This window comes from Rhizobium sp. No.120 (assembly GCF_054558365.1).
In genome coordinates this window covers 894,090-949,055 of record NZ_BAAJNQ010000002.1, presented here as the reverse complement: position 1 = coordinate 949,055, position 54,966 = coordinate 894,090, and the positions used below count along the sequence as shown (strand labels likewise).

The 54,966-nt window shown below is 59.4% G+C and carries 60 protein-coding genes (2 of these 60 running past the window's edge); 21 read left to right on the top strand and 39 right to left on the bottom strand.

What is annotated here, in order from left to right; all coding sequences use genetic code 11:
* From ACYJRZ_RS10350 to ACYJRZ_RS10285, 14 genes are all read right to left on the bottom strand, one after another.
* On the bottom strand, positions 1-1,185 hold the 5' portion of the coding sequence (locus tag ACYJRZ_RS10350; RefSeq protein WP_459458581.1) for a bifunctional [glutamine synthetase] adenylyltransferase/[glutamine synthetase]-adenylyl-L-tyrosine phosphorylase. 1,776 nt of this gene lie to the left of the window's left edge; the window shows 1,185 of its 2,961 coding nt (coding positions 1-1,185); its start codon is at positions 1,183-1,185; its stop codon lies off the left edge, out of view.
* A 41-nt stretch (positions 1,186-1,226) separates the two neighbouring features.
* Entirely contained in the window at positions 1,227-2,642 is a 1,416-nt protein-coding gene (locus ACYJRZ_RS10345; protein WP_459458579.1) for a sensor histidine kinase, read from the bottom strand.
* Positions 2,639-3,397, bottom strand: coding sequence for a response regulator transcription factor (locus tag ACYJRZ_RS10340; protein WP_459458577.1), 759 nt, complete (start codon positions 3,395-3,397; stop codon positions 2,639-2,641). Before ACYJRZ_RS10340 ends, ACYJRZ_RS10345 begins: the two co-directional genes overlap by 4 nt.
* A 105-nt stretch (positions 3,398-3,502) precedes the next feature.
* Positions 3,503-5,056, bottom strand: a complete 1,554-nt coding sequence (locus tag ACYJRZ_RS10335; RefSeq protein ID WP_459458575.1) for a Do family serine endopeptidase — start codon at positions 5,054-5,056, stop codon at positions 3,503-3,505.
* A gap of 167 nt (positions 5,057-5,223) precedes the next feature.
* Positions 5,224-5,730 carry a cytochrome c-type biogenesis protein gene (locus tag ACYJRZ_RS10330; RefSeq protein WP_459458573.1) on the bottom strand — a complete coding sequence of 169 codons (507 nt, stop codon included), beginning with the start codon at positions 5,728-5,730 and terminating at the stop codon, positions 5,224-5,226.
* On the bottom strand, positions 5,727-7,715 hold the full coding sequence (locus ACYJRZ_RS10325; RefSeq protein WP_459458571.1) for a heme lyase CcmF/NrfE family subunit: 1,989 nt from the start codon (positions 7,713-7,715) through the stop codon (positions 5,727-5,729). The genes ACYJRZ_RS10330 and ACYJRZ_RS10325 overlap by 4 nt, the downstream gene beginning before the upstream one ends.
* The gene (gene ccmE, locus ACYJRZ_RS10320; RefSeq protein WP_459458569.1) at positions 7,712-8,161 is read right to left on the bottom strand and encodes a cytochrome c maturation protein CcmE; all 450 of its coding nucleotides are present in this window, start codon (positions 8,159-8,161) and stop codon (positions 7,712-7,714) included. Before ccmE ends, ACYJRZ_RS10325 begins: the two co-directional genes overlap by 4 nt.
* Entirely contained in the window at positions 8,161-9,300 is a 1,140-nt protein-coding gene (ccmI, locus tag ACYJRZ_RS10315) for a c-type cytochrome biogenesis protein CcmI (RefSeq protein WP_459458567.1), read from the bottom strand. Before ccmI ends, ccmE begins: the two co-directional genes overlap by 1 nt.
* A 95-nt stretch (positions 9,301-9,395) precedes the next feature.
* Positions 9,396-9,827, bottom strand: coding sequence for a hypothetical protein (locus ACYJRZ_RS10310; RefSeq protein ID WP_459458565.1), 432 nt, complete (start codon positions 9,825-9,827; stop codon positions 9,396-9,398).
* 91 nt (positions 9,828-9,918) lie between these two features.
* Complete coding sequence (locus ACYJRZ_RS10305) at positions 9,919-11,313, bottom strand: ATP-binding protein (protein WP_459458563.1); 1,395 nt, start codon at positions 11,311-11,313, stop codon at positions 9,919-9,921.
* Entirely contained in the window at positions 11,303-11,974 is a 672-nt protein-coding gene (locus ACYJRZ_RS10300) for a response regulator transcription factor (RefSeq protein WP_459458561.1), read from the bottom strand. The genes ACYJRZ_RS10305 and ACYJRZ_RS10300 overlap by 11 nt, the downstream gene beginning before the upstream one ends.
* Positions 11,975-12,097: 123 nt before the next feature.
* Entirely contained in the window at positions 12,098-12,352 is a 255-nt protein-coding gene (locus tag ACYJRZ_RS10295; RefSeq protein ID WP_459458559.1) for a hypothetical protein, read from the bottom strand.
* Positions 12,353-12,913: 561 nt separating this feature from the next.
* Entirely contained in the window at positions 12,914-13,222 is a 309-nt protein-coding gene (locus tag ACYJRZ_RS10290; protein WP_459458557.1) for a Dabb family protein, read from the bottom strand.
* Between the two features lie 147 nt (positions 13,223-13,369).
* A complete protein-coding gene (locus ACYJRZ_RS10285) occupies positions 13,370-13,858 on the bottom strand; it encodes a YcgN family cysteine cluster protein (protein ID WP_459458555.1) in 489 nt (162 codons plus the stop codon).
* A 163-nt stretch (positions 13,859-14,021) separates the two neighbouring features.
* Between ACYJRZ_RS10285 and ACYJRZ_RS10280 the strand changes: the two genes are divergently transcribed.
* The 3 genes from ACYJRZ_RS10280 to ACYJRZ_RS10270 all read left to right on the top strand — a co-directional run bounded on the left by ACYJRZ_RS10280 (position 14,022) and on the right by ACYJRZ_RS10270 (position 17,584).
* Positions 14,022-16,241, top strand: a complete 2,220-nt coding sequence (locus ACYJRZ_RS10280; protein ID WP_459458553.1) for a transglycosylase domain-containing protein — start codon at positions 14,022-14,024, stop codon at positions 16,239-16,241.
* Positions 16,242-16,455: 214 nt separating this feature from the next.
* Positions 16,456-17,043, top strand: coding sequence for a DUF1214 domain-containing protein (locus ACYJRZ_RS10275; RefSeq protein ID WP_459458551.1), 588 nt, complete (start codon positions 16,456-16,458; stop codon positions 17,041-17,043).
* Complete coding sequence (locus tag ACYJRZ_RS10270; RefSeq protein ID WP_459458549.1) at positions 17,036-17,584, top strand: DUF1254 domain-containing protein; 549 nt, start codon at positions 17,036-17,038, stop codon at positions 17,582-17,584. The genes ACYJRZ_RS10275 and ACYJRZ_RS10270 overlap by 8 nt, the downstream gene beginning before the upstream one ends.
* 126 nt (positions 17,585-17,710) lie before the next feature.
* Here ACYJRZ_RS10270 and ACYJRZ_RS10265 read toward each other — a convergent pair whose 3' ends face one another.
* Entirely contained in the window at positions 17,711-17,878 is a 168-nt protein-coding gene (locus ACYJRZ_RS10265) for a hypothetical protein (RefSeq protein ID WP_167078219.1), read from the bottom strand.
* Between the two features lie 523 nt (positions 17,879-18,401).
* Between ACYJRZ_RS10265 and ACYJRZ_RS10260 the strand changes: the two genes are divergently transcribed.
* Positions 18,402-18,608, top strand: a complete 207-nt coding sequence (locus tag ACYJRZ_RS10260) for a hypothetical protein (protein ID WP_015339216.1) — start codon at positions 18,402-18,404, stop codon at positions 18,606-18,608.
* A gap of 434 nt (positions 18,609-19,042) precedes the next feature.
* On the top strand, positions 19,043-20,050 hold the full coding sequence (locus tag ACYJRZ_RS10255) for a DUF2336 domain-containing protein (protein WP_459458546.1): 1,008 nt from the start codon (positions 19,043-19,045) through the stop codon (positions 20,048-20,050).
* Between the two features lie 7 nt (positions 20,051-20,057).
* Here ACYJRZ_RS10255 and ACYJRZ_RS10250 read toward each other — a convergent pair whose 3' ends face one another.
* The 3 genes from ACYJRZ_RS10250 to ACYJRZ_RS10240 all read right to left on the bottom strand — a co-directional run bounded on the left by ACYJRZ_RS10250 (position 20,058) and on the right by ACYJRZ_RS10240 (position 23,062).
* Positions 20,058-20,417, bottom strand: coding sequence for a DUF1491 family protein (locus tag ACYJRZ_RS10250; RefSeq protein ID WP_459458748.1), 360 nt, complete (start codon positions 20,415-20,417; stop codon positions 20,058-20,060).
* A gap of 94 nt (positions 20,418-20,511) precedes the next feature.
* Positions 20,512-21,537, bottom strand: coding sequence for a peptidoglycan-binding domain-containing protein (locus tag ACYJRZ_RS10245; RefSeq protein ID WP_459458544.1), 1,026 nt, complete (start codon positions 21,535-21,537; stop codon positions 20,512-20,514).
* The gene (locus tag ACYJRZ_RS10240) at positions 21,509-23,062 is read right to left on the bottom strand and encodes a sensor histidine kinase (protein ID WP_459458542.1); all 1,554 of its coding nucleotides are present in this window, start codon (positions 23,060-23,062) and stop codon (positions 21,509-21,511) included. Before ACYJRZ_RS10240 ends, ACYJRZ_RS10245 begins: the two co-directional genes overlap by 29 nt.
* 452 nt (positions 23,063-23,514) lie before the next feature.
* Here ACYJRZ_RS10240 and ACYJRZ_RS10235 point away from each other — a divergent pair, with 452 nt between their 5' ends.
* Both ACYJRZ_RS10235 and ACYJRZ_RS10230 read left to right on the top strand, forming a co-directional pair.
* Entirely contained in the window at positions 23,515-23,979 is a 465-nt protein-coding gene (locus ACYJRZ_RS10235) for a DUF5330 domain-containing protein (RefSeq protein WP_459458540.1), read from the top strand.
* Positions 23,980-24,109: 130 nt separating this feature from the next.
* Positions 24,110-24,532, top strand: a complete 423-nt coding sequence (locus tag ACYJRZ_RS10230; RefSeq protein WP_459458538.1) for a SufE family protein — start codon at positions 24,110-24,112, stop codon at positions 24,530-24,532.
* A gap of 71 nt (positions 24,533-24,603) precedes the next feature.
* Here ACYJRZ_RS10230 and ACYJRZ_RS10225 read toward each other — a convergent pair whose 3' ends face one another.
* From ACYJRZ_RS10225 to ACYJRZ_RS10190, 8 genes are all read right to left on the bottom strand, one after another.
* Positions 24,604-25,035 (bottom strand): Ros/MucR family transcriptional regulator, encoded by a 432-nt coding sequence (locus tag ACYJRZ_RS10225; RefSeq protein ID WP_106997318.1) that lies wholly within the window; start codon positions 25,033-25,035, stop codon positions 24,604-24,606.
* Between the two features lie 529 nt (positions 25,036-25,564).
* The gene (gene mnhG / locus ACYJRZ_RS10220; protein ID WP_459458746.1) at positions 25,565-25,924 is read right to left on the bottom strand and encodes a monovalent cation/H(+) antiporter subunit G; all 360 of its coding nucleotides are present in this window, start codon (positions 25,922-25,924) and stop codon (positions 25,565-25,567) included.
* A gap of 5 nt (positions 25,925-25,929) precedes the next feature.
* The gene (locus ACYJRZ_RS10215) at positions 25,930-26,304 is read right to left on the bottom strand and encodes a cation:proton antiporter (protein ID WP_459458535.1); all 375 of its coding nucleotides are present in this window, start codon (positions 26,302-26,304) and stop codon (positions 25,930-25,932) included.
* Complete coding sequence (locus tag ACYJRZ_RS10210; protein WP_459458533.1) at positions 26,301-26,774, bottom strand: Na+/H+ antiporter subunit E; 474 nt, start codon at positions 26,772-26,774, stop codon at positions 26,301-26,303. The genes ACYJRZ_RS10215 and ACYJRZ_RS10210 overlap by 4 nt, the downstream gene beginning before the upstream one ends.
* Positions 26,771-28,336, bottom strand: a complete 1,566-nt coding sequence (locus tag ACYJRZ_RS10205) for a Na+/H+ antiporter subunit D (protein ID WP_459458531.1) — start codon at positions 28,334-28,336, stop codon at positions 26,771-26,773. The genes ACYJRZ_RS10210 and ACYJRZ_RS10205 overlap by 4 nt, the downstream gene beginning before the upstream one ends.
* A 4-nt stretch (positions 28,337-28,340) precedes the next feature.
* The gene (locus tag ACYJRZ_RS10200) at positions 28,341-28,718 is read right to left on the bottom strand and encodes a Na+/H+ antiporter subunit C (protein ID WP_459458529.1); all 378 of its coding nucleotides are present in this window, start codon (positions 28,716-28,718) and stop codon (positions 28,341-28,343) included.
* Complete coding sequence (locus ACYJRZ_RS10195) at positions 28,718-29,137, bottom strand: Na+/H+ antiporter subunit B (protein ID WP_459458527.1); 420 nt, start codon at positions 29,135-29,137, stop codon at positions 28,718-28,720. The genes ACYJRZ_RS10200 and ACYJRZ_RS10195 overlap by 1 nt, the downstream gene beginning before the upstream one ends.
* A complete protein-coding gene (locus ACYJRZ_RS10190; RefSeq protein WP_459458525.1) occupies positions 29,134-31,530 on the bottom strand; it encodes a putative monovalent cation/H+ antiporter subunit A in 2,397 nt (798 codons plus the stop codon). Before ACYJRZ_RS10190 ends, ACYJRZ_RS10195 begins: the two co-directional genes overlap by 4 nt.
* Before the next feature lie 360 nt (positions 31,531-31,890).
* Between ACYJRZ_RS10190 and ACYJRZ_RS10185 the strand changes: the two genes are divergently transcribed.
* Positions 31,891-32,406: a hypothetical protein gene (locus ACYJRZ_RS10185; protein ID WP_459458523.1), complete on the top strand. Its 516-nt coding sequence runs from the start codon at positions 31,891-31,893 to the stop codon at positions 32,404-32,406.
* Here ACYJRZ_RS10185 and trhA read toward each other — a convergent pair.
* Positions 32,381-33,049, bottom strand: coding sequence for a PAQR family membrane homeostasis protein TrhA (trhA, locus tag ACYJRZ_RS10180; RefSeq protein WP_459458521.1), 669 nt, complete (start codon positions 33,047-33,049; stop codon positions 32,381-32,383). The genes ACYJRZ_RS10185 and trhA overlap by 26 nt on opposite strands.
* Before the next feature lie 325 nt (positions 33,050-33,374).
* Between trhA and ACYJRZ_RS10175 the strand changes: the two genes are divergently transcribed.
* Both ACYJRZ_RS10175 and ACYJRZ_RS10170 read left to right on the top strand, forming a co-directional pair.
* Positions 33,375-34,241 (top strand): VOC family protein, encoded by an 867-nt coding sequence (locus ACYJRZ_RS10175; protein WP_459458519.1) that lies wholly within the window; start codon positions 33,375-33,377, stop codon positions 34,239-34,241.
* 101 nt (positions 34,242-34,342) lie between these two features.
* Entirely contained in the window at positions 34,343-35,503 is a 1,161-nt protein-coding gene (locus tag ACYJRZ_RS10170; protein ID WP_459458517.1) for an AI-2E family transporter, read from the top strand.
* 73 nt (positions 35,504-35,576) lie between these two features.
* On the opposite strand, the gene ACYJRZ_RS10165 is transcribed toward ACYJRZ_RS10170, so the two are convergent.
* Positions 35,577-36,368, bottom strand: coding sequence for a polysaccharide deacetylase family protein (locus ACYJRZ_RS10165; RefSeq protein WP_459458515.1), 792 nt, complete (start codon positions 36,366-36,368; stop codon positions 35,577-35,579).
* A gap of 260 nt (positions 36,369-36,628) precedes the next feature.
* Here ACYJRZ_RS10165 and ACYJRZ_RS10160 point away from each other — a divergent pair, with 260 nt between their 5' ends.
* Both ACYJRZ_RS10160 and ACYJRZ_RS10155 read left to right on the top strand, forming a co-directional pair.
* Positions 36,629-37,540 (top strand): DnaJ C-terminal domain-containing protein, encoded by a 912-nt coding sequence (locus ACYJRZ_RS10160; RefSeq protein WP_459458513.1) that lies wholly within the window; start codon positions 36,629-36,631, stop codon positions 37,538-37,540.
* Between the two features lie 3 nt (positions 37,541-37,543).
* Positions 37,544-37,876, top strand: a complete 333-nt coding sequence (locus ACYJRZ_RS10155) for a chaperone modulator CbpM (protein WP_459458511.1) — start codon at positions 37,544-37,546, stop codon at positions 37,874-37,876.
* A gap of 80 nt (positions 37,877-37,956) precedes the next feature.
* On the opposite strand, the gene ACYJRZ_RS10150 is transcribed toward ACYJRZ_RS10155, so the two are convergent.
* A complete protein-coding gene (locus ACYJRZ_RS10150) occupies positions 37,957-38,346 on the bottom strand; it encodes a DUF930 domain-containing protein (RefSeq protein ID WP_069616056.1) in 390 nt (129 codons plus the stop codon).
* A 288-nt stretch (positions 38,347-38,634) separates the two neighbouring features.
* On the opposite strand from ACYJRZ_RS10150, the gene ACYJRZ_RS10145 reads away from it, so the two are divergent.
* The 4 genes from ACYJRZ_RS10145 (at position 38,635) to ACYJRZ_RS10130 (ending at position 43,462) form a co-directional block, all read left to right on the top strand.
* Positions 38,635-40,728 carry a S9 family peptidase gene (locus ACYJRZ_RS10145; RefSeq protein WP_459458509.1) on the top strand — a complete coding sequence of 698 codons (2,094 nt, stop codon included), beginning with the start codon at positions 38,635-38,637 and terminating at the stop codon, positions 40,726-40,728.
* A gap of 20 nt (positions 40,729-40,748) precedes the next feature.
* Positions 40,749-41,276, top strand: a complete 528-nt coding sequence (locus ACYJRZ_RS10140) for a DUF1697 domain-containing protein (protein WP_459458507.1) — start codon at positions 40,749-40,751, stop codon at positions 41,274-41,276.
* A 70-nt stretch (positions 41,277-41,346) separates the two neighbouring features.
* Positions 41,347-42,852 carry a protein adenylyltransferase SelO gene (locus ACYJRZ_RS10135; protein WP_459458505.1) on the top strand — a complete coding sequence of 502 codons (1,506 nt, stop codon included), beginning with the start codon at positions 41,347-41,349 and terminating at the stop codon, positions 42,850-42,852.
* 73 nt (positions 42,853-42,925) lie between these two features.
* The gene (locus ACYJRZ_RS10130) at positions 42,926-43,462 is read left to right on the top strand and encodes a hypothetical protein (protein ID WP_459458503.1); all 537 of its coding nucleotides are present in this window, start codon (positions 42,926-42,928) and stop codon (positions 43,460-43,462) included.
* Positions 43,463-43,544: 82 nt separating this feature from the next.
* Here ACYJRZ_RS10130 and bla read toward each other — a convergent pair whose 3' ends face one another.
* From bla to dmeR, 3 genes are all read right to left on the bottom strand, one after another.
* Complete coding sequence (gene bla / locus ACYJRZ_RS10125; RefSeq protein WP_459458501.1) at positions 43,545-44,543, bottom strand: class A beta-lactamase; 999 nt, start codon at positions 44,541-44,543, stop codon at positions 43,545-43,547.
* Positions 44,544-44,628: 85 nt separating this feature from the next.
* Positions 44,629-45,630, bottom strand: coding sequence for a CDF family Co(II)/Ni(II) efflux transporter DmeF (gene dmeF / locus ACYJRZ_RS10120; protein WP_459458499.1), 1,002 nt, complete (start codon positions 45,628-45,630; stop codon positions 44,629-44,631).
* 139 nt (positions 45,631-45,769) lie between these two features.
* Positions 45,770-46,042, bottom strand: a complete 273-nt coding sequence (dmeR, locus tag ACYJRZ_RS10115; RefSeq protein ID WP_459458497.1) for a Ni(II)/Co(II)-sensing transcriptional repressor DmeR — start codon at positions 46,040-46,042, stop codon at positions 45,770-45,772.
* A gap of 191 nt (positions 46,043-46,233) precedes the next feature.
* Between dmeR and ACYJRZ_RS10110 the strand changes: the two genes are divergently transcribed.
* Together ACYJRZ_RS10110 and ACYJRZ_RS10105 are read left to right on the top strand one after the other, a co-directional pair.
* Positions 46,234-46,647 carry a MerR family transcriptional regulator gene (locus tag ACYJRZ_RS10110; protein WP_459458495.1) on the top strand — a complete coding sequence of 138 codons (414 nt, stop codon included), beginning with the start codon at positions 46,234-46,236 and terminating at the stop codon, positions 46,645-46,647.
* Positions 46,648-46,845: 198 nt separating this feature from the next.
* Positions 46,846-47,334, top strand: a complete 489-nt coding sequence (locus ACYJRZ_RS10105; RefSeq protein WP_069616046.1) for a GNAT family N-acetyltransferase — start codon at positions 46,846-46,848, stop codon at positions 47,332-47,334.
* 71 nt (positions 47,335-47,405) lie between these two features.
* Here ACYJRZ_RS10105 and ACYJRZ_RS10100 read toward each other — a convergent pair whose 3' ends face one another.
* Entirely contained in the window at positions 47,406-48,032 is a 627-nt protein-coding gene (locus tag ACYJRZ_RS10100; protein WP_459458492.1) for a C39 family peptidase, read from the bottom strand.
* Between the two features lie 99 nt (positions 48,033-48,131).
* Here ACYJRZ_RS10100 and ACYJRZ_RS10095 point away from each other — a divergent pair, with 99 nt between their 5' ends.
* Positions 48,132-48,911: a class I SAM-dependent methyltransferase gene (locus tag ACYJRZ_RS10095; protein WP_459458490.1), complete on the top strand. Its 780-nt coding sequence runs from the start codon at positions 48,132-48,134 to the stop codon at positions 48,909-48,911.
* A gap of 13 nt (positions 48,912-48,924) precedes the next feature.
* Here ACYJRZ_RS10095 and ACYJRZ_RS10090 read toward each other — a convergent pair whose 3' ends face one another.
* The 3 genes from ACYJRZ_RS10090 to ACYJRZ_RS10080 all read right to left on the bottom strand — a co-directional run bounded on the left by ACYJRZ_RS10090 (position 48,925) and on the right by ACYJRZ_RS10080 (position 51,177).
* Positions 48,925-49,836: a c-type cytochrome gene (locus ACYJRZ_RS10090; protein ID WP_459458488.1), complete on the bottom strand. Its 912-nt coding sequence runs from the start codon at positions 49,834-49,836 to the stop codon at positions 48,925-48,927.
* A 94-nt stretch (positions 49,837-49,930) separates the two neighbouring features.
* The gene (locus ACYJRZ_RS10085; RefSeq protein ID WP_459458486.1) at positions 49,931-50,374 is read right to left on the bottom strand and encodes a c-type cytochrome; all 444 of its coding nucleotides are present in this window, start codon (positions 50,372-50,374) and stop codon (positions 49,931-49,933) included.
* 164 nt (positions 50,375-50,538) lie between these two features.
* On the bottom strand, positions 50,539-51,177 hold the full coding sequence (locus tag ACYJRZ_RS10080; protein ID WP_459458484.1) for a LysE family translocator: 639 nt from the start codon (positions 51,175-51,177) through the stop codon (positions 50,539-50,541).
* Between the two features lie 129 nt (positions 51,178-51,306).
* Here ACYJRZ_RS10080 and ACYJRZ_RS10075 point away from each other — a divergent pair, with 129 nt between their 5' ends.
* On the top strand, positions 51,307-52,008 hold the full coding sequence (locus ACYJRZ_RS10075) for a helix-turn-helix transcriptional regulator (protein WP_459458482.1): 702 nt from the start codon (positions 51,307-51,309) through the stop codon (positions 52,006-52,008).
* Between the two features lie 34 nt (positions 52,009-52,042).
* Here ACYJRZ_RS10075 and ACYJRZ_RS10070 read toward each other — a convergent pair whose 3' ends face one another.
* Positions 52,043-52,825 (bottom strand): SDR family NAD(P)-dependent oxidoreductase, encoded by a 783-nt coding sequence (locus ACYJRZ_RS10070; protein WP_459458480.1) that lies wholly within the window; start codon positions 52,823-52,825, stop codon positions 52,043-52,045.
* Positions 52,826-52,986: 161 nt separating this feature from the next.
* Between ACYJRZ_RS10070 and ACYJRZ_RS10065 the strand changes: the two genes are divergently transcribed.
* Positions 52,987-53,883, top strand: coding sequence for an AraC family transcriptional regulator (locus ACYJRZ_RS10065; protein ID WP_459458478.1), 897 nt, complete (start codon positions 52,987-52,989; stop codon positions 53,881-53,883).
* A gap of 3 nt (positions 53,884-53,886) precedes the next feature.
* Here the strand turns inward: ACYJRZ_RS10065 and ACYJRZ_RS10060 are convergent, their stop codons facing one another.
* Together ACYJRZ_RS10060 and ACYJRZ_RS10055 are read right to left on the bottom strand one after the other, a co-directional pair.
* Positions 53,887-54,729: a metallophosphoesterase gene (locus ACYJRZ_RS10060; protein WP_459458476.1), complete on the bottom strand. Its 843-nt coding sequence runs from the start codon at positions 54,727-54,729 to the stop codon at positions 53,887-53,889.
* Positions 54,730-54,853: 124 nt separating this feature from the next.
* Positions 54,854-54,966, bottom strand: the 3' portion of a protein-coding gene (locus ACYJRZ_RS10055; RefSeq protein ID WP_015339177.1) for a superoxide dismutase. It continues 490 nt past the right edge of the window; 113 of the gene's 603 nt are visible here — the last part of the coding sequence; its start codon lies beyond the right edge, outside the window; its stop codon occupies positions 54,854-54,856.

Below are 54,966 nucleotides of genomic sequence, written 5' to 3'. Positions count from 1 at the left end.
ATCGATCCACTTCGCCTCGGTCAATTCGGCAAGCGTCTGCTCCGTTGATCGGCTGCGGAGAGCCGGCATGCGACCGCCGGCGATCAGCTGCTGCGTCTGCACGAAGAACTCGATTTCACGAATGCCACCGCGGCCGAGCTTGACGTTATGGCCTTTGACGGCGATCGCGCCGTGTCCCTTATGCGCGTGGATCTGCCGCTTGATGGAGTGGATGTCAGCAATCGCGGCGTAATCCAAATATTTGCGGAAGACGAAAGGCACGAGATCGCGGAGGAAGGCCTGACCGGCGGCAATATCGCCACCGACGGGCCGTGCCTTGATGAAGGCAGCGCGCTCCCAATTCTGCCCCCTACCCTCGTAGTAGATCATGGCCGCCTCAACCGGGATCGCAAGCGGCGTCGAGCCGGGATCAGGGCGCAGGCGGAGGTCGGTACGGAACACATAGCCATCCGCCGTGCGCTCCTGCAGGATGCGTACCAGCCGGCGCATCAGCCGCGGGAAGATATCGATGGCATCGTCAGGATCGGGCACGATGCCCGCCGTATCATCGAAGAAGACGACCAAGTCGATATCGGAGGAATAATTCAGCTCCTCGGCGCCGAGCTTGCCCATGCCGAGCACGATAAGGCCCGATTTTTGGCTTGGCGCGGCGGGATCAGGCACCCTGATCTTGCTGGCCTCATGCGACGACAGCAACAGATGGTCGATGGCCGCTGAAATGGAGGCCTCAGCAAGCCGGCTCAGCCAACGGGTGGTCTGCTTGCCATCATAAATGCGAGCGAGATCGGCGAGTGCGACGAGAAAGGCGGCGCGGCGCTTGGCGATGCGCAGGCGGCTCATCACCTCGGATTCGGAAGGCGAAGCGCCCCCACCCTCCGCCGGCAGCCAGGCACGGCGAGCCTCTTCTGCCAACGCCTCGATCTGCGGCGACAGAGGCTTCTTGATGGCAGCGACGAGAAGCGACGGTTCGAGATTAGCAGTTTCGCGCAAATAAGGAGAGAGGGTCAGGGCAGCGACGACGAAATCCCGCAATGCGCTTTCGCCTGCAAGCAGATCGGCAATGACAGGCTCAGCTCCGGCAATCTGCTTGAGATCCGCCAGGACAGACTTCGTTTCCGACTGGCTCAGCGGCCGTAGCCGTCCGGCCGGCACGTCCCGCAGCAAATCGCTTTGCGTCGTCGTCATGCAGCTCTCCCCAAACAGCAAGCGGATGGAGCAGGATTAACCTATTGTTTCTGCATGGGGAAGATCATGGTGACTGTTAATCCCTTAGCCTCTGGATTTTCGGGATCGGTATCGGAAAGCTCCAGTCGGCCGCCATGCAGCTCCATCACAGCTTCCACCAGGGCGAGGCCAAGGCCGGTTCCCGGCTTGGAGCGGCTTTCATCCAGCCGAAAGAAACGCTTGACCACATCGGCACGCTGATGGGCGGGAATGCCTGGCCCATGATCGGCGACCGCAAGCGTCACCGCGTCGTTGGTGCGCGCCAGCTTGAAGGTGATCGTCTGCTCGCCATTGCAGCCCGTCGCATATTTGAGGGCATTGTCGATGAGATTGAACAGCGCCTGACCGATCAGTTCGCGGTTGCCCTGCACCTCGACTTCCGGCTCTATCTCGGCGGTGAGCGCCAGCCCGGCCTCTTCCGCCACCGGCTCGTAGAGTTCCGCCGTATCGGCAACGATGGAGGAAAGATCGACAGCAGTCATCTCGGCGGCCACGGAACCCGCCTCGACACGAGAAATCATCAGGAGGGCATTGAAGGTGCGGATCAGCTGATCGGATTCGCTGATGATGCCTTCAAGCGCCGCACGGCGGCCTTCGCTATCGGCGTTGTCGAGCGCATCGGCCGCCTTGTTGCGCAGGCGCGTCAACGGGGTCTTGAGGTCATGAGCAATATTGTCGGAGACCTGCCGCAGCCCTTCGTTCAGCTTCTCGATGCGCTCGAGCATGGCATTCAGCGATGCCGACATTCGGTCGAACTCATCGCCTGAACCGCCGACGGGCAGGCGCTGCGAGAGATCGCCCGCCATGATCTTGCGGCCCGCATCCGTCATCCGATCGATGCGCTTCAGCGCGTTTCGACCGATACCGAACCAGATGACCAGCGCGCCGAGGCCCATGATCGCCAGTGCCAGCATCAGTGCCTGACGCACCAGCACGCGGAAGCGCTCGGGCTCGCCGAGGTCGCGGCCGATGAGGATGCGCAAGCCATTGTCGAGGATGAAGATATTGGCAATTGCCAGATGACGGCGCTCCGGATCGTTGGAGGCGTCGGTGTAGCGCTCGTAGGAGAAGGGCAGCTCCGTCCAGCCAGACTGGCCGAGCACGCCGGGCTGCACGGAAGCGACATTGCCAGCCAGGATATCGCCGGAAGGACCGGCAATGACATAGAGATTGGCGCCGGGCTGGCGGGCACGGCGCTCCATGGTGCGCAGAAGCAAGTTCAGGCCGCCGATGTCATAGGCGCGTTTGACCTGACTGACCTCCTGCTGGACTGCATCGCGGATCTGCCCCGTCAGGAGCCGTTCGGACATGGCCGTGACGTAGAAGACCAGCGTCGCGGCGCAAAGCGAGAAAAGGAGGATGTAGAGGGCGGAAAGGCGGACTGCGGTGGACTTGAAGAGGACGCGGAAGCGACTCATCCCTCGTCCTTGATCATGTATCCGGCGCCACGAATGGTCTTTAGCAGCGGCTGACTGAAATCCTTCTCGATCTTGGAGCGCAGGCGCGAGACGTGGACGTCGATGACATTCGTCTGCGGATCGAAATGATAATCCCAGACATTCTCAAGCAGCATGGTGCGGGTGACGACCTGACCTGCATTTTTCATCAGATATTCCAGGAGACGGAATTCGCGCGGCTGCAGCAGGATTTCCTTGCCGCCGCGGCGCACCTCATGCGAGAGGCGGTCCAGCTCCAGATCACCGACACGATAGAGGACGTCCTGCTCCGGCGTTCCCTTGCGGCGGCCGAGTACCTCTACGCGGGCAAGAAGCTCGCTGAAGGCATAGGGCTTGGGCAAGTAGTCATCGCCGCCGGCACGCAGGCCAGTGACGCGGTCATCGACCTGGCCGAGCGCGGAAAGGATCAGAACCGGCGTGTGCACGCCCTTGCGGCGCAATTCGCTGATAACCGACAGCCCGTCACGGCGCGGCAGCATGCGATCGATGATGGCGACATCGTAGGTGTTTTCGGTGGCCATGAAGAGACCGCTCTCGCCGTCGCTCGCGTGATCGGCAATGATGCCGGCCTCGCGAAACGCCTTTGTAAGGTAAGCCGCCGCTTCAAGATCGTCTTCGATGATCAGAATCTTCATGTGAGCGACATTACCTGCCGACGCTGCCTCGGCACAACCAGAATCAGGAGAACTCACGGCATGTTGGCCAGCGGTTGTCATCTTTCACCTGCCTTGGAACCAGTCATTTTTGACATGTTCTAAAAGGAAAGCCGCACAAGCCGTGGCCTGCGCGGCTTTCCCAATGCATTTCATCCGTCTGAAGAATCAACCGGCGTTGATCGGCAAAGCAACGAAGCGGCTGCCGTCACCAGACTGAATCTGGAACAGGGCGCGCGTGCGGCCGTCCTTCTTCGCCTGCTCGATGATCTTCGCAATATCGCCGGCGTTGGAGACCTGCTGGTTGTTGACCGACGTGATCTTTTCGCCTTCCTTCACGCCCTTATCGGCGGCATCGGAGTCGGGATCGACGGCGGTGATCGCTACGCCCTTGCCGTCGTCGGACGGGCCGACGGTGAGACCAAGATCAGCCAGGGCCTTCTCGGAGGACGGTTGCTGCGGCTGGCTCGGCTGCGAGTCGTCATTGGAGGCCTGGTTCTGATCGGCCGGAAGCGTGCCGAGCTCGACCGTGACCGACTGCGATTTTCCAGCGCGCCAGATCGAAACCTCGACCTTGGAGCCCGGCTGCATTGCGCCGATGCGGCGGGCGAGATCGCGCGGATCCTTGACCGGATCGCCATTGACGGCGGTGACGACGTCGCCGTTCTTGATGCCGGCCTTCTGGCCCGGCGAACCATCCTGCGGGGAGACTACAAGAGCGCCGCTTGCTTCGGACAGGCCGAGAGATTCGGCGATATCCTTGGTGACGGGCTGGATCTGAACGCCGAGCCAACCGCGTGAAACCGTACCGGTCTTGATCAGGTCGGTGACGACGTCCTTGGCGGTCGTCGCCGGGATTGCGAAGGCGATGCCGACGCTGCCGCCCGACTGCGAGAAGATGGCGGTGTTGATGCCGACCACCTGGCCGTTGAGGTTGAAGGTCGGGCCACCCGAGTTGCCCTTATTCACCGGCGCATCGATCTGGATGTAATCGTCATACGGCCCGGAATGGATATCGCGGCCTCGAGCCGAGACGATACCGGCCGTGACGGTGCCGCCAAGGCCGAACGGATTGCCGACGGCAACGACCCAATCACCGACGCGGACCTTGGAGTCATCGGCCCAGCCGACATAGGTGAACTTCTTGCCCTTCGGATCGACCTTCAGGACAGCGAGATCGGTGCGGCTATCCTTGCCTACCAGCTTGGCGTCGAGTTCGGTGCCGTCGTTGAGGACGACGACGAAAGCGGCACCATCGGAAACGACATGGTTGTTGGTGACAATGTAGCCATCTTCCGAAACGAAGAAGCCGGACCCTTGAGCGACGGGGCGTAGGCGGCCCTTGTCTTCTGAATTTTTCTGCTGGTTCTGGCCGCGCTGCTGGCCGCGGCCCTGCTGCTGCTCGAACTGGCGGAAGAACTTCTTCAGCGGGTGATCGTCCGGAAGATCATCGAAGCCGCGGCCGAGACCGAAAGAATCATCCTCTTCCGCAACCGAATTGACGCGGGATTCGACGCGAACCGACACGACGGCCGGCGAAACGGCATCCACCACGTTGGCAAAGCTCGGAACCTGCGGCGCCTGAACGTTGACGGCATCAGCATAGGCACCCGTGACGACGGCCGGAACACCCGTTGCCAGGGCAGCGACAGCGAGGCCTGCGACGACGGAAGCCTTCATAGCGGTGCTGCGGGACAAAGTGTCCTTGATATTCCTGAACATATGCGAATTACCTTCTCTTTTCTCGTCATATTTGAGCCGGCGGAACCGGCTGTGTTACGCCATAATGAAGATATAGGGCACGGCACCTTACAACGAACTGTCCGCCCCATGAAAAATTCGTAATGTAAGTTATCGGTGCAACATTATGGCGAAAGACGGCAATCGGATCACTTTCCGAGGATATCTTTCAACTGCGCCTCTTCATCCGCGTTCAAAGCGCTGCCGGTGGGCTTGCCGGCGCGGCGGCGCGCATAGACGGCAAGGGCCAATCCGCCTACTACGAAGAGCGCAATCGGCGCTCCCCAGAGGATGTATGTCTTTTCGCTCAAGCGCGGCTTGAGCAGCACGAACTCGCCATAGCGGGAGACGATATAATCGAGCACCTGCTGATCGCTGTCGCCATCGGTCAGGCGCTTGCGCACTAGCAAGCGCAAATCCCGCGCAAGATCGGCATTGGAATCATCGATGGATTGATTCTGGCAGACCATGCAGCGCAGCTCGGCCGAGATCGTGCGCGCCCGTGCTTCCAAGGCCGGATCGGACAGGACTTCATCGGGATTGACGGCGAAGGCGCCCATGGGCACCAGAAGCGTAACAAGGCAGAGAAGTAGCCGCATGGCGCCACGAAGACTGCGAATGCCGGCAACGTGCGATGTTAGCCGATTGCTGTTCATTCGGCCGGCTCCATCGCCGGACGAGCCGGTTTTGCCTTACGGCTCGGCGCGCCGACGCGCAGGCGACGATCGCTGAGCGACACGAAACCGCCGATAGCCATGATGAGCGCGCCCAGCCAGATGCAGAGAATGAACGGCTTCCACCAGATGCGTACGACCATGCCGCCATCCTTGCTGACGTCGCCGACCGACACATAGAGCTGGTTGAGGCCGAGCGTGAGAATGCCGGATTCGGTTGTCGCCGTGCGGCTTGCTGTAAATACGCGCTTGGCGGAGGACATTTCCGCAAAGGCAACCCCACCACGACTGACGGTGAAGTGGGCGCGATCCTCGGTGAAATTGGGACCTATGCCCGGCCGCACGCCGTCAAAGCGCAGGCTGTAGCCGCCAAGCTCAGCCATCTCGCCCGCCTTCATGCTGGTGATATGTTCCGCCTCGAAGGTCGTCACTGTGACAATGCCGAGCACGCTGATGCCGAGGCCCGCATGGGCAAGTGCGGTGCCGAAGGCCGAGCGCGGCAGCCCGCTGAGGCGGCGCCAGGCGACATCCGCTGCCACCTTGCCGACGCCGGCGCGATACCAGAGATCAGCCAAAGCGCCGAAGAGCAGAAAGAAGCCGGCGGCGAGGCCAAGAATAGCCAGCACCGGTCCGCCATGCTTGATGTAGAACAGAACAAGGCCGGCCAGAAAGGCGAGGCCAGCAACCACATAGAGCCTCTGCAGCGCGCCGAGCAGGTCGCCGCGCTTCCAGGCGAGCAGCGGCCCGAACGGCACGGCGATAAGGATCGGCGTCATCAACAATCCGAAGGTCATGTTGAAGAAGGGCGGCCCAACGGAAATCTTGTCGCCCGTCAGGGTTTCGAGCGCCAGCGGATAGAGCGTGCCGGTCAAAACCGTACCACAGGCGACCGTGAGGATCAGGTTGTTCAGCACCAGCGCGCCCTCGCGCGAGATCGGCGCAAACAATCCGCCGGCAGCAAGCCTCGGCGCGCGCAGCGCGAAAAGCGACAGGGCCCCGCCGATGAAGATCAGAAGAATGCAGAGGATGAAAATGCCGCGCGTCGGATCGCTGGCGAAGGAATGGACAGAGGTCAGCACGCCGGAACGCACGAGGAAGGTGCCGAGCAGTGACAGCGAAAACGTCAGGATTGCCAGCAGTACCGTCCAGATCTTCAGGGCGTCGCGCTTTTCCATGACCAGTGCCGAATGCAGCAGGGCCGTGCCGGCGAGCCAGGGCATGAAGGAGGCATTTTCCACTGGATCCCAGAACCACCAGCCGCCCCAACCAAGCTCGTAATAGGCCCAATAAGAACCCATGGCGATGCCGAGCGTCAGGAAGCTCCAGGCAGCGAGCGTCCAGGGGCGGACCCAACGCGCCCAAGCGGCATCGATGCGACCTTCCAGAAGCGCGGCGACAGCAAAGGAGAAGCAGACGGAGAAGCCGACATAGCCGAGATAGAGCAAGGGGGGATGGATCGCCAAACCGATATCCTGGAGGACGGGATTGAGATCCTTGCCCTCCGCCGGCGCTGGGTTGAGCCGAATAAAGGGATTGGAGGTGAGCAGAATGAAAACCAGAAAGGCCGAGGAGATCCACGACTGCACGGCCAGTACATTGGCGCGCAGCACATCTGGCAGATTGCGCCCGAAGAGCGCAACGAACGCGCTGAACAGCGCCAGGATCAGCAGCCAGAGCATCATCGATCCCTCGTGATTGCCCCAGACACCGGAGATCTTGAAGATCAGCGGCATCAGCGAATGGGAGTTGGCCCAGACATTGAGAACAGAGAAATCGGAAGCGACATAGGCATATGTCAGCACGCCGAAGGAGAAGGCGACCAGCAGGAACGTGACGATCGCGCCGACCGGAGCGATATCCATCATCGACACGTCGCCACGCCTCGCGCCGATTACGGGAAGGATGGAGACAATGAGCGCCGTCGCGAGCGCCAGCACAAGAGCATAGTGTCCGAGCTCGATGATCATCGGGTGGCCTCCTCGCCTTTCCAGACGCCATCAGCCTTCAGCTTGTCGGCGACCTGTTTCGGCATATAGCGCTCATCATGCTTGGCGAGCACACTGTCGGCAACGAATACGTCACTGCCCGCCTCGAACTTGCCTTCGGTGACGACTCCCTGCCCTTCGCGGAACAGGTCCGGCAAAATGCCGTCATACTTGACCTTGATCGTGTCGGTGCCGTCGGTGACCGAGAATTGAACCTGCGTTCCCTGACCGCGCACGATCGAGCCTTCACCGACGAGGCCGCCCAGGCGGATCAGCGTCCCCGCATTGACCGGCGTCTTGGCGAGATCCGCCGGCATATAGAAATAGGCGACCGACTGGCTGAAGGCGAACAGCACGAGCAACACGGCGGCGGCGATGAAACCCATGCCGCCTGCGATCACAGCAAGACGTTTCTGCTTGCGGGTCATTACTGCTTTACCTCCGTCGGCAGTCCCAATTCCTTTGCCAGCGCCAGAAGCTGCTGGCCCTCCCCTCCATTGGGCGGAAAGGCTGCCAGGCCGCGCTTCAGCGCATCCGCTGCACGCTCCCGATCCTTCAGCACCGCATAGGAGCGGATCAACCGCATCCAGCCTTCGAAATTATTCGGATCGTCCTTGAGCTTGGCATCGAGACTATCAACCATACCACGGATCATCTGCTGGCGGTCGCCGCTGCTCAGCGCATTGGCCGCCGCCACGTCCTCCGCCGTCGGGTTGCCCGGTGCCTTGTCGCTCGTCGATGCCATCGGCTGGCCGCCATTCTTGACGATGTGTTGATCGACAACAGCAAGCCAAGGCGCGTCAGGCGGCGATTGTCTCGCGAGAGCCTCGAAAGCGGTCTTCGCATCGGCTGCCTTGCCCTCTTGCTCCAGTGCCAGCGCCAGATAGAAAAGCGTGCGCGGATTGGCGGCATCGAGCGCCAGCGACTGTTGCAGCACCTCGCGTGCCTCCGCCGTGACTATGCCATTGGCCTTGACGACCAGCACCTCGCCCAGATCGCCAAGCCGCGCCGCATTTGGCCCCAACAGATGGATGACATTGCGATAGGCGAGCTCTGCATCCCCGATTCGATTGGTCTTGAAATAGATGGGCGCCAGGACTTCCCAACCCTTGGCATCATCGGGATTCTTGGCCAGATGCTGCTCGATCTTGACGATCGAAATGGCGAGATCGTTTCCTGGCTTTTCAAGTCTTGCTTCCAGCGGCTGCGCCGGCAGGCCGGGATCGCCATTGATAAGATAGAGACAGAGACCAACGGCCGGAAGAAGGACGATGATGAAAGCTTGAGCAAGTCGATAACTGCTACGCGCGGGCGATTTTGCTACCGTCTTCTCGTCCTTGGCAGCAGCTATGAGACGCCGTCCGATTTCGGCGCGGGCATAGTCTGCTTCCTGTGCAGAGATGAGACCGCCGGCAAGATCGCGCTCCAGTTCACCAAGCTGATCGCGATAGACCTCGGCCTCTCCGGAACGACGATCTTCTACCTCCTTCGCACCACGCAGAAGAGGATAGAGCAGCACAGCGCCGACAACCGCCGTAAGAACGGCCACGAGAATCCAGAACAGCATAGACGCCCAATACTTTAATGGGGCGCTTATTCCAATCAGGAAAGACCATCTGACGAAGATTTGAGGCGTTTGGCCGCGCCTTTCAGTGCAGACGCCTATTCAAGCGGCGTCCATGTGCCGTCGTCATTGCGGCAGGCCGCGCCCCTTGCTGTCGTCGGCTTGCCGTCGATAGTGACGGTATGCGTATATTGCCGGCAGTTCTGCGAGCCCACCTGGTAAGGCGCAGCGGGGACAACCTCGCCGCTTGCATTCCTGCCCTTCCATGCCACAGGTTGGCCGAGAGGTGAGGTTTCGAGGGCACGATATTCCGCTTCCAGCGCACGCTGTTTGTCGTTGTCACTGAGCTTGACGCCAGTACGCCCGACGATACCACCATCAAGAGCATTGATGAAGGTTGCGGAGGCCGGGGGCTTCGCCGACGAAAACAGGCTCTTACTGCCCCCCAGGCCGCTCGTCGTCGAGCAACCAGAAAGCGCAAGTGCGGCAAAAAGAGAGGGAATGACCAGAAAAAAGGTACGAAGCTTCATACAACCGAACCAGTATCAAAAAGCAAAACCATAGGTACTGCGCTGCGGTATCATCATGACCCACAACGCCTTTTTGGCATCATGCCGTCCCTCACGCAACATCCTTCGTCAGGCCCGGCAAAATTAGGCTCGCCCGAAGCCCGCCCCAGCTGCCTCGGGAGAGTTCGAAACGGCCTTGATATTCATTGGTGATCTCGCTGACGATCGAAAGCCCAAGCCCCGTGCCGGGCTTGCTCTCGTCCAGTCTGCGCCCGCGTTTCATGGCTTCGCGGATCTGATCCGGCTCCAGCCCGGGGCCATCGTCCTCAACCACCAGTTCCACCCAGTGGCGCCGCGCCGGATCGATGCCCTTGACCTCGGCCGGCGCCTCGTTTGCAACCAGACGCACCTTGTGTTCGGCAAAGCGGGCGGCATTTTCGAGGAGATTGCCGACCGTCTCTTCGAGATCCTGCTGCTCCATGGCGAGCGCCAGATTGGGCGAGACGGAGAGTTCGAACTCCTTGTCGGCGTTCAGCCGCCGCATTACGCGAACAAGCCGTTCCAGCGCCGGCTCGGCCTCGGTGCGTGCCAGCACGGATTCGCGCTGGGCGGCGATGCGGGCGCGATTGAGGTAGGATTGCACTTGCCCCTGCATCGCCTCGGCCTGGTTCTTCACCAGATCGCCATGCGAGCGCTCCAGGACACGGGATTCATTGAGGAGAACCGCAATCGGTGTTTTCAACGAGTGCGCAAGATTGCCGACCTGCATGCGAGCGCGCTCGACGATACGCCTGTTGCTGTCGATCAGCGCATTGATCTCATTGGCAAGCGGCAGGATCTCACGCGGAAAATCGCCCTGCAGACGCTCGCTTTCACCAGCGCGGATGCGCCCCAGTGCCGCGCGGGCCTTATCGAGAGGCTTCAGACCGTAGAGAATGGCGAGCGCATTGACGATCAAGCTTCCGACGCCGAAGCCGACCAGCGCGAAATAGAGACTATGGGAGAAATTGCGGACATCATCCTCGACCACGGCCACATTCCCTGTCACGCGAAATCGAGCCGCATGGTCCGTATCGAACTGGACTTCCGTTTCAGCCACCTGCACGCGGTTTCCGAAGGCGTCGGTGACGCTATAGTAGCGCTCGTAATTCTTGTCGAAAGGCGCTTCCAGCACGGATAGAACCGGCAGGTTCGAGGCGCCGAGCGACGACGAAACCAAAGGGGTTGACGTATAGGTGCCGAGCGGCTCGACAATCCAATACCAGCCGGTCTTCGGCTGCGAAAAACGAAGATCTCCAAGCTGCGGGCTGCCTGACAGCGCACCTTGATCGCCGATCGTCACCGAGTTGATGACATTATAGAGCTGGGCGCGCAACAGGTCCTGAAAGCCGCGCTCGGCGCTCTTGCGGTAGATATCGGAGATGACGAGGCCGATCACCACCAACGCCACTGCAGACCAGAGTGTAGTCAGCAGCAGGACGCGAGCGGTGAGCGACTTAATTCGCATTGGTCGGAGCTTGGATTCTGTAACCAAGGCCGCGAACCGTTTCTATCAGGTCAACACCCATCTTCTTGCGCAAACGACCGACAAATACCTCGATCGTATTGGAATCGCGATCGAAATCCTGGTCGTACATATGCTCGACCAGCTCGGTGCGTGAGACAACCTCGCCCTTGTGGTGCATGAGATAAGCAAGCAGCCGATACTCATGAGACGTAAGCTTGAGCGGCTTGCCGTCCACGGTCGCCTTCGAGCTCTTGGTGTCCAAGCGCACCGGACCGCAGACGATTTCCGAGGAGGCGTGGCCGGCGGCGCGGCGGATGAGCGCGCGGATGCGGGCGAGCACTTCCTCGACATGGAATGGCTTGGCGACATAATCGTCCGCGCCGGCATCGATGCCTGCCACCTTGTCGCTCCAGCGATCGCGGGCGGTCAAGAGGAGCACCGGTACGGTGCGTCCAGCGCCGCGCCATTTCTCAAGCACCGTGATGCCATCCATTTCAGGCAAGCCGATATCGAGGATGATCGCATCGTAAGGTTCGGTATCGCCGAGGAAATGCCCCTCCTCGCCGTCTAAGGCGGTATCGACCACATAGCCTGCCTCCTTTAAGGCTTCAGCGAGCTGGCGGTTCAGGTTGATATCGTCTTCGACTATGAGAATGCGCATCTCTAAATCCAATTTCCCCGGTTCGAAAAACAGTACCGCAAATCGTGCTGCAGTGGAATCACGGAAACAATAAGATTTCGTGTAAGATTCAAGGCTTTAGGTTGGCACCAAAATGTGCCGGGATCACATCGGCACCTTCATCGTCACCTTGCGCGGACGCTGGCCGTTACCCTGCACAAGGACAGTGATGATGCAGCTATCGCCGGATGGTTGTACCGAGAGAAGCTGTCCGCCGGTCTTGGCGACCACCTCGTCAGCGGCCTCGCTGCAATCGCTATTGGCGCGCGCGACCATGGTCGACGTCGGCGCTGGCGCCGGCAAAACAGACGAGCCGGCCAGGACGAGGGCCGCTGCTGCTATGCTTGAAAATGAGGCCATGCTTCAGACTTCCCGCAGGGATATGAACTTGGCCGATTATTTACCCAAACACGTCTGAATGGCAAATGAATGGGCTGTAATTTTGAGCTTATAAGGCTTAGAGGTCACTAAGCCGATGCGCCAACCGATTGAAATCGTTGAACAAGTGCTCGCAGCCTCATCACAACGGCAACCGGCTGCCGCCTCAGAACGCCATGTCGATACAATCTATCGGCGATATCCGCCACTCATTACATCATCCGGGTTAGCAGGCATCATGATAGAGACTGCAGCTTAACCATTTTTAATCATTCCAGCTTATCATCTCCTCATGGATGCGACATGAGCCGTCGCCTTCCCGAGGCCAATACAACCGGCCGGCAAGCGTCTTGTCGAGACAAGGCGTTGTGATTTCCTTGAGCCCTTTGAATCACTTGCCGCGATCCCCTCTCAAGTTGAGTCCGGAGCTTTAAAAGTTGATTCAAGAACCTCAAGCTGAGAATCCGGTAGACGACAATCCGGTTTCGCTTGCGTGCTCAATCCGTTGAAAGGGTTGATGGGGGGCCTCAATGGCATCCGCCCTCAGAAAGATTCGCGGACGGCTGTCGCCGTCTCGTAGTCTGCCGCAATACGCATTTCGCGCAATGGACGAACGCGCTCGATGGAGCGCCGGTAATTCGGATGAGCCTTGTAAGCTGCCAATGCCGCCTCGTCGTCGAATTCGCCGTAAACCACGAGATCGACTTCGGTTCCGAGCTGATCAGTCTTGACGTTCGTGCCGATCTCCAAAAGCCGGGCGTGCGGAATGGAGGTGAGGATCGAGAGGCCGGATCGGACCTCTTCAAGCTTAGCGCGATCGGGAACAGTGAAGAAGACGATATGACGGATCACGCGGCGGCTCCTTATATATGCGAGGCACGGGCGCGATACCATGTGGGCAGGCTCAATTCAATAAACTCACGGCTCTTCCATCGCGATGCCGGAAACGAGGAGGTCGGAAGACTCTTCCGCCAGGCCTGACGGAATCAGCGCCGAAATCTATGGCTTTGCCGGAGGATTAGGCATCATATCGTCCTCGACGGTCAGCGGCCAATCGACGACATAATCCTCGAAATCGTCAAGATCGACATCATTCTCGCTAACGGTGCGCCCTTGAGCGGAAACACCGGCGAGATGCACCGTTTCCGAATCGCCCGAGATCAGTGGATGCCACCAGTAGAGATCGCGGCCCTCGTTGACGAGGCGGTAAGCGCAGGTGGGCGGCAGCCACTCCAGCGCCGGAACCTTCTCAGGCGTCAGTTGCACGCAATCGGGCACGAAATCCCAGCGGTTCGGGTAGCTGGTGCAACGACAGCTTTCGCCATCCATGAGCTTGCAGCGGATCGAGGTAAAATAGACGTCGCCGCTATCCCAGTCCTCGAGCTTGTTGAGACAACAGAGGCCACAGCCATCGCACAGGCTTTCCCATTCCGACGGGCTCATCTCTGCCAGGGTCTTACTTTTCCAGAAAGGCACTTCGTCTGTCATCGTCTTCGTCCTCGCCACCCGTGAGGAATTCGGGCTGCGGCATGCATGTCTCTTGTTCTTTTCTCTAAATCAACCAATTATTCAATTAGCCGTTCTATGAGATAATGGGCTTTGCGTGTGCCACAAGGAGACACGCTGCAGTAATGTGGTCGGGAAGTAGAGCGTGGAAGACCCATCCAATCCAGAAAACGGGCCGAAGATGGAGCCCGAGACGCCAAGGGATAACGGGGCTGAAAAGCCGCGGCGTCGCAAGCGCTATTTCTTTTTGCGCCTCGATTCCTGGATCGATTCCACTTTGTGGAATGCTGGTTTCGGTCTCGCCCAGGCATGGGAGGAGATCACCATCTTCTCCCGCCGCTTCCGCGTTCGCGGCTGGAAACGTATCTTCTTCGAGCTGCTCGGTGAAGGCCTGACGCTGGGAACAGCCGGTTCCGTGGTCATGCTGATGCTCGCCATGCCCGCCTTCGAGGCGACGCAGGGTGACTGGCGCAACCGCGGCAATTTCGCCGTCACCTTCCTCGACCGCTACGGCAACGTCATCGGCCATCGCGGTATCATTCACGAGAATTCCGTACCGGTCGACCAGCTGCCGGATTATTTCATCAAGGCGGTGCTGGCGACCGAGGATCGGCGTTTCTTCGATCATTTCGGCATCGACGTTATCGGTCTATTCCGCGCAGTCACCGTCAATGCGCAGGCCGGCGGCGTCGTCCAGGGCGGCTCGACGTTGACGCAGCAGCTTGCCAAGAACATCTTCCTCAGCAACGAGCGCTCCATCGAACGCAAGGTCAAGGAAGCCTTCCTGGCGATCTGGCTTGAGGCCAATCTCTCCAAGAAGGAGATCCTGAGCCTCTATCTCGACCGCACCTATATGGGCGGCGGCACCTTCGGCGCGGCGGCGGCGGCGCAATTCTATTTCGGCAAGAGCATTACCGACGTCAATCTGGCGGAAGCCGCAATGCTCGCCGGCCTCTTCAAGGCGCCGGCAAAATATGCGCCGCATGTCAATCTGCCAGCGGCGCGTGCCCGCGCCAACGACGTCCTGTCCAATCTCGTGCAGAGCGGGCTGATGACGGAGGGACAGGTTGTCGCCGCGCGGCGCAACCCGGCTTCCGTGGTTGACCGCGCCCAGATCGAATCCCCAGATTACTTCCTCGACTGGGCCTTCGATGAGGTACAGCGGCTCGCGACCCGCTTCCCCGAGCGCTCGCTGATCGTGCGCACAACCATCGATATGGGACTGCAGAAGGCGGCGGAGGATTCGGTTCAATCGAGCCTGATGGAGTTCGGCGAGCGCTATAAGGCCAAACAGGGCGCTTCCGTTGTCATCGAAAACGGCGGCGCTGTGCGCGCCATGGTCGGCGGCAGCGACTACGGCGAAAGCCAGTTCAACCGCGCGACCAAGGCACTGCGCCAGCCCGGTTCGTCCTTCAAGATCTATACCTACTCGGTGGCGATGGAGAACGGCATGACGCCGACATCCACCATCGTCGATGCGCCGATCAGCTGGGGCAACTGGAGCCCGCATAACTACGAGAACCGCTACGAAGGCAAGGTGACGCTCACTCAGGCGCTGACGCAATCGATCAACACAATCCCCGTACGACTTGCCAAGGAGAAATTCGGCATTCAGCCGATCCGTAACATGGCCAAGGCCATGGGCGTGGAAACACCGATCCGCAACGACAAGACCATTCCGATCGGCACTTCGGAAGTGACCGTCCTCGACCAGGCGACGGCCTATGCGGTCTTCCCCGCCAACGGCATGCAGTCGCGCCGTCACGGCATCGATCAGATCACCGGCTATGACGGCAGGGTGCTCTACGATTTCAGCCACGACGAACAGCCAGCCAAGCGGGTTCTGAGCGAAAAAGCCACGTCCTACATGAACCAGATGCTGACGCAGGTTCCGGTGATCGGCACCGGCCGCAAGGCCGCCCTCGACAACGGCATCGTGGTCGGCGGCAAGACCGGCACGACGCAGGCCTATCGCGACGCATGGTTCATCGGCTTTACCGGCAACTACACCTGCGCCGTCTGGTTTGGGAATGACGACTATACCTCCACGAACAACATGACGGGCGGCACCCTGCCGGCCATGACGTTCAAGAAGATCATGGATTACGCCAATCAGGGAGTTGTGCTGAAGCCGATCCCCGGCATCGCCAACCCGTTCCCGGTGCAGAAACCACAAACGGTTGCCGCCAAGAAGCCTGCCGACCCCGCCAATAATAGCCTGCCGCCGCTGGTACGTCCGCGCTCGCTTTCGGTGGACTCCACGAATATCCTGCGCGATATCGGCGAAAGGCTGAAGGCCGCAACACCGCTCAGCGCGCAGAAAGTGGCAACGGCGGAACGTATTAACGTGACGCCGTCCGAGTAACTAATTCTGGGGAAAATAGATCGCGACACGATGTAGATAACGACAGCAAGCCTGCCTGCCAATCAAGGGATGAAAGCCGATATTTGGGCCACCCGCTGCCTTTCCCGATCTTCGTCATTGTTCTCACGACAGCCGTAAATAGTGGCTTGCCCTTCCCCCTACCGCCAGAATCAGGAATAAATCGGCACTGATTTGTCACGAGGACGATCTTAGGGTGTTCCGAGTTCCCCTTCTTGTTGCGCTTTCGCTTGTCATCGCCTTTGGCGGCGGAATCGTGTTTACGCTTCTGGCGCTCGATGCCACATCGGGCTTCGGCGCGATCAAGCTGGGCGCTTGGCAGGCTTTCCCCGAAATGCAAACGGCCGATGCCGACCCTTATGCGAAATCCCATAGAGCGCGTGCAGGACGGCTGCTCTATGGCACTGCCGAAGGGCTGGTATTCACCGCCTCCGATGACGATACCGGCGCGAGATTGACGGCCAGCTGCACCTACCGCATCAGCGGCCAGACGCCGCCGGCGAGACTATGGACCCTTTTCATCGCCGGCAATGACGGTCGGCCGATCGAAGATGCCGCCGCCCGCCCCTCCACGATCAATTCCTGGGTCGTGCTGCGCAAGCCGGATTCGACCTTCAATATCACCGTTTCATCCAACGCCCAGGCAGGCAACTGGCTCGCCTTGCCGCCGTCTGGCAATTTTCGCCTGGTATGGACGCTCCTGGATTCGCCGGCCGCCAGCAATTCCGGCCTGATCGATCTCGGCATGCCGAAACTCGAGAAGATCGGATGCGGCAATGTTTAGATTCGTCTTCGCGATCTTGACCGGCCTATTCGGCGCCGTCCTGCTGCATATCATCATCATCCTGTCACTGCCGCATTTCTCCGACCGGGACGCCTATACGCGCGTGTCTGACGAGGGCGACGAGAACCATTTCTATATGCTCGACAATAAGGACGATGATGCGGGGCTTTCCAATACCGATCCCTATATCCGCACGGCCGTCTGCGCTTTCGACATCGAGGACACCCCCGTTCACCTGACCGCGAAGGGCAAGGTGCCGTTCTGGTCGCTCGCCATCTATGACGCGGCATCCAACGAAGTGTTCAGCATGAGCGACCGCACATCGGTTGGCGGAGCTCTCGATCTGCTGCTTGCGTCTCCCGTTCAGCTGACAGGCATACGCAAATCACTACCGCCCGCCCTCGCCCAATCGATCCTAGTGGAAGTGCCGCGGGCTCAAGGCTATGCGGTGCTACGCACCATGGCGCCGCAGCCGAGCTTCGATGACGGGGCGCGAGAATTTCTCTCACAAGCCGGCTGCGATGAATTCGACAATGGCTGAGATATACTGAACGGAGAGCCGCCAATTAGGCGGCTGGAGCTGGATCGATCGGGATAACTGCCTATATGAGTACGGCCAGCCGGCAATAGAGCACGAGTTCGCTGCGCACCTGCTCGCTTGAAGCGATTATTTCCCTTTCGCCCGCTTGGGTCCCGTGCCGGGACGATGCGTTGGCGTATCGAGATGCTCGTAACGTACGCCGGTGAACAACAGTATCTTTGCCTCCACCGGCTCTTTTTGGGCGCGCGGTGGCAGGCGCAATCGCCAATCCGAAAGAGATATGATCTTTGCCATTCTCGTCTCCATTAACGTCTCGAGACGGATGAACCTGCGACCTGATTTCACCCTGCCCGCCACTGAAGCGGGCTAACGCTCCCCTCCATTCCAGCCTTTGTCTTTAGGCTTCAATGGAGGCATCCGCGCCTTCTCACGGCATTTCCCTTACACCGTGGCATGGGCGCCCATTCTGGCTTCCATGCTGTCTTCACACGCGTCAACACTCTGCCAATGGCTACTTACGATGGGAATTCATACATATCGCAGTTAACAGAATGCTAATTCTTGTCGCTTGTCATTTCCGGCATCGTTCGTCATGCCCTATTAACGCTGCGGCGACGGTTTTGGTTTCATCATCAGCGGAAAAATTCCGCCGCTTGCCTTTGCTCGACCATCTAATAAAATCAGATAGTTAACCCAGAACACGACCTACTGGGCAAGGAGGCAAAGCCGCATCGCGTTGCAGAAAAGCGTCACACAAATATTATTTGCGCTCACAAAAAATTAACGTAATGTAAGAATTGAAATGCGAGGGCAATCAATGTTTGCGACGGGCAGCTCCGTCTTTTCACCGGAGGATGTCACGGTCCTGCGCAATGCGCTGGATGGGTGGTGCCTGGAAAAGCGGATCGATATTAAAAGTACGGAAGCGCAGTTCGCGGCCACGGCGGCAATCGGCCTTTTTCAATCCGGCTACAACACCTCGGAAAAGCTACTCGCAGCCTTGCGCGAGCATAAGGGCATCTGAACAATTCCATTTCGTTCGAGAAAGCGGATTTTCGTCTTGCGATACTCCGTTTCCTAACCCTCTGAGAAGAAAGCACCCATAGGTTGAATTTCTCTTTCGGCGGGCGTTTCCGTAGAGGTTTTCCACAGGCGTGCTTGAGCCTAGACCACCGTCCTTGTGGGCAAAGCGCTGCCTCGACCGTCGCGCAAGCTTAACGCGCAATTTTTATTCGGATTTTAATAAAGTTTTCACGAACCATTAACCCTGCCGGCCTTAGTCTTTTGCGAAAGCCATATAAGGACGACCGTGTCCATACCCGTTTCGACAGTCATCACCGAGGTTGCTCCCTTTATCGAGAGAGTCGTCTCGTTCGACTGGAGTGAAGTGAAGCGGGAGCCAAGGTCGACCTTCGGGCTCCCTGCTTTTTTGTTTAGCGTATCGGTATGGGTGTTGGCGTGCGTGATCGGTTTCGAGACCTGGAAGAGCCTGCGACTGTCCGCAAGAAGGACGTGGTTCTAATGGCGACGATCACCAGCTTCGAAGGTATGGGCCATCCGTCTAAATCGGAGCTTCGCCAGTTTGCCGAGCTTTTCACTCCTGTTTTCCAAGCATCTTCGGATGAAGCGAAGCGACAGGCCGTTGCAGCCCTTTCCCAATGCGAGACGGTGCCGCAAGCCGTAGCCCTGTTCATCGGCTGTCAGCCGATCGCCATTGCCGCTCCCTTCCTGACGAGCTCGCAGGCGATCGATGACGATACACTCATCACCATTGCCCGCACGCAAGGGGCGGCTCATGCGCGGGCAATTGTCCGCCGCTCGTCACTCTCTCCCAAGGTCATCGACGCGCTCGTCGGCCTGCATCAGGCCGAACCAGAACGCGGCATGACAGTGGCGGAACAGCCGGCGACCGTCGCTTCATCTCAAGCCGAGGCGACGGAAACCGAACGGCAATCGCGCGAAGAAATCTTGCGCCAGCAGATCAAACAGGCTGCGCGTCATCTGACTCGCGACGACAGCGACCGGCTCGGTCTGCGCAGCCTCAGCGAGACGCAGGAGGCGCTGCTTGTCCGCTTTGCCCGGGAGCGCGATGCGGTGCAATTCGCAACGACGCTCGCCAATGCCCTCTCCTCCAGCTACTGGCTTGCTGAACGCATCCTGCTCGACACCTCGGGGCAACAGCTGGCCGTCACGCTCGTCAGCCTCGGCATGAGCATCGCCGATGCCGTCTACTCGCTGGAGCGCTTCTATCCGCATCTGGCCGAACGGCATGGCAGCGTCAGCCGGGCTTGGCTTGTGCTCGATGATATCGACTCGGAAGAAAGCCAAGCGCGCGTGGAGGCATGGCGTCGCGCCGACAGCTACACTTACCTGCCGCAGGAAAAGCCGACGCAGCGTCCTGTAGCACCACTGTTCGGGCCGAACTCGGTATCCACCCGCACATTGCGCGTGGCAAACCGTCGATAGAGACGGCTCAATCCAGCGGATTGGCGCGGAAACCGGCTAAAGGGACGATATCGCCGATATCGTCCGTTTCGAGCTCGACGACCCATAAATCGGGATCGAACTTCAGCTCGCGGTCAAGAGTTTCGCGGATTTCCCGCGGTTCCTTGCGGTCGACGCGGACTTCGAAAAGCCGCGTCCCGCTCTCCTCCTCATCGAAGAGGCTCTGCGGAGCCGGCGCATACAGGGTCTCTAATCCGTCGCGGAAACGCTGGCGGATGAAGATCGCGCCGGCCTGCTCCTCGCCCTTGCGCTCCACAGCAGCAAAATCGCCCCTGGCGAACAGGCGGCGGATAAGTGCGGAAACAAAAATGTCGCTGCGCAATCTCATGGAGGACCTATAGCGGCGCGGGATCGCCAAGGCAATTGATGCCATCCCATAGCCGATTGTACCAATTCGACGGATAAGAGTTCATACGACACGCTCAAAGCGCGCCGATATCCTGCAGCTTCTTGAGTACCGCCATGTTCGGCTCCCCGGTCTCCGGCAGGCGATAGTGCTTCTGGAAGCGACGGATGGCTGCCTTCGTCTGCTCTCCGGCAACGCCGTCGATGCTGACATTGCTATAGGCGATATTGCTCAGACCCTTCTGGATCTGCATGACCATATTCACCTTGCTGACGGCATCGCTCGGCGTCGCCTTGGCCGCGACTGCACCGGTCCGGATGTTCTTCTCAGCATTCTGGATGGCGGCGGCAACCGGGTCGATCGCATCCGCCGTAGCGGAAATATTGACGGGGCGCGCTGCGGGAACAACGGCTGCCGTGCTCGTCCCACCGCCTGCTGCCTGCGCGTTCGCGGCATTGCTGGCCTTAAGGGCTGCCAGAAGCTCTGGTGTCGGCGTTCCGGTCTGCACGAGGCCGGACGCCTCCTGGAAGAAGAGGATAGCTGATGTGGTCCGCGATCCCGGCTTTCCATCGACGGCGCCGTCATAGAGGCCGTGGCGAATAAGTTCAGCCTGTATATCGGCAATAAGCTTCGACGGCGCGTTGGACGATTGCGCTGCGACCTGGCTGGTTGACGACGGCGGGGCAAGATCGGAAGCCGAATCCTGCCGCTCGATCCGGAAGGTCGTTACATTGCCCGCATCGGCCTGTTGCGCGTGCAAGAAGGATTTGCGGCCGGGGATCTGATAGGGAGACGCCGGATCACGGGTGCGCAATATCGGCGATGGATGCGCGCCCGTCTGATACCAGAGCGCATTGGCGGTGACGAAACCGAAAACCCCGAAGAAGAGTGCGACACCGCCGGCAACTGCAGGATGGCGGCCGACCGCGCTGCCGATCAGAGCAGCGAGAGCGCCGGCACCGCGAAGGCCAAGGCCGCCCAGCGCGGTGCTGCCGCGCAGGCTCAGGCTGCCAAGGGCAACCGCTCCACGGGAAGCGAGGCCGGGCTGCTTGCGCTTGCCCCTTCCTCTTCCCTTAGGCGATTTTCGCTTTTGCGGGGCCATCCATCAGTTCCTTGTTTCGTCCTTCATCCATCTCCACAGTATGTTTCAGGCGCGGCGGAAAATCGACAGGGCGATTGACATCCACAGGCTGCTGCATCGTCACGACACCCGAGCCGTCGAACGGAATGAGGATGGTGATGACCGTACCCTCTCCTGGCGCGCTGGCAATCGAGAAGTTTCCGCCGTGCAGGCCGACGAGCCCCTTGACCAGCGACAGGCCGAGACCGGTGCCGGCGTAACGGCGAGTGTAATCATTCTGGATCTGCACGAAGGGCTGACCAAGCGATGCCAGCCGCTCGCTGGCAATACCGATGCCCGTGTCGCCGATTGACAGTTTCAGCATGCCGTCGGCCATGGCCGCATCGATGGTGATCGCTCCGCCAGCATCGGTGAACTTGATGGCGTTGCCGACGAGGTTGATGAGAATCTGCTGGATCGCACGCTGGTCGGCAACAATCTCGCCAAGGCCGCGCTGGATGCGGCTCGTCAGCGTCAGCCCCTTTTCCTTCGCCTGCAGCCCCAGCATTGCTTCACATGTCGCAATGGTGTCCTCGATCGCGAAGGATTCGAGCAGCAATTCGTAACGGCCGGCCTCAATCTTGCTCATGTCGAGCATGGTGTTGACGACCGACAGAAGATGGGCGCCCGACTGGCGGATCAAGTCGACATATTCGCGCTGACGGTCATTTTCCAGTTTGCCGAAATATTCGCCGCTCAGAATGTCGGAGAAGCCCAGGATGGCGTTAAGCGGCGTACGCAGCTCATGGCTGACGGCAGCGAGGAAGCGTGACTTGGCATCGTTGGCCGATTCCGCTTCGGCCGCCTTGCGCGCCGCATCTTCGCGAAGCTGCTGGTCCTGCGAGATATCGCGCAGCTGCCCGACGATCGCCGCCAGACGCCCTTCGGCATCGCGACGCGCGGTCAGTTCCATCCGCACATGAACGAACTGCTGGTCGCCACCCACGACCGCCGAGCGCTCCAGTCGTAAATCGGCGCTATAGGCATCCCGGCCTTGGCGCAGCACATCGATTGCCTGCAGGAAGACAATTCTGTCGGAGACATGGATCTGCTCGACGAAACCACGCCCAGTAGGGTCGCGCATCCAGCTCAAGAATTCTGCACGGTCACGACCGCCGACCGTGGTTACATTGCCCTGGGAATCAAGCAGCAGGACGAGACCGAAGGCCGACTCCAGCATCAGGTCGCGGTGCTCGACGACAACGGCCTCCGCCGGGCGGGATTCAGGCCGCTGGCGCGACAGCGCGATGCTGCCGACGGCCGAGAAGAGGAAGGCGGCGCAGACCGTGGCCACACCGACAGGCAGCGCCACGGCCGGGCTGGTGATGAAGGAAAGGCCGGTCGGCACGGCAAACAGCGCAACGGAAGAGGCAAGCGCAAGCCGGCGCAGGATCGCCAACTCCTGCCCACGGACTTCGCCATTCCCGCTTGTACGGGAGAGCCAGCTTCGGCCTACCCGGTCCACGAGGGCTTCAGCCCCGACAGAAATGTCACTCAATACGCGCACGCTACAACCCGTCAAAACGGTCACTTATCGGAGTGCACAATAGGCCCCGCCGACTTAAGGAAAGAATAAAAATGGAACGCGCCGGCTAGCCGAAACGGCCTCAAAATCCCGTTTTGGCGCAGAACGAGCGGCCTTTGCTTTTTGTGGTTAACAGCGGGTAAGCAACGGATTTTATTTATATTTCCGTCGTGCGTTAACTTTTGCGACGGTGCCGGCATCCGTAAAGCCCTGCATATCAACGGCATCGGGCGAGACATGCTTAACATCAATTGCTACAATTTGAACCAAACTGCTCTTCAAGGCCGGAAAGCTAAAATTTGAATCAAAATTGCAGAAAATGCTGCCGAGTTTTGAAAAGCGCTGTTGTCCTCTGCCGGATAGGTTCGAACCAGATTGGACGGGCAAGTCCGAATCGGCGGTCGAGCCGAGCGACAGAGAGGATGGGCTAGGCTATGTGGTTTCTGATTAGAGCAGGGTTCTGGTTTTCGCTGGTTCTCATGTTCCTGCCGATCTTTGCAAAGCCTGAGGGTGCTCCCCGGCCGGCAGGTGAAGCGACGCTGCAGGTTTCCGATGCGATTTCAGCCGCCTCTGGCGTCGTTCAATATGTCGGCGCCATGTGCAGCGAGAAGCCGGATGTCTGCGCGAAGGGCGGCGAAACGCTGACGGCGCTCGGCTATCAGGTCGGCGATGGCGCTCGCGTCGCCTACGATATGCTCGGCCGCCACTTCAAGGACCAGCAGTCTGCCGCCGAAGCCAATGTCGCGGCGCCCCACGCCAACGCCGATCAGGTCGCTGCCATGACCCAGCCGATGCCGGCCAAGCGCATTCCCGGCACCGAAACGGCCGATGTCGTTGTGACCGGCACAGTCAAGCTGCCCTCGTCGATTCCGCTGCCAATGCCGCGCCCGCATATCTGACATTTCTTCTATTGGCCCAAACTTCTGCGCCGCAGACCTCTTATGGTCAGCGGCGTTCTTTTTCGTCACGGGTTCAAATCACGTATGGTTTCGCCTATATCCAAGGCAACGGACAATCTGGACTGCTGCAATGACACCGCTTGACAAGATCATCGAAGACTTTTCCTTCCTGGACGAATGGGAGGATCGCTATCGCTTTGTGATCGAGCTCGGCAAGGCTTTGCCTGATCTGCCGGAGGAAAAGCGGACGCTTGAAAACAAGGTCCAGGGCTGTGCGAGCCAGGTCTGGCTCGTCACGCATGCATCTGGCGATCCGGACAATCCGATATTGACCTTTGAAGGCGATTCAGACGCGCATATCGTACGAGGGCTGGTGGCGATCGTACTCGCAACTTATTCCGGAAAGCCAGCTTCGGAAATCGCGGCTCTAGACGCACTCGATGTCTTCGGCAAGATCGGCCTAGTGGAGCATCTCTCTTCGCAGCGCGCCAATGGATTGCGCTCGATGATCAAGCGTATTCGCGAAGAGGCCCGGGTCAGGGCCGCAGCATAGATGGGATTTCAGCAATCGTTGTGGATAACCCGGCCCGAAAGCCGGGTTATCTTCAGCCTGTCATGAAGCCCTTAGCGGGCGCCGCGCTTACGGCGCTGGCCGAGGCCCATTTCCTTTGCAAGGCGTGAACGGGCTTCCGCATAAGCCGGTGCTACCATCGGGTAATCTGCGGCGAGGTCCCATTTTTCACGATACTCTTCCGGCGAGAGGCCGTGATGAGTCATGAGATGGCGCTTCAGAGACTTGAAGCTGCCACCGCATTCGAGGCAGGTAATCTGGTCATCCTGTACGGATTTACGAACGGATACGGCCGGCTTCTGCTTTTCGACCACGGTTACGGCAGGTGCCGGAGCCGAGGTGTTGCTCAAGGCGGAATGTACGTCGGAAATCAAATTCGGAAGGTCGCTGACCGGTACGACATGGTTGCTGACATAGGCCGCAACAATATCGGCAGTCAGTTCAACCAGTAACTCCTGCCCGTTGCCGAGGGCCGCATCTGTCATTGTGTTCTCCTGTTCATCGGCTTGCCTGCTGCGTCCACGCCTCCGAGAGCACGCGGCGCAACGTTGCTATATGATTTGCGCCTGGCTAAGGAAATCTGTTGATTTCTCTATGTACCAGCGCCGAGCAATCCGCGCGAACGCACTGCTCGTATTCGTAGTAGTCAACAGCAAGAAAACAGTGGATAAAGCCAAATTCCCACGAACATGAAATCCACCCCTAGACCTCATGCGAGAGAAAACCGCCCCTTGCCGCCTGACGTCAGAATTAGTGACCCGCGATAGCGATCTTTAATCGCTTACCGGAAGAAAGTTTTGCCCAGCGTTTCATCAAAGAAAGATAAAAGCATCGAGAGCTTAAACCCGGTCGAGACTAACTTAACATCAGAACTCTACTTGAATCTGAATTAGCACTCTTTACCCAAATGTCCAGTTTTTAATCCCTACATTTCTTTGCAAAAAATTCATCTATTAAAAAGCAGGTAACTAATAACGCGAAAAGTTATTCCTAACAGAACAATTTCCGCGTTTGTTAGCCCCTTTTTCTATACCCTCGTACTGCGATTTGCTCTCTTGCGAGCAGTTCATCCCGTACCGAAGGCGGCGTTAGCCGATGGCCTGCCTTGTGTGCCGCACGCGCGAGAAGATGCGCCGCAATGGGCGCCGTCAGGATGAAAAAAACAAATCCGGCCAATGCCCGCGCCAGAACCGACATGTCCTGCGAGTGGATACCGACGGCAAGTAGCAACAGGCCAGAGCCGACGGTGCCCGCCTTCGACGCGGCATGCATGCGACTATAGAGATCGGGCAGTCGCACGATACCAATTGCCGCAATAAGCGAGAACAACGCGCCCGAAAGTAGAAGTACCGTTACTATGACGGCCCAAAGCATATCCACTATCGGCCTCCCTTCTTTCGCCTGTGCTTCCGCATCTTTCTGCCCTCGGCTGCAACGCCCGCACTCTGCCCAGCGCCGATCCGTTCGGTCGCATTCGATTGTGCCTGTGTCAGGATAAAACGTGCGAAGGCGACAGTGGCGAGAAAGCCGACAAGACCAAGCGAAATGGCGATGTCGATATACAGCGTAAACCCGGTCTTGATGGCGATGACAGCGATGAAGCCGATGACGATTGCAACCAGCATGTCGAGTGCTAGAACCCTGTCCGGCAATGTCGGGCCGGCGACGACACGATAGACGGTCAACAGGAAGGCAATGCTCAGAATGCCGAGCGCCACCATGGCAGCGGCCGAAACAACGGATGCGGCGATCATCGGAAAGCCTCCATGATCCGGCGCTCGAAACCATCAGCAATACCGCGCCGGATGGCCTCTGGATCGGAACAATCGAGCGCGTGCACGTAGAGCATTTTGCGGTCGTCGGAAACATCGACGGACAGGGTACCGGGCGTCAACGTGATCAGATTGGCAAGCAGAGTAATTTCGAAATCACGGTCGACCGTCAGCTGAAATGCAAAGATGCCGGGTTTCACATCCATTTTTGGGCTCATGACTGCCACCGCGACCGACCAGGCCGATGTGGCAAGCTCACCCAGAAACAGGAGCAATAGCAAAGCTATTTTGCGCACACGGCCCAGATAGAGCCCGCCTCCATAGGACGCCCGGACGATCGACAGGGCGATTGCCGCCAGGACGAAGCCAAACAGCAAATTGAGGAAAGAAGCGCTGCCCGTGATGGCGACCCAGACAATGGCAAGCAGCAGGTTGAAGACAAGCAGGATCATTGAGCGCCTCCCGCCGCCGGAAAGACGGATTGCAGATAGGCGGTCGGCTGCTGGAGGCCAAGAGCAGCCGCATGTGTCAGATGCAAGAGCCGTTCGGGAAACAAGCCGAAGCCCACGACAAGCAGAGAAAGAGCAAGGAGCGGCAGGGCGGCATGCCATTTCATCCGCTCCGCTGCGGCCTCATCCGCCTCCGCCGCCGGACGCCAATAGGCCAAGAGAAATATCCGTCCGAAAACGATCGTCGTCAGGAAACCGGCTAAAAGGATTGTTGCCGCAAGCCACCAGGCACCTGCCGCAAACGCTGCCTTGACCAGCACGACTTTCGGCCAGAACCCCGAAAAGGGCGGCAGGCCGCTGATGGCGAAGAACAGGACCAGCGAGAGGCCGGAAAACCAGCCGCTTTGCCGGTAGAGCCCCGCAAGAACCGTCAGTGAAAAGCCGCCACCGAGATGTGCCGCCTGCCCCGCAACCAGATAAAGCGCCGTCATCAGCACCATCGAATGCAAGGCGTAGAAGATTGCTCCGCTGAGACCCTCGATACTGCCGAGCGCCACGCCCGCCAGCATCGTGCCGATGCCGGATATGACGATATAGCCGAGCGTTCGGCGGATATCATTTGCGCCCAGCGCGCCCATCACTCCGACAAGCATGGTCACGATGGCGATGATCGTGACAAGCGGGCCGAGGCCCGCCCGCTCGACAGGCAACAGCATGACCAGAACCCGGATCAGCGCATAGATGCCGACCTTGGTCAGAAGGCCGGCAAACAAAGCCGAAACGGTGATGCGCGGCGTGTGGTAGGAAGCCGGGAGCCAGAAATTGACCGGAAAGGCGGCAGCCTTCATGCCAAATGCCAGCAAGAACAGGCCGCCGATCGTCATCAGCGGCGTGTTGCTGTCACCAGCCCTCGCCTTCATAGCGATATCGGCCATGTTGAGCGTGCCGAAAACGGCGTAGAGATAGCCGACTGAGACGAGAAAGAGCGTGGTCGCGATGAGGTTCAATACGGCATATTTCAGCGCACCGTCGATCTGCTCGCGCTCCGAACCGAGAATCAACAGGCCGAAGGACGAGATCAGAAGCACCTCGAACCAGACATAGAGGTTGAAGACGTCGCCTGTCAGAAACGCGCCGCTGACGCCGGCGAGTAGCAGCATCAAGAATGGAAAGAAGCCATATCGCCGGCTGCTCCCGGTAATTTCGCCAAGCGAATAGAAACTTGCCGCGAGCGCAACGGCCGCTGCCGTCAAGGCCATGAGTGCGCCCAGAATATCGACGGTGAAGGCAATGCCAAAGGGCGGCAGCCATCGTCCCATGATCATGGTCATAGGACCGTCGCCAACGACCCGGTAGAGCAAGGCGGCATCAATCAGCACCAGCAGGACAAGACCGGGAATGGCGATCGCGGCATGCCATTGGGTGCGGTTGCGCAGCATCAGAAGGATCGCACCGAGCCCAATGCACAGGGCGACGGGCGAAATGACCAGCCAATGCGCGACGGGGATCGGCGTCGTAACCAGTGCATGGGAAAGATCGATTGCGGTATCCGTGGATCCAGCCATGACGTCAGTACCCTAAGGGCGGCAGCGGCCGCTCCTCCGGTTCGGCGAGCCGCATCTCGTCCGTGTCGTCGGTCTTCAAATCCTGATAGGCTCGGTAGGTCAGGACAAGCAGGAATGCAAGGAACGAGAAGGAAATGACAATCGCCGTCAGGATCAAGGCCTGCGGCAGCGGATTGGCGGCTGCAAGATCCAGCGTTGTCGCGCCTTTCTGAATGATGGGCGGTACTTCGCGCGTGATCCGACCGGCCGTAAACAGCAGAAGGTTGACGGCATTTCCGAGGATGGCGATGCCGAGCATGATGCGGATCGAATACCGCGAGAGCATGAGATAGATGGCGGCGGTGAAGAAGATGCCGACGACGACGGCGAAGACAGCCTCCATCAATCCGCCTCCCGCTCTTCGAGCGCGAGCGCGATCGAGGTGATGGCGCCGACGACAACCAGATAGACGCCGGTATCGAAGAGCATGACTGTGGAGAGCGGCACTTCGATACCGAAGAGATGTGGATAGACCCAGAGGCCAGTCATGAACGGCACGCCGGCAACGATGGACACGATGCCGGCGATGGTCGAGCCTAGCAGGCCGAAACCGGCGATCGCCAACGGATGAAAAAAGATCGCACGGCGCACCGCCGTCACACCGCAAGCAATGCCGTAGATCGCGAGCGCCGAAGCCGCTATCAGACCGCCGATGAAACCGCCGCCGGGCTCATTGTGACCGCGCAGCAGCACGAAGACGGAGAAGAGCAGCATCAGAGCCGTCAGAAATGGCGCGGCGGTGCGGAAGATCAGCGTATTCATAGGCGCCCGGCCTCCGTCCTCTGATCAGGACCGGGCTTATCCTCAAGATCGGGGTCGTTGGTTGCAAGCCTGCGCTCTCCACTGGCCCGGATGCGGATCAGTGCCAGGATCGCAAGACCGGTCACGGCGACCACAGCGATTTCGCCGAGCGTATCCGTACCACGGAAGTCGACGATGATGACGTTGACCACATTATCACCATGCGCAATCAGCTTCGAATATTGATTGAAGAAGGCGGTGAGCGTGAGATCGAATGGCGCTTGGGTCGCTTTCAGCAGCAGGAGCGAAAAACCGCCGCCGCAGGCAATGGCGAGGGCGGCATGGCCGATCCTTGCAAGCGGCGGACGCCTGTCGGAAGGCGAAAGACGCAAGCGCGTCATGACAAGCGCCAGGATCACCACCGAAAGCGTCTCCACCATGAACTGGGTGAAGGAAAGATCCGGCGCACCGAACAGCAGGAAGATGACGGCAACGGCAAAGCCCTGAATGCCGAGCGAAACGATTGCCGTCAGCCGGTCGCCCGCAAACACGACAGCCGCAACGCCGATCACCGCGATCACGAAGATCGTCGCCTCATGCCATTGCAGGTTCGGCCAGGTGGGCATGGCTGGTAGTTCGCCATGGACCACAAGAGGAATCAGCAGCATTGTCGCCAGACAAAGGAAGGTGACCGTGACGTAGATTTCCAGCCGGCCAGGCTGCAGGAAACGAGAGACGGCATGCGACAGTCGCACCAGTCCGGAGATGAAAGCATCGAAGCCATGATCCGGCCCTGGCCCGAGGGCACGCAGGACGACTGACATCAGGAATCGGGCGCTATCGAGCTGCCAATAGACGAGGATGCCAATCAGCACCGTGACCAGCGAGAGCGCCAAAGGCAGACCAAGATGCGGGGCTAGTGACACCGAGATACCCAGCGCCTTTCCGCCCACGGCGCTTGCCATCGGCGAAGAGACATATTCGTGCCAAGGGCCAGAAAACAGCGCCGAAAGGAAGCCGAAAAGAGCAAGCATCACGGGTCCGAGCCAGAGCAATGGGGGCGCCTCATGCGGCGGGTTGGGCGTTTCAGTCCGCGGTCCGATGAAGGGCCTCAGCGCCACGGCGAAAGCAATCGCGAACATCAGCGCATTGCCGGCCACGGCGATGATGTTGAGGATGATCGCAGCCGGCGATGCCTGTGCCAGCGCGGCATAGATTTCTTCCTTGGCAAGAAAGCCGAAAGCCGGCGGCAGACCACCCATCGACACAGCTGCGACAAGCGCGGTCGCAAAGGTCAGCGGCATGGCCGAGCGCAGGCCGCCCAGCCGGGTGATATCGCGCGTTCCCGTTTCATGATCGACGATGCCGGCGACCATGAACAGGGCGCCCTTGAACAGAGAATGCGCCACGAGATAGAGGACGGCGGCCTCGATGGCATAATCCGTGCCGAAACCGGTGAGCATCACCAGCAGACCAAGCGAAGAAACCGTCGTATAGGCAAGCTTCAGCTTCAAGTCGGTCTGGCGAATGGCGAGCAGGGTTCCGACCAGCAGGGTCGCCGCGCCGAAGACCGGCAGGATCGTCTGCCAGGCGGTGGTTTTCCCCATGACCGGATTGAGCCGCATCAAAAGATAAACACCCGCCTTCACCATGGTTGCCGAGTGCAGATAGGCCGACACTGGCGTCGGCGCTTCCATGGCATTCGGCAGCCAGAAGTGAAACGGGAACTGCGCCGATTTGGTGAAGGCGCCACCGAGCACAAGAACAAGGGCGGCAAGGTAGAACGGGCTCGCGCGCAGGACATCGCCAACCTTCAGGAGATCGGACATCGCACCGATGCCGGTGACCTGCCAAATCAGCAGCAGACCCGCCAGCAGGAGCAGCCCGCCGCCGCCGGTGACGACCAGCGCCTGCAGTGCCGCCCGTCGGGACGCCTCCCGATGATGAGCAAAGCCGATCAGCAGGAAAGAGGTGATCGAGGTCAACTCCCAGAAGACAAAGAGTGTCAGGAAGCTGTCCGCGACGACGAGGCCGAGCATCGAGCCCATGAAAAGAAAGATGAAAGAGAAGAAGCGGCCGAGGTCGGCATGCCCCTTCAGATAACCGCCGGCATAAAGCACGATCAGCGTACCGATGCCGGTGATGAGCAGAGCAAAGGTCAGCGACAGGCCGTCAATCAGCCAGGAAAACCGAAGATCAAGGCTCGGCACCCAATCGAAACCGCCAAGCTGCACGTGACCGGCGGCGACGGTGGGAAGGAAGCTCGAAAAATGCACAAAGGCGAGAGCGGGGAGCAGCGCCAGGAGCCATGCCGCGTTATGGCCCAAACGGCGAACGACAACCGGCGCGATCAGCGCACCGAGAAAGGGCAGGCATAGAGCCAGGAATGTCAGGCCCGCGGTGGCGGCGGCCATGCTCCCCCCTTTTCGAACGATCATGCGGAATCCGGCAAAGCCGGAACTGATTTGAAGGGATAGGCGAAAGGACCCACGGCCTCAAGCCCTGGCAAGGGAAAAGCGGACTTAAACCACTGAAATCGATTTTTGCTAACAACGACGGTAGAGGTTGCGGGGCATGACAGAATGGTCCGGAAACCCACAATGCCAGTTTGAACGTAGCATCATTGCCAAATTCCTGCCATTCCTGCATGGGTCGCAATGAAGTTGTAATGAATTTACGCTAATTTATCGGTATTTTCTGAACCGCTATGGAAATTGCGCTCAAAAAAGCGCTAATCTTGATCGGTTTGCAGATCCTGCCTCCCGGAAACCGCAATGCTTGCCCGTGTCATTACCCTGCTGCTCCTTTCGACCATCCCGGTCTCTGCCGCGGACTGGTGGTCCTATGACAATGCAGGTCTCGGTTATTCGATCGAGCTGCCCTCGGAATTCCACCTTGTCGCCTCTCCCGAGGATGCCGATCGACTTTCGCTGTCGCCGGCAGATCGCTCCGCGTCGCTACAGGTCTTCGGCACGGTGGTGGCGAATGGCGATTTCACATCGGAAGCAAACGGGCGCGTGGCGCTCGCCAGAGACCAGGGCTGGAAAATTTCCTATTCGAAATCGAACTCGCGAGGCATCAGCTTTTCCGGCACCAAGCAGGGGCGCATCGTCTATGTGCGTGGGGTCGCGCTTTGCAACGGAGCCGCCGCCTTCTTCCAGATGGATTATTCGAAGGCCGATATGCAGCGCTATGACGCCGTCGTCATGCGCCTGGTGCGCAGCCTGCGTTCGACCCGAAAATGCACTCCGACAGCCGAGATCGTCAAAAATTTTCCGGCGACAGGCTGAAGCAGGTCAGCACCGCCGAATAGTGCACCGCGGCGGCGGTAACGACGAAGCCATGCCAGATGGCGTTCTGGAAACGCAGCTTTTCCCATACATGAAAGACCACGCCGAACGAATAGATCACGCCTCCGATGACAATAAGCATCATCGAGGCAAACGGAATATGCATGGAGACAGGCTTGGCGACGAGGATGCCGCTCCAGCCCATCGCAAGGTAGAGCAGGATCGCCAGCCGGTCGAAGCGCCCCGGAAATAGGACTTTCAGGATGATGCCGAAGGCCGCAAAGACCCACACGGCGATTAGCACGCCCAAAAGCAGCGGATCTTCAGATCCCCGCTCCAGAAAAGGCGTATAGGTAGCGGCGATCAGGACATAGATGAAGGAGTGATCGAAGCGGCGGAGAAACCATTTCGTCTTGGATACGGGCCATAAATTGTAGGTGAACGACATTCCAAGCGTCAGCACCAGACCGACGCCGTAGATCCAGGCGGCAGCCATGCCGCCATAGGAACTCCAGACCGTCGCATAGAAGATTAATACGGTGGCGCCGATCAGGGCCAAGACCACGCCGACACCATTGACGATGCCATCCGCGATAATCTCATATCTGTCATAGGCCCAACGGATGCCTCTATATTCGGTCATTTCATCCGGTTCCGTTTCCGTAACGCATCGATCCTGGCACCGGAGCGAAGAGGACGCAACTGCGCCAAACGTGCGCATCGATCAATCTTGGTGAACGGCGTACTTTCGGCCTGCTCATCCCTCGTCAATGGAAAGCGAACGCTCAATCCGCAATTTGTAGCCTTATGTGAACAATCGAAATCCGCCATAAGTGTGTGCAAGTACAGCGAGCCAGGAGATATCAGAGGCACATCAATCGGCGAGAACCCTCCAGCCCGCTAGCGGCGGCTCCTGCCGTCGACGCCGGATTGCCTCTTCAAGATCATCGATGATTGGAACTGATCGCATGACCGAAACTACCCCCTCCTACGCCTTGACCCGTCCCGCCTATGTCGGCGCGTCCCATCTTGTCGTTACAGACCTGCCGCTCGTGTCGCGCTTCTATCAGGATATGCTTGGCCTGAAGGTCATCGAGAAAACGGCGAGTGGTGAAGTTCTGGGCGTCGCCGGTCATCCCCTCCTGACGCTGACGACGGATCGGGCCGCGGCACGCGCGCCAAGAACGGCCGCCGGTCTGTTCCATACGGCCTTCCTGCTGCCGAGCCGTGTCGAGCTGGCGCGCTGGCTTCGCCATGCTGCCCAAAACAATGTCGTGCTGGAAGGCGCTTCGGACCATATCGTCAGTGAAGCCATTTACCTCTCCGACCCCGAAGGCAACGGCATCGAGATCTATGCCGACCGGCCGCATGAGCAATGGAGGTTTCACGACGACGGCACGGTGGAGATGGCCACGCTCCGGCTCGATCTGCAAAAGCTCTACGAAAGTGCCCCGCAGGATCGGTGGGAAGGCATGGCTGAAGGATCGGCCATCGGCCATATCCACCTACAGGTCGGCGACGTGGCCGAAGCGAACGCCTTCTATCGAGACGTGCTCGGCATGAAGGTCATGGCGGCGCGCTATCCGGGTGCGACCTTCCTTGCTACCGGCGGCTACCACCATCATCTCGGCGCCAATACATGGAATAGCCGCGGCGCCGGCGTGCGCAGTGAGCATATGACCGGCCTTTCCGACTATACGCTGCGCTTCAACGACAAAGCTGCGCTCGACCAGGCAGTCGCGGCTTTGGAGAAGCACGAGATCAAGACCGAGAAACGTGATGGCGGCATATCGCTGCGCGACCCCTGGGGCATCGGTCTCAACCTGCACGTCTGATTTGCTTCTATTCGCTATCGCTTCATGCCCATTACGGAACCGGAACAAGCTTTTCGGCGTTTGAGCAGAAAGGCGATCGTGCCTTCAGGAACCCGCAGGGCATGGAAGTCGATAAAATCGTCACACAGCGATCGGAAGCAACAATTGTACGCGATGGCAGGTCCGACGCGGAACGCGACGATGACCGCGGCGAAGACAGTATTTTCGACATGTCCCATGGATCGAGGCGCGGCAGGCTTGTTGTCGCCGCCTCGTGGGCGACAATAGGCATCTTCCTCATCCTCGCCTTGGCTGGCGTCTACATGATGTCGCTGATCCTTATTCCGGTGACGCTAGCGGTCGTCGTCGGCATGATTCTTGGACTTGCGGCAGAGAAGCTCAGCAAGCTCGGCGTACCTCGTGTTCTGAATGCTATCCTCCTTTCATCGGGCGTCGCGCTGGTTATCTTCCTTATTGTCAATGCCCTTGCCGGACCTGTAGCCACGCTCGCACAGGAGCTGCCCGATTTCGTCCAACAGACCTCCGACCGGCTGATGCCCTATCTCGGCCGTTTCAAATGGCTACATATCTCGTCCGAAACATTTCAGGGCAGCCCTGTCTCGATCAGCACCCTGCTCGAAAATAGCGGCAATGTGCTGCATCTCGTATCCACGAGCCTCACGCCCGCAATCGTACAGATCCTGATTTTCTTTGCTGCCTTACTGCTATTCCTCGCCGGCAGGGTGAGCTTGCGCAAGACGATCATTATGACCTTTTCCACGAGAGCATCCCGCCTCGCAGCAATCCGTATCATCAATGCCGTGGAGCGGGTGCTGGGCTTTTATTTCGCGACCGCGTCGTTGATCTATGTCGGAATAGGCGTTGCGATGACTATGATCGCCTATGTCGGCGGGATGAGCCTGCCGATTCTCTGGGGCGTTTTCGCCTTTCTATCCAGCTTCATCCCGTTCCTTGGCGTAACCGCGATGACGCTCTCGCTAGCAATCGCGGGCATCGTCACGCATTCAGAAATCATTTTCGGCCTGGCGCCGGCCATAGCTTTTTTCGGGGTACATATGGCCGTGGAAAACCTAGTATTTCCGGCAGTCATGGGACGTCAGTTGGAGCTCAATCCCTTTGTCGTCTTCCTTGCCATCATCTTCTGGACATGGATGTGGGGCGCCGTCGGTGCCATGCTCGCTCTGCCGCTGTCGCTGATCGTCATGACGGTCATCGACGAGCTTTTCATCGAGGAAAAAGCCCAGCCTCAATTGCCGGGTTAGAGCATTGTCTTTTATCACCCGCACGGAAGAACGCGGCGCACTATTCCTGGAAATATTCTGGCCGATCTGGCGATCAGTTCGTAGTGTCGTCATCGCCCTTTTCGGCGATATCCTGTAGGCGAACGAAGTTAACGCCCTTCGCCTTCAACGCGAGAATGCTGGCCGCAACCCCCTCACCCGCCGCATGCGTCGGCTGGTTGATATGGGAGATGATGACGTCCCCATCCCTCGCGGAGGCATATTGCTTTTCCACCATCTTGGCCGGCAGAAGCGACCCGCTGTCGCCATTCACGGAATAACCGGCAATCCGATAGCCCATTCCGCGGATCTGCATAATAGCGGCAGGCGTGTATTTCGCGGTCGCGCCGCGGAACCAGCGCGGCTGTGGAATGCCGGCTGCGATCATGGCGTCCGCACCGCCCTTCACCTCCTGGGCGACCGCCTGTGGCGAGCCAGCAGCGGCGATACCGTAAACTTTGGTCGGAACATCGACGGCGGGGATATGGTTTTGACCGTGATTTTCCAGCTCGAAGAGATCCGGATGCGCAAGGAAGACCTTCAAAGCGTCCGGATTGGTCCGAAGCCAGCGCGCGGTGACGAAGATCGTCGCCGGAATGCGCTGATTGACGAGGGTGCTCAAGATGCGCGGATCAGTCTTGCCCATGCAGGCATCGAAGGTAAGCGCAATGCGGAGCGCTCCCTTTCCCGCACGATCGACATGCAGATGTGGCTCGACGAGCTTGATCTTCGAAACCGGGGCCTTCGGCGGCAATTGCGGCCAACCGGCAGGCGGCTGCTCGACCTGGGCGGCAAACGCAGCACTTGCGGCAAGCAGAATGATGGAAGTCAGCAAAAGGCGTTTCATCGGGCAGCCACCGGATCGGTCAAACAAATGAAATCTGCCGGCAGGAGGATGGTGCCATCCCACCGCAACGCCCGCCATCATTCGGCAACACGCCGGAAATATGGCGGACTGGCTGCATTATGCCATTTCACATCGGAAATGCATCAGGCGTGAAAGCTGCAAAGCACGGGCTTCAACGTCCTCGCGTCTATGCTACGATTGATATGCGATTGGCGTGACACTATCTGCGTATTTTTCCGTGCTCCCAAAGAGAGACATGTATGAGTCGCGATCCCTATGAAGTCTTAGGCGTAAAGCGGGACGCCCCGCAAAAGGACATTCAAAGCGCCTATCGCAAGCTTGCCAAGAAGCTGCACCCCGACCTTAACCCCGGCGACAAGCAAGCCGAGGACAAGTTCAAAGAGGTCTCAGCCGCCTACGGCATTCTCGGCGACGAGGAGAAGCGTGGGCGGTTCGACCGCGGCGAGATCGACAGCAGCGGTGCCGAGCAGGCGCCGCGCAACTACTACCGTGATTATGCAGCGCAGGAGGGGCAGCGCGGCCGCTATCAGAATGCGGGCGGCTTTGCCGATTTTGGCGATGCCGACGATATATTTTCCAGCTTCTTCTCGCGGCGCAGCCGAGGCCAATCGCAAATGCAGGGTCAAGACCATCACTATACGATGGAGGTCGATTTTCTCGATGCCATCAACGGCGCCAAGAAGCAGATCAACCTGCCGGACGGGCCTGCCCTGGACGTTCAAATTCCGCCGGGAACGCGCGATGGGCAAACGCTTCGGCTGAAGGGCAAGGGCGATCCTGGTTTCAACGGCGGCAAGCCCGGAGATGCGCTAATTGCAGTACACGTGCGCCCGCACCGTTTCTATACCCGCGATGGCGACGATATCCGGATGGAATTGCCGATTTCGCTGAGCGAGGCCGTGCTGGGCGGCAAGATCCGGGTTCCGACACCCTCGGGTGCAGTGACAGTGACGCTCCCGCCGAACTCCAATACCGGCAAGGTACTGCGTCTGAAGGGCAAGGGCGCACCCGTGCGCGGCAAAGATAATGGCGATGCCTATGTCTCGCTGAAGATCGTACTCCCAGATGCGCCGGATCCCGAGCTGACGCGCTTCGTTTCCGAATGGGAGGCAGGCAAGGCGCAGGATCCCAGAAAGACCATGGGAGGGTAAGCGATGAACGAGAACGAGTTTCGACTTCACCTCCGGATCGAAACCACGGTGCTGGAAGTCTGGATATCCCAGGGCTGGGTCGTGCCCGAAGTCACCGATCAGGGCCGCAACTTCCACGAAGCCGACATTGCGCGCGGCCGTCTCATCCTCGATCTCAGCAAATCGATGGGCGTCAACGAGCCCGGCGTCGATGTCGTTATGGATCTGGTGGATCAACTTCACAGCCTCAGAGCGACCCTGCGCGACCTGACGGACGCTGTGTGCCGGCAACCGCCCGATGTGCAGGACCACATCCTGTCGGAGCTGACACGTTTGGAATCGCTGAGACGGCGATAAGGTAGGAAACTACCTCAGGATAGAGTGTGGCCGCCATGAAGTGATGTCCGGGGGCGGCCCCTGCCGCTTTATCCGGGCGCTCAATCGTAAAGATAATGCTCCTGCCAGGCGTCGCGCGGCACCTTGTCGCCGATCTGATAGCTCAGATCGCGGACATGGATGTGCTGAGGCCCCGTCACGCACGTATACGAGAGGTGGTACCAGTCGCCCTTGCTGCGAAAGACCGCGCCGGGCGCGTTCATGGCATCCGGCTTCATATCCGGATCGCCGAAAGTATAGGCGATCACCTTGTCCGGCTTGAAACCCGTCTTGTCCGTGCCGATTCGCTTCATGGCTTCTGCATCGCACGCCTGCTCCATTCGTTCCGACGGATCGAGCTTCTCCAACTGCTTCTTGATAGCCGCATCGACGGCAAAAGCGGAGGTGGCGACGCTAACCAATGGAATCAGGATGGCGAAGAGTTTCAGCATGAAGACCGGTCCCTTGCATTGTTTTGGATTTGAGTGCGTCCGCTCCATTAGAGAAGGCTTTAACCGCCTTCATGTCGACGCACTGTATGCCCACTTCGATAAAGAATGTGGTCTCATCAAGGCAGCGCCGCGACGCGGTCTCCCGCAAGCTGCCTGTTCGAGTAAAACTAATATCGGCTGCTCGCATGAAGCTGGAGGGAGCGGACTTGCCGCTTGAACCTCACCTCGCTGCCCTCTATTTCTCTCTTCACTTCACCTCCGACTTTCACTCCAGAGAAAGCGCTCCTCGTGTCAGTTTTCAAGAATCTTCCCACCCCGCCCGCCGCTCCGAAAAAACCGTTTACGGATACACGTCATGGCATTACCCGCACCGACGATTATGCGTGGCTGCGGGCCGACAACTGGCAGGCGATGTTTAAGGACCCGTCGATCCTGGCGCCGGAAATCCGGTCGCATCTGGAGGCGGAAAACGCATACATGAACGCCGCGATGGCGGACACGAAGGAGCTGCAGAAGGTTCTCTTTGCCGAGATGAAGGGCCGTATCAAGGAAGACGACAGCTCGATACCGATGAAGGATGGGCCCTACGCTTACGGCACACTCTTCGTCACCGGCGGCGAACAGCCCCACTTCTTCCGCGAGCCGCGCAATGGCGGCGATCGCAAGCTGCTGCTGAATGGCGACAAGGAGAATGAGGGAAAATCCTATTTCCGACTTTCCGGCCTCGATCATTCCTCCGATCACAGCCACGGCATCTGGGGCTATGACGACAAAGGATCGGAATATTTCACGCTGAAGATCCGCAACTTCGAGACCGGCGAAGATCTGGCCGATGTGATCGAGAATACGGGCGGCGATGCCGTCTGGGCGCCCGATGGCAAGAGCTTCTTCTATACGCTGCAGGACGAGAACCACCGCCCCTCGAAGATCTTCCATCACATCATCGGCACGCCGCAGTCGGACGACCGGCTCGTCTACGAGGAGGAGGATCCAGGCTTCTTCATGGGCGTCGGCGGCTCACTGCTCGACGATTACATCTTCATCGATATCCACGATCACGAGACCAGCGAATACCGCATCATCCCGACCTCGGATCTCACCGCCGAGCCCAAGATCGTGGCCGAGCGCGAAACCGAGATCGAATATGAGATCAGCGAAGGCGGAGACGTCTTCTACATTCTCACCAATGACGGCGACGCCAAGGATTTCAAGATCATGGAAGCGCCGGCAGAGAACCCAGGCAAGGAAAACTGGCGTGAGGTCGTGCCCCATAAGCCGGGCACGCTGATCCTCAGCCATCTCGCCTATGCCCGCCATCTCCTCTGGCTGGAGCGCAAGGACGGCCTGCCGCGCATCATCATCCGCGACCGCCGCACCGGCGAGGAACACGCGATCGCCTTCGAGGAAGAGGCCTATGCGCTCGGCCTGCAGGGTGCGGCGGAATACGACACGGATGTCATCCGTTTCTCCTACTCCTCGATGACGACGCCAAGCCAGCTTTACGACTACAACATGGTGACGCGCGAGCGCACGCTGCTGAAGACGCAGGAAGTGCCCTCCGGCCACAATCCGGAAGACTATGTGACGCGCCGCGTCTTCGCACCCGCGTGGGATGGCGAGACAGTGCCGGTGACGCTGCTTTATCGCAAAGACACGCCGCTCGACGGCTCAGCCCCCTGCCTTCTCTATGGCTACGGCGCTTACGGGGTTACGATCCCGGCCGGTTTCAACACCAATTGCCTGTCGCTCGCCGATCGCGGCTTCGTCTATGCTGTCGCCCATATCCGGGGCGGCAAGGACAAGGGCTTTGCCTGGTACGAAGACGGCAAGATGGAAAAGAAGACCAATACCTTCAAGGACTTCATCGCAGCCGCCGACTATTTGAATCAGCAGAAGTTCACCTCTTACGCGAAGATCATCGCTGAAGGCGGATCGGCTGGCGGCATGCTGATGGGGGCCGTCGCCAACATGGCGCCGGAAAAATTCGCCGGTATCATCGCCGCAGTGCCCTTCGTCGACGTGCTCAACACTATGCTCGACGACACCCTGCCGCTGACGCCGCCGGAATGGCCGGAATGGGGCAACCCGATCGAGAGCAAGGAAGAGTACGAGCAGATCGCCGCCTATAGCCCTTATGACAACGTCGGCGAGAAGCCCTATCCGCCGATCCTGGCGCTCGGCGGCCTCACCGACCCACGCGTCACCTATTGGGAGCCGGCCAAGTGGGTCGCCAAGCTACGTGACAAGACGACGAGCGAAGCGCCCATTCTCCTGAAGACCAACATGGATGCCGGCCATGGCGGCGCTTCCGGTCGCTTCCAGCGCCTTGAGGAAGTGGCGTTCGAATATGCGTTCGCCGTCAAGGTCGCCGAAAAGATGTAGGCCGGACAGGTGAGAAAACCATGACCGTCTTCGTTGCCCTGCTGCGTGCCGTCAATGTCGGCGGCACCGGCATGCTGCCCATGGCCGATCTCAAGGCGCTGTGCGAAGAGATCGGCTTCAGGGATGTGCGCACCTATATCCAGAGTGGCAATGTGGTCTTCCGCACCGAAGCGGATGAGCCGGCGGTGCAAGCTCAACTTGAAGAGGCGCTGGCGGTCAAGATGGGCAAGTCTCCGGGCGTGATCCTGCGCAGCCGCGAGGCTCTGGAAAGGGCTGCAGAACATTCGCCCTTTCCGCACGCCAAGCCGAACTACCTGCTGGTGACCTTCCTGCAGGAAAATGCAGCGAAAGATGCGCTGGAGAAACTTGTCGCGCCCGGCGGCGAGGAAGTGCATGTCGCCGGGCGTGAAATCTATGTGCATTATCCCGATGGCTCGGGACGCTCGAAGCTGAAGCTGCCGGCGCTGAAGGCGGGAACGTCCAGAAATCTCAATACGGTGCGCAAGCTCGCGGAAATGGCACGGGAGCTGGAGAACAGCGGACTTTGAAATCGGCAACAGCAAAGCCGATTACGACATCCACCTTGCGCCTCCCACGCACCGGCCCTACCTTAGGAGCATGAGCTTTCCTCTTCACGATGATACCGCGCTTCGGGCGCCGACGGTCGCCTTCGACAATAGCTATGCACGTCTGCCGCCGCAGTTCTTTGCGGACCAGGCGCCGACGCCGGTTGCCGTACCGCAGCTGATCAAACTCAACGAGGTGCTGGCGCGAGAACTCGGGCTGGATGTCGAAGCCTTGAGAGCGAACGCTGCGACGATCTTTTCCGGTAACGAGCTTCTACCGGGATCGCAGCCGATCGCCATGGCCTATGCTGGCCACCAATTCGGCAATTTCGTGCCGCAGCTTGGCGATGGACGCGCGATCCTGCTTGGCGAAGTGAAGGATCGCAACGGCAGGCGCCGAGACATTCAACTCAAGGGGCCGGGACCGACGCCGTTTTCCCGCCGCGGCGACGGGCGCGCCGCACTCGGCCCGGTGCTGCGCGAATATATCGTCAGCGAGGCGATGCATGCGCTTGGAATTCCGACGACGCGGGCGCTTGCTGCCGTGATCACTGGAGAGCCTGTCTATCGCGAGGAAGTACTGCCAGGTGCAGTGTTTACCCGCGTGGCGGCAAGCCATATCCGCGTCGGCACCTTCCAATTCTTTGCGGCGCGGGGCGATACGGAGAGCGTACGAACCTTGGCGGATTACGTCATCGACAGGCACTATTCCGAGATCCGAGATCGCAAGAACCCTTATCTCGCCCTGCTCGAAGCCGTGGTCGACCGGCAAGCTTCATTGATCGCGCGCTGGCTACATGTCGGCTTCATTCACGGCGTAATGAACACGGACAATATGACCGTATCGGGCGAGACGATCGATTTCGGTCCCTGCGCCTTCATGGATGCCTATGATCCGGCGACCGTCTTTTCGTCCATCGACCGCAACGGCCGCTATGCTTATGCCAACCAGCCCGCGATCGGCCAATGGAATCTTGCGCGCCTCGGCGAGACGCTGATTCCGCTGATCGCCCCCTCCGTCGACGCGGCAATCGATTTGGCGAACACGGTCATCAAAGCCTATGGCGAACGCTTTCAGGCTTATTGGCTTGCCGGCATGCGCGCCAAGATCGGTCTTGCAAACGAGGAAGACGGCGATCTTGAGCTGATCCAGTCGCTGTTGGCGACAATGCAGCAGCAGGGTGCTGATTTCACCCTCACCTTCCGCCGCCTTGCCGCCCTCGCCGCAGATGAAGACGTCGGCGATTTTGCCGCGACCTTCAGCGATCCGCAATCAACGGCGCCATGGCTCGAACGCTGGCGGGAGCGGCTTGCTCGCGATCCGCAAACCCCCTCGGCGCGCGCAGCAGCGATGCGCAAGGTCAATCCGGTCTTCATTCCCCGCAATCACCGAATCGAGCAGGCCATCGAGGCGGCGGTCGAGGATGGTGATTTCTCGTTGTTCGAAGCGTTGCTGAAGGTGCTTGCAACTCCTTACCAGGATCAACCTGCTTTTGCGCCTTATGCCGAGCCACCATTGCCGGCGGAACGGGTGCTTCAAACCTTCTGCGGCACCTGAGTAAGCTTGATCGCACAAGCCCCGGACAGGCTTGCAGAGTCATCGTCATCTCGACCCGCAGGGAGATATGACGATGAAAGTGCACAGCGGCACGCAACACTATTTCGGTACGCCCATCCGCGGCCAGCAAAGCAGCGGCAGCGACGATAGCACGCCTTTCTCGCTGCCGGACGATACCGGCGGCCAGCAAGACGATTCACAGGCACCATCCATCTCGTCCAGCGGCATCCCCTCCTCCATTTCATCCGGCTTTTGGCTCAGCCAATTCGGCAGCATCTCGTCTTCGACGTCGGACGACGGCAGCGAGCAAGATAGCGCCGCGGCAGCGGACGGAAGCAGCTCGGCATCGTCAAGCGGGCAATCCGATCAGGATATTCTGGACGAGTTTGCAAAATGGGCGAATATGACTCCGGCCCAGAAGATCCGCGCACAATATCTCGAAGCGCATGGCCTGACGGAAGATTCCTTCAAGTCTTTGCCGGCGGACGAGCAGAAGGCGATCAACGACCAGATTGCCGATGAGATCAAGCAGAAGCTCGGGGCCGGCAACGCAGGTAGTGATAGCGATCAGGAAACGGACAGCGCGGCCGCGGCATTGGCACTGGTCTAGCATGCTGACGGATTACATGAAGACGATACGGAACTGATTCACATCTTGCTCGTATCGTCTTCTATTTATTATCGATATCTCGCTATTGCCCGACCATGCCGACCACGATCTTGCCGATCTCGGCAAACACAGCCTCGACATCCTTTGCAGGCGCGGTCGCCTCGGCAACAAAGGTCGTGACCAGGATCGCACCGCGGTCCGGCGGCCAGATGACAGCGATATCGGCATAGGAGCCGCTGTTGCCCGTGCCGGTCTTGTCGCCGACCTTCCACTCCTTCGGCAGGCCCGCGCGCAGGCGGTTGTTGCCTGTGGTATTGGCGACGAGCCAATTGACCAGCTGCTGCCGCGATGTGTCCGAGAGCGTATTGCCGAGCGTCAGAAGTCCGATCGAATCTAGCATCGCATCCGGGGTCGTCGTATCGCGAGGGTCGTCCTTGACGGCCTGGTTGACATCCGGCTCGTTGCGGTCAAGGCGGGTCTCGGTATCGCCCGTGGTGCGCAACCACGAGGTCAAAGCGGCAGGTCCGCCGAAGCTTTCGAGCAGAAGATTACCGGCCGTATTGTCGCTCAGCGTGATTGCAGCCGCGCAGAGCTCGGCAATGGTCATGCCATCGCCATCGATATGCTTTTCGGTTTCCGGCGAATAGGTGACGACCTTATCCTTGCCGTAGGTGACGCGGCGGTCGAGCTTTTCCGTGCCCTGATCGACGCGCGCCAGCACAAAGCCAACGGCAAGCGCCTTGTAGGTGCTGCACAGGGGAAAATGCTCCTCCTCGCGATGGCCGAGCGAAATATTGGTTTCGGTGTCGAGCACCGAAACGCCGAGACGACCGCCGGTCTTCTTTTCCAGATCGGCGAGCTGCTTGTCGACATCGTCGGATAGTTGCGAACTATCCTGCGCTCCGCCGTCTCCTTCCATTCCCTGGCCGCTGGCGTCAGGCGTTGCCGAATTATCCGTTGCAGGAGGCGGCGGCGATGCGCCGCTATCCTGAGCGAAAAGCGCGTCGGGGCCGAGTATCAAGGCGGGAAAAAGCAGCGCCGAGCCCGCCATGAGGCGGCGGCGCGTGAGCAATGTGGGCATATAAAAGGCCTCCAGCGGAATCGGCAGGTCTTGGGCTATGCGAGGAATATGGCAAGCCTCTGACCTGACCGGTTGCTAGCGGATTTTATGCCGCCTTGTCGACGGTAACTTCGACCGTCACGTGCGAGAGCTCGTGAATATTGGCAAGCCGGGCCTTGTAGAAAGATGGCTCGCGCGACACCGGTGTTGCGACCGCAACGATCGCCGCATGGTGACCAGGGCCGACCTGCCAGACATGCAGATCGGTGATGCGATCCTCCTCCGTCTCGATCGCTTCGCGGATCTCCTCCGGCAGATCCTCGCCCTGCGGGATGAAATCGAGGAGAACCGCACCAGAGGCACGCAGCAGGCTCCATGCCCATTGCAGGATGACCAGGCCGCCGACGATACCCATGACGGGATCGAGGAAGGTCCAGCCGAAACGGCTGCCGAGCAACAGGGCGGCGATGGCCAGAACCGATGTCATCGCATCGGCAATGACATGGACGTAGACCGAGCGCAGATTGTTGTCCCTGACGCCTTTTTGGCCATGGTCGTGATGATGATGATCGTCGTCATTTGCATGGTGATGGTGATGGTCATGATCGTGGGGGTGGCTGTGCCCGTGGCCGGCGTGACCGTGGTGATGATGGCTATGGTCGTCGCGCAGCAACCAGGCGCTGGCGAGATTGACGAGAAGGCCCACTCCCGCAATAGCAATCGCTTCGCGGAAATTGATCGCCACCGGATCGAGCAGTCTCAGAATGCTCTCCCAGCCCATGATGAGCGCGATCAGCGCCAGCACGATGGCGCTGGCAAAGCCCGCGAGATCGCCGAACTTGCCAGTGCCGAAAGTAAAGCGTGCATTATGCGCATGCCGGCGGGCATAGAGATAGGCAAGCGCCGAAATCAACATGGCGCTAACATGGGTCGACATATGCCAGCCGTCTGCGAGCAGCGCCATCGAGCCATAGATCGTGCCCGCGCCGATCTCGACCACCATCATGACGGCTGTCAGTGCGATGACGAGCCAGATGCGGCGCTCGTTGCGCTGATGATCGGAGCCCAGAAAAACGTGGCTGTGGCCCATTTCGGAGGAAATACTCATGACATTGGTCTCTCTTTGAACGCCTGAAACCATAAAACGCGTCGCGATCTTTCAGATGCATTCCTGGCGTTTTATGTCTTCGATTTTTCGCATGTCGTTATCGCAAAACCGCCGCACACTTTTGCGCGACATGCTCTGGTCACCGCAGATAGGTCTTCAGCACGTCGGCTATCTCATCGACTGCATGCCGGCGGGCCTCATCAGTTTCGGCATGCAGCACATGTTCATGCAGATGATCTTCCAGCACCTCTCCGGTCAGCCCCGTCAGGGCACCGCGAATGGAGGCGAGCAGCTGCAAGATTTCCCCACACGGCCGCTCGGCCTCCAACGCTCGCTCCACCGCCTCCATCTGCCCTTTGAGGCGACGAACGCGCGAGAGGAGCTTGGCTTGTTGACGAATGGTATGGGACATCGCGGCCTCGATTATAGTATAGGGGGGTATACTATTTGTGACGATGAATTGGAAGCCACTTTTTGCGGCGACGATTGGGCGGTGAAGCAGCCCGCTGAGTATTCGCCCGCTGTCACAGCTACCTAGCCTTGCAATTTGGACGAATGGTCTCATATATTGCTCTAGAGACTAGAGGTATTGGAGGCCATACAATGCTAACTATCGGCGATCTATCCAAGCGGACAGGCGTGAAAGTGCCGACGATACGTTATTACGAGCAGATGGGCCTGATCTCGGAGCCGGAGCGCAGCGAAGGCAATCAGCGGCGTTACTCCAATGCCGATCTTGAGCGCCTCGCCTTTATCCGTCATGGCCGCGACCTCGGACTGACGATCGATGCCATCAAGGAGCTGATTTCGCTCAGTCAGCATCCGGACCGCCCCTGTGTCGGCGCCGATCGTATCGCCAAGGAGCATCTGGATGACGTTCGCACCAAGATCGCGCGGCTGAAGAAGCTCGAGCACGAATTGGAGCGCATCGTTTCGCATTGCGACGGCCACAGCATCGAAGACTGCTATGTCATCCGTGCGCTTTCCGATCATGGCCTATGCGAACACGAGCATTGAGCCCCCATTGACAAACGTGCTGAACCGGATCATTGATGCACCCATGATCACGCACGCGCTCCATAATTGCTCGTATTTTTGGCTGTACCTGTAACGGGCGGCCAAGACAGATCATATTGTCAACAAGCCGCCGTCAGGCGGCTTTGTTGTATCGGCAGCGTCCTGACGGCTCATTGAAAAACAAGGACGCCAAATGCCATGCTAGACGATAGCGACATCTCACTTCTCCGCCCACCGGTGCTCACAATCCGCAATGCGCAGCCGCGCGACCTGCCTGAGCTCAACGACATGATCCGGCTGCTCGCCGCCCATCACGGCGACCCCTCGGGCACGACGCCGGAGCAGCTCGAGCGCGACCTCTTCGGCCCAGTGCCCTGGATCACGGCCCTTGTCGCCGAAGGCGAGCAGGGGCTAATCGGCTACGCTATCCTCGTGCCGCTCTACAAGGCGCAGGAAGGCCAGCGCGGCATGGACCTGCATCATCTCTTCGTGCGTGACGGCCATCGCGGCCACGGCGTCGGGCAGCATCTGGTCGACCGCGCCCGCGATATCGCCCGCAAGGCGGGCTGCAGCTATCTTTCGGTCGGCGCTGCAACGGGGAATTTCCAGGCCCACCGCTTCTACGAAAACATGGATTTCAAGCCGCGTCCGGTCACCGGCATGCGCTACCTTCAGGCTCTGGCCTGATGCCGGCCTTTAAGAGGATCGCCGTCGAAGACTGATCTTTGGCGCTTTCTGGCATTGCGCCTGGAAATGCTTTAGCGATCGATGGCGATCCCGCGGCCTGCAAAGAACCTCTCAAACGCCTCCAGCGGCATCTCTGCATCCTCGCGCGTCGCATCGATGTGGCCGGATGGGTTGTGGAAGCGGATATTATTGCCGTCGATTGATGTCACCAGCACCAGATGGCCACCCTTGGCTGGCGGCTCGGTCTCTGGCCAGCGGATCGAATGATGCACCGACGCGATGAAGAACTCCGACTGGTCGAGGATATCAGCGATGTCAGCGACGGAAATCCCGGTAACGACCCGGGCAGCCAGATCGAAGCGATCACGAACGAATGGGACGAACGGCGCATAGATCAATCCTTTGATCCGGCCATCCGCCTCCTCGACATAGCCGCCATACTCCCGGCAGCCCATGGCCAGATCCATGATCGGCACGGCTTTGCCGGTACGGGCGGCAAGCACCATCTTCAGGCAGGCCATACCGCAAAGATTGCCGGCCCAGCGGGCATAATCCTCGACGCTGCCTGCGCCGGATGACGCCCAGAGCGGGTCCTTCAGCAAGGCCGATTGTGCACCCTCGGCGACGACCGCCAGCGTCATGTCAGGCGTTTCCCATTGGCTGAAATAAGGAACCTTCCGCGCCACCCTTGCGTCCACGACCACACTCTCCTGTTGCCGAATCCCGTAGCTACAAGCTTGTCCGGAAATGCGCTAGAAAAATGGCTGTTAACTTCGATCTGCAACTGGAGATGCGCCTTGGAACAGCGGTTCACATTCGATGGCGTCGCCAGCCTCTATAATACTTCCCGCCCGCTCTATCCTGATGCGCTTTTTGCCGATGTCATCGATTTCGCCAGGTTGGAAGCCAAGGATCAGGTCCTCGAAATCGGCTGCGGCACCGGACAGGCGACAGAGGGCTTTGCCCGCCGTGGCCTCTCCATTCTCGCGCTTGATCCCGGCGCGGAACTGATTGCAGTTGCCCGGGAAAGATTGGCGGAATTTCCGCGAGTGCAATTCGAGCAAACCACCTTCGAAGCATGGCCGGGCAAGCCCGAGAGCTTCAGGCTGATCTTCGCGGCACAATCCTTCCATTGGGTTTCGCCGGAACTGCGCTTCGCTGCGACGGCTGCCCTCCTCGCGATAGGAGGAACACTCGCCGTCTTCGGCAATGTGCCGATGAAGCCGGAACCGCCGCTATCCGAAAAGTTCGCGGAGATCTACGCCCGCCATGCCCTGCAGTTTGCCGGCCCGCCCGTGGAGGCATGGTATCTGCCCGATGGCCCTTTTGCTCGGGAGTTGCAGCAGTCCGACTACTTCGAAGCTCCAGCGCATCACTGCTACTACTGGAGCCGATCGCACACGGCACAGAGCTATACCGACCTTTTGCGGACGCTCTCAAGCTACCGGCTTTTGACCGAGGGTCAGCGGGAAACGCTGTTTTCCGAGCTTGCCGATGCCATTGACGCACATGGCGGCGTATTCGAATTGCATTATGAAACCCATCTCTATCTCGCACGACGCGCAGGCGCGGCTTGAGCATCTTGCAGCTTTACTTCGCCGGCAGCGCCTTCAGATAGGCCGCGATCGCCTCGCGATCGGTTGCCGGCAGATGAGCGATGTTCTTTTGGACTTCGGCCATCGAGCCGCCGGCGGAGTCGTAGTCCGGGGTGAAGCCGGTTTCGAGGTAGTTGGCGATGTCGCCAGCGCTCCAGCTGCCGATGGCTTTCGAGCCGGGCGTGATATCGGGGATCTGCCCCTTGCCTTCCGGATTGGGCGCACCCGCCAGCCATTGGCCACTTACGAAACCGCCGAGGCTGTCGCGCGGCGTGTGGCATTCGCCGCAATGTCCTGGCCCTTCAACGAGATACTGACCACGCTTGACCTTCTCGTCGGCACTGGCGAGCACGATACGCGGCTGGTCGTTGAGATAGAGGAACTTCCAGCCGCCGAGCGCCAGCCGGATATTGAAGGGAAAGGGCAGCTCATGCGGCGGGGCGACATTGTCGCTCTTCGGCAGCGTTTTCAGGAAGGCCCAGAGATCGTTGATGTCCTTGTCACTCATGCGGGCATATGAGCCGTAGGGAAAGGACGGATAGAGGTGCTCGCCGTTTTTGCCGACGCCGCGCTTCATGGCATTGCCGAAATCGGCAAGCGTCCAGCTGCCAAGCCCCGCCTTCTCATCCGGCGAGATATTCGGCACATGGAAGGTGCCGAAGGGGCTGATCAGCGCTAGGCCGCCCGAAAGCACCAGCTTGGCATCGCCCTGCGCGCCGGGAGCCGCATGACAGCTCGTACAGCCGCCGGCCCAGAAGACCATCTCGCCATTCTTGACATCTGGACCGCCGAGATTGGCCCAATGGCTTGCCGGCAGAGGCGACGGCGCGGTGATGACGTAAAACGTGCCGCTGCCGAGGATGATCACTCCGAAAAGGCAAAGCAACCATCGAATAAACCGTGCCATCTTTCCACCCTCGCCCCAGCTCTGGTTATAAGCTCCGCACCAGCAGAACCGATGCGGACGCTAAATCGATATTCAGACGAGGCCGACCTACCGCTTAGTTCTTACTGACGCGATAGGCCTGATGACAGGCACCGCAGTTAGCGCCAAGCGTCTTCAGCGTCGCGCCGACACCGGCCTGGTCGGCGGGAAGCTGGGCCAGCGCCGTCTCGGCATCGGTAGAAAGCTTGGCGGCATGCGCCTTGAAGTCATCGAGATTATCCCAGATCTTCGGGTTGACCTCGGGATCGGCCTTGTCGCTCTGCGGGTTAAACTGAGCAGGGAAGGCTTTGGCGGTTTCGGCGATCGTTGTCAGCGAAGCCTTGACGATATCGGCATCATAGGGTTTATCGCCCTTGGCGATCGCACCGAGGGCCCCGGTGGCGCCGCCGATCTTCTTCATCATCCCGATACGGGAGTCATGCGTGCCATCGGCTGCGATGACCGAACCCAGTGCGATGCCAGCCAGAGCCGTCGCCATCACAATCGCTTTCCACTTCATTTCGTTCTCCTACCTTTCGGGTGTTCAAGACCGCGCATGCAGCCCGGCGCATGGTTACGGCGACATGTTTGCCGGTTTCCCTTCCGGCAATGAAGTCACAAAGTGGTGAGAGTTGAGTGAAATCAGCGTCATGCAATAGACACACGCATTCGCCGCCTCAGCCCTCACGCCAACTTCAGGCCCTCCCAGACCGTGAACACCGAAACGGCGACAAGCAGCAGCCCGGCTGCGCGGCCTGCGAATGCGGTTGCCTTGGGATTGGCAACCAACAGATCGCGGCTGCGCCCGGCAGTGATGGCAAGTCCGCCGTAAACGGCAAATTGCGTTGCGATGGTCATGGCTCCCATGATGACGGCCTGTATCCACATCGGCCCGTAATCCGGTTTCAGGAACTGTGGATAGACGGCAAAGATGAACAGATAGGCCTTGGGATTGATCAGGCAAGTCACCGCGCCCTGCCGGAACGCCTTCCAGGCGGAGCGACTGGCGGCCGGCCCTTCGCCTCCCTCAATGGTTATGGAACTGCGCATCAGCGTATAGCCGATGAATGCCATGTAGGCACCGCCGGCGACCAGCAGCGGATTGAAGAGAATTGGCACGAAATGCATCAGCAGGCCAATGCCGATGGCGCCGTTCAGCGAATGCACGGCGCCGCCGAGCATGATGCCGCCCGTCGCGGCGAGGCCTCGATTGCTGCCACCGGTGAGAGAATTGGCGAGCACGAACAGCATGTCCATGCCCGGTACGATGATGATGCCTAAGAGAAGTATGAAGAAGAGCCAGAGATTCTCTGCGTAACCCATGTCAGTTGCCTATCGCCCTCTCTCTGGAGACAGGAGAGGAAATGGTTGATTTTCAATCGAATAGGCGGTCTTATAAATCGAGCCAACTGACGGTGTATTGTCAGTAGCTTTCATCTTTGGAAACAAGAAATGCGTAAGGCGTCGCGCCTTTTCGAGATCATTCAGATCCTGCGGCTGGCCAAGCGGCCGGTGACGGGAGCCGTCATTGCCGCTCAGCTGGAGGTGACGGTGCGCTCTGTCTATCGCGATATCGCGGCACTTCAGGCGATGCGCGTGCCAATCGAGGGTGAGCGAGGCATCGGCTACATATTGCGACCCGGCTTCGACCTGCCGCCGCTGATGTTCTCAATCGAGGAAATGGAGGCGATCGTGCTGTCGCTGGCGCTGTTGGAGCGCACCGGCGATGCCGAACTGAAGCAGGCGGCCAAGCGCGTCACCGCCAAGATCGCGGGCGCCGTGCCGCCGCCGCTGCGCCAGACACTCGACGCGAATGCGCTGCATGCCTGGGGCTTTGCCGCACCTTCCGCCTCAGCGATCGACCTCTCGCTGGTGCGACGCGCCATTCGCGACGAGGAAAAGCTCGACCTTGCCTATCGCGACGAACTCGGCCGCGCCACGGAACGCATCATCCGGCCGATCGCCCTCATCTATTATTCGGAGACCGCTAACATCGTCGCCTGGTGCGAGCTGCGCCAGGCCATCCGCAATTTCCGCAGCGACCGGATGGAGGATTGCCAGCCGACCGGCCTCTGGTTCAAGGGCGAAGGCGATGGCCTCAGGCAGATCTGGGTGAACGGGTGGCAGATAAACACCCCAGCCGCTGCCGGCTGAGGTGCTGCAGATCCCACAGATCTAACGTCGCGAATTAAAGAACCATGCCACCCGAGGCTTCGATGCGCTGCCCGTTGACCCAGCGATTGTCGTCCGACAGCAGCGAGGCGATCATCGGGCCGATATCGTCGGGCAGGCCGGCGCGGCCGAGCGCCGTCATGGAGGCGACCATCCTGTTGACCTCGGGATTGTCGCGGACGATGCCGCCGCTGAAATCTGTTTGTATCGCGCCCGGCGCCACCGTGTTGACAGTGATGTCGCGCGAGCCGAGCTCCTTGGCAAAGTAGCGCGTCAGCACCTCGACCGCACTCTTCATCGCCGCATAGGCCGATGAGCCCGGATTGCTGAAGCGGGCAAGGCCGGAGGAGATATTGACGATGCGGCCACCATCATTGATGTGCGGCAGCAGCTTCTGCGTCAGGAAGAAGACGCCCTTGAGATGAACATTGTAAAGCTTGTCGAACTCGGCTTCCGTCGTTTCGGCGATGGAGGAGTGGTAGGACGTGCCGGCATTGTTGACGAGAAAATCGAAGCGATCGCGCGCCCACCCCTTCTGCAGCACGCGGCCGATTTCGGCAACGAAAGCGTCGAAGGATGCGACATCGCCGGTATCGAGCCGTAAGGCTACAGCCTTTTGGCCGAGTGCTTCGATCTCGGCAACGGCGCTATCGGCTTCTGCCTTATTCGTGTTATAGGTCAGGATGGTATCGACATCGCGCTTGGCGAGATGAATGGCGGTATTGCGGCCGAGCCCGCGGCTGCCGCCGGTGATGATCGCAACCTTTGTCTTTGTTTTGTCGGTATTTTCAGTCGTCATTGCGGTTCTCCAGGAAATGTTTGGTGGCCGGAATCTACGCCTGCAGAGCCTTTTCCCTGAATGCCGGAACTCTTGAATTTCTTGCCTATTCCTCCAACTGCCTTGTCCGCGGGTACCCCGCTGCTATGATGGCGCAACAGCAGCCTGCTTCGGAGACCGCGATGTCGTCAGCCCTTAAAGATGCGATCACGCAATTCATCGAAGCCAATGACAGCGGAAACAATGGCGTGTTTTCCACGGGCATCGATGGCCTGCTGATCATGCGCTCGACCGAGCCGAAAATGCCGCATGCGATGATCTACCGGCCGGCGCTCTGCGTCATTCTGCAGGGTGCGAAGCAATTGATGCTGAATGAAAGGGTGATTGATTATGGCGAGATGCAGGCGCTCATCATCAGCATCGAGCTGCCAGCGGCCGGCAGGGTGGTCCAGGCGAGTGTCGAGAAACCCTATATCGCCATCTCCCTGGAATTCGATGTGGGCATGATGCGTGAGGTGATGGAGCAGCTCGACAGGCCGCCGAAACCGACAGGCGGCGCGCGACTTGGCATCTTCATCGAGAATCTCGGCGATGAGCTTGCCGACTGCCTCGTACGATTGACCCGCGTGCTGTCCAACCCAAGCGCCATTCCGGTGCTCTATCCAACGATCATGCGGGAAATCTGCTTTTGGCTGCTCACCGGTCCCAATGGCGGCGAGGTCTGCAAGCTGGTGCTGCCTGATGGACAGACCCGACGCATCGCCGACGCCATCCGCCTGTTGCGCGACAACTTTGCTGAGCCGGTGCGTATCGAGCAACTTGCGGCCGCCGCGCGGATGAGCCCCTCCTCCTTCCACCAGCATTTCAAAACGCTGACCTCGATGACGCCGCTGCAGTACCAGAAGCAGATGCGGCTTCTCGAAGCCCGTCGCCTGATGGTCGCCGGCCATGCCAATGTCGAAAGTGCCGCCTACCGGGTCGGCTACGAAAGTGCCTCGCAGTTCAGCCGCGAATATGCCCGCATGTTCGGCACGCCGCCGAAACGGGACGTAACCGAGATGCGGATGGCGGCGGAATAAGGTTTAGCGCAGCGGCAGGGTTCGGCTCGTCTCGCGGCCAAAGCCGCTGATTTCCAACCGATCCTCATAGACCGAGACGATCGCATAGGCACTCGTATCTTCGGTATCCACCATGCCCTTAAAATTGACGAAATAGGTTCCGTCCGACAGGCCGAAATTGCCGGCATGATTGTGACCGTTAAGGTAGGCGACGACATGATCGTGCCCGGCCAAAAGCGAAAGCATGCGGTCGCTGTCGAGCGCATTGTGCGCATTTCCCGGGAAGATCGGGTAGTGATTCAGGATGATGACCTTCTCGCCTTCCGTCTTCGCCTGCCGCAGCTTCTTGGCAAGCCAGTCAAATTGGGTGTCGCCGATCGCCCCATTCCAGCGCTGGCCATTAGGCGCGCCAGCATCTTCCAGCGCCTTCATCCGATCCTTCGCCTCCTGCCGGCGAGGATCGCCCTCCGGCGAAGCGAAGAGGCTAACCTCATTGCCGTCGAGCGCGATGAAGCGATAGCCGGAAAGACTGAAATCGTAATAGGCTGACGGCATGCCGACCCGCGCCGGCACCGTGCCGAGGTGGTCGGGTGCCACGGCGAAATCATGGTTGCCGAGGAGGAAATGCTTGCGATGATGCAAGGTCTCGTAGACCGGCAAAACAGCGTCGAAACTCTTCCATTCGCGGTCGATGATATCGCCGAGGGTCACTACAAAGTCGAGATCATGCCGGTTGAATTCCTCAATGGCCTCGCGAAGCTTGTCGAGGCTTTTCGCAGGATAGCGATTGAGGGTGAGATTGGGCGCGAGATCGGCATATTGCGGATCGGCGATGACACCGAAGCGGAAAAGCGGCGCTGATGGCATTCAGCCTCCTTAGGCGATCTCCTGGGCAGCCATACGGCGCTTGGGTATATCAATAGCCTGGCAGACAAGAAAACACCCGACGCCCAATAGACGCCGGGTGCGAAAGCCAGCCTATGCGGCGAACTTACTTCGTAGCGGCTTCGTAGCGCTCCAGGACGTAGTCCCAGTTAATGAGGCTGTCGATGAATGCTTCGAGGTACTTTGGACGCAGGTTGCGATAGTCGATGTAGTAGGAGT

Bases quoted from the DNA above. Each gene is read 5' to 3' on its own strand.
- ACYJRZ_RS10345 (WP_459458579.1), bottom strand. From the start codon at position 2,642: ATGAGTCGCTTCCGCGTCCTCTTCAAGTCCACCGCAGTCCGCCTTTCC.
- ACYJRZ_RS10340 (WP_459458577.1), bottom strand. From the start codon at position 3,397: ATGACAACCGCTGGCCAACATGCCGTGAGTTCTCCTGATTCTGGTTGT.
- ACYJRZ_RS10335 (WP_459458575.1), bottom strand. From the start codon at position 5,056: ATGTTCAGGAATATCAAGGACACTTTGTCCCGCAGCACCGCTATGAAG.
- ACYJRZ_RS10330 (WP_459458573.1), bottom strand. From the start codon at position 5,730: ATGAACAGCAATCGGCTAACATCGCACGTTGCCGGCATTCGCAGTCTT.
- ACYJRZ_RS10325 (WP_459458571.1), bottom strand. From the start codon at position 7,715: ATGATCATCGAGCTCGGACACTATGCTCTTGTGCTGGCGCTCGCGACG.
- ccmE (WP_459458569.1), bottom strand. From the start codon at position 8,161: ATGACCCGCAAGCAGAAACGTCTTGCTGTGATCGCAGGCGGCATGGGT.
- ccmI (WP_459458567.1), bottom strand. From the start codon at position 9,300: ATGCTGTTCTGGATTCTCGTGGCCGTTCTTACGGCGGTTGTCGGCGCT.
- ACYJRZ_RS10310 (WP_459458565.1), bottom strand. From the start codon at position 9,827: ATGAAGCTTCGTACCTTTTTTCTGGTCATTCCCTCTCTTTTTGCCGCA.
- ACYJRZ_RS10305 (WP_459458563.1), bottom strand. From the start codon at position 11,313: ATGCGAATTAAGTCGCTCACCGCTCGCGTCCTGCTGCTGACTACACTC.
- ACYJRZ_RS10300 (WP_459458561.1), bottom strand. From the start codon at position 11,974: ATGCGCATTCTCATAGTCGAAGACGATATCAACCTGAACCGCCAGCTC.
- ACYJRZ_RS10295 (WP_459458559.1), bottom strand. From the start codon at position 12,352: ATGGCCTCATTTTCAAGCATAGCAGCAGCGGCCCTCGTCCTGGCCGGC.
- ACYJRZ_RS10285 (WP_459458555.1), bottom strand. From the start codon at position 13,858: ATGACAGACGAAGTGCCTTTCTGGAAAAGTAAGACCCTGGCAGAGATG.
- ACYJRZ_RS10270 (WP_459458549.1), top strand. From the start codon at position 17,036: ATGTTTAGATTCGTCTTCGCGATCTTGACCGGCCTATTCGGCGCCGTC.
- ACYJRZ_RS10265 (WP_167078219.1), bottom strand. From the start codon at position 17,878: ATGGCAAAGATCATATCTCTTTCGGATTGGCGATTGCGCCTGCCACCG.
- ACYJRZ_RS10260 (WP_015339216.1), top strand. From the start codon at position 18,402: ATGTTTGCGACGGGCAGCTCCGTCTTTTCACCGGAGGATGTCACGGTC.
- ACYJRZ_RS10250 (WP_459458748.1), bottom strand. From the start codon at position 20,417: ATGAGATTGCGCAGCGACATTTTTGTTTCCGCACTTATCCGCCGCCTG.
- ACYJRZ_RS10245 (WP_459458544.1), bottom strand. From the start codon at position 21,537: ATGGCCCCGCAAAAGCGAAAATCGCCTAAGGGAAGAGGAAGGGGCAAG.
- ACYJRZ_RS10235 (WP_459458540.1), top strand. From the start codon at position 23,515: ATGTGGTTTCTGATTAGAGCAGGGTTCTGGTTTTCGCTGGTTCTCATG.
- ACYJRZ_RS10230 (WP_459458538.1), top strand. From the start codon at position 24,110: ATGACACCGCTTGACAAGATCATCGAAGACTTTTCCTTCCTGGACGAA.
- ACYJRZ_RS10225 (WP_106997318.1), bottom strand. From the start codon at position 25,035: ATGACAGATGCGGCCCTCGGCAACGGGCAGGAGTTACTGGTTGAACTG.
- mnhG (WP_459458746.1), bottom strand. From the start codon at position 25,924: ATGCTTTGGGCCGTCATAGTAACGGTACTTCTACTTTCGGGCGCGTTG.
- ACYJRZ_RS10215 (WP_459458535.1), bottom strand. From the start codon at position 26,304: ATGATCGCCGCATCCGTTGTTTCGGCCGCTGCCATGGTGGCGCTCGGC.
- ACYJRZ_RS10210 (WP_459458533.1), bottom strand. From the start codon at position 26,774: ATGATCCTGCTTGTCTTCAACCTGCTGCTTGCCATTGTCTGGGTCGCC.
- ACYJRZ_RS10205 (WP_459458531.1), bottom strand. From the start codon at position 28,336: ATGGCTGGATCCACGGATACCGCAATCGATCTTTCCCATGCACTGGTT.
- ACYJRZ_RS10200 (WP_459458529.1), bottom strand. From the start codon at position 28,718: ATGGAGGCTGTCTTCGCCGTCGTCGTCGGCATCTTCTTCACCGCCGCC.
- ACYJRZ_RS10195 (WP_459458527.1), bottom strand. From the start codon at position 29,137: ATGAATACGCTGATCTTCCGCACCGCCGCGCCATTTCTGACGGCTCTG.
- ACYJRZ_RS10190 (WP_459458525.1), bottom strand. From the start codon at position 31,530: ATGGCCGCCGCCACCGCGGGCCTGACATTCCTGGCTCTATGCCTGCCC.
- ACYJRZ_RS10185 (WP_459458523.1), top strand. From the start codon at position 31,891: ATGCTTGCCCGTGTCATTACCCTGCTGCTCCTTTCGACCATCCCGGTC.
- trhA (WP_459458521.1), bottom strand. From the start codon at position 33,049: ATGACCGAATATAGAGGCATCCGTTGGGCCTATGACAGATATGAGATT.
- ACYJRZ_RS10175 (WP_459458519.1), top strand. From the start codon at position 33,375: ATGACCGAAACTACCCCCTCCTACGCCTTGACCCGTCCCGCCTATGTC.
- ACYJRZ_RS10170 (WP_459458517.1), top strand. From the start codon at position 34,343: ATGGAAGTCGATAAAATCGTCACACAGCGATCGGAAGCAACAATTGTA.
- ACYJRZ_RS10165 (WP_459458515.1), bottom strand. From the start codon at position 36,368: ATGAAACGCCTTTTGCTGACTTCCATCATTCTGCTTGCCGCAAGTGCT.
- ACYJRZ_RS10160 (WP_459458513.1), top strand. From the start codon at position 36,629: ATGAGTCGCGATCCCTATGAAGTCTTAGGCGTAAAGCGGGACGCCCCG.
- ACYJRZ_RS10155 (WP_459458511.1), top strand. From the start codon at position 37,544: ATGAACGAGAACGAGTTTCGACTTCACCTCCGGATCGAAACCACGGTG.
- ACYJRZ_RS10150 (WP_069616056.1), bottom strand. From the start codon at position 38,346: ATGCTGAAACTCTTCGCCATCCTGATTCCATTGGTTAGCGTCGCCACC.
- ACYJRZ_RS10140 (WP_459458507.1), top strand. From the start codon at position 40,749: ATGACCGTCTTCGTTGCCCTGCTGCGTGCCGTCAATGTCGGCGGCACC.
- ACYJRZ_RS10135 (WP_459458505.1), top strand. From the start codon at position 41,347: ATGAGCTTTCCTCTTCACGATGATACCGCGCTTCGGGCGCCGACGGTC.
- ACYJRZ_RS10130 (WP_459458503.1), top strand. From the start codon at position 42,926: ATGAAAGTGCACAGCGGCACGCAACACTATTTCGGTACGCCCATCCGC.
- bla (WP_459458501.1), bottom strand. From the start codon at position 44,543: ATGCCCACATTGCTCACGCGCCGCCGCCTCATGGCGGGCTCGGCGCTG.
- dmeF (WP_459458499.1), bottom strand. From the start codon at position 45,630: ATGAGTATTTCCTCCGAAATGGGCCACAGCCACGTTTTTCTGGGCTCC.
- dmeR (WP_459458497.1), bottom strand. From the start codon at position 46,042: ATGTCCCATACCATTCGTCAACAAGCCAAGCTCCTCTCGCGCGTTCGT.
- ACYJRZ_RS10110 (WP_459458495.1), top strand. From the start codon at position 46,234: ATGCTAACTATCGGCGATCTATCCAAGCGGACAGGCGTGAAAGTGCCG.
- ACYJRZ_RS10105 (WP_069616046.1), top strand. From the start codon at position 46,846: ATGCTAGACGATAGCGACATCTCACTTCTCCGCCCACCGGTGCTCACA.
- ACYJRZ_RS10090 (WP_459458488.1), bottom strand. From the start codon at position 49,836: ATGGCACGGTTTATTCGATGGTTGCTTTGCCTTTTCGGAGTGATCATC.
- ACYJRZ_RS10085 (WP_459458486.1), bottom strand. From the start codon at position 50,374: ATGAAGTGGAAAGCGATTGTGATGGCGACGGCTCTGGCTGGCATCGCA.
- ACYJRZ_RS10080 (WP_459458484.1), bottom strand. From the start codon at position 51,177: ATGGGTTACGCAGAGAATCTCTGGCTCTTCTTCATACTTCTCTTAGGC.
- ACYJRZ_RS10075 (WP_459458482.1), top strand. From the start codon at position 51,307: ATGCGTAAGGCGTCGCGCCTTTTCGAGATCATTCAGATCCTGCGGCTG.
- ACYJRZ_RS10070 (WP_459458480.1), bottom strand. From the start codon at position 52,825: ATGACGACTGAAAATACCGACAAAACAAAGACAAAGGTTGCGATCATC.
- ACYJRZ_RS10065 (WP_459458478.1), top strand. From the start codon at position 52,987: ATGTCGTCAGCCCTTAAAGATGCGATCACGCAATTCATCGAAGCCAAT.
- ACYJRZ_RS10060 (WP_459458476.1), bottom strand. From the start codon at position 54,729: ATGCCATCAGCGCCGCTTTTCCGCTTCGGTGTCATCGCCGATCCGCAA.